The organism is Mesorhizobium sp. BHscii, assembly GCF_053848065.1.
Map to the genome: position 1 here is coordinate 1 of NZ_JBSPKW010000016.1, position 55469 is coordinate 55469.

The following is a 55469-nucleotide window of genomic DNA, read 5'->3' on the forward strand; positions in this document are numbered from 1 at the left end:
TGATGAGCTACGGCGCGCGCGCCTAGTGCCGCTCCGCCATCCTCGCCGCACTAGGTAGCGCTCTGCCTCAGCTGTGCGATGCTGAGCACCGCACTGGCCACTCTCTGCGTCGCTCATGCGGCGTTCTACTTTTTCCGCTTGTGCGGAAACGTGGCGTCGCCGGCATCCTCTCCGGATATCACGCGAGGATTGGCGCTTGAGACGCCGTCGTTCGTTCCGCCTTTGTGGTTCTTCTCAGACTGGCCCTTGGCGTCCGCGTCCGCGGCGATCAAGAGACGGCCCCGCCAGGCCCGGGCGGTGATTGCGGTGCCGGCTAGGGCGCCGGTTCGCGGCCGGCAAGCCCTGAAAAGATTATCTTTTTTTAATTACACTTTGCCGCGGCCCGCTCCTAGCTTCGTTGCAAGACCGAGAACCGCCGGCGATGCCTCCCTCATCGCGACGCGACGGAACCGGACGGCCCGGGACCGGAAGGCGGAGCGACCAAGCCGCCGCCTTCCCTGATAAGGAGACGCCGCTATGCGCTCTTTCAAGACTCTCAGGATTGCAACCCTCACCGCATCTCTCATCGCTGTTCCGTTCGCTGGCGCCTATGCCGCCGGACATCACAAAGGCGCCCTCGACGAGGCGACGCCGACCGTTTTCTCCGGTCCACGCGTGACAGGCTTGATCGATCAGGTTCAGGGGGTGGACAAGGGCATCGCGGACGCGAGGCAGGAGAACACGATCACGCCGGCCGAGGCGCAAAGGCTGCACATGCGGGCAGCCCGTATCAGCCAGGCCGCCGAAAAAGTGGCTACTGCGGATCATGGCAGGATACCGGGCGCGCAATACCGGCAGTTGTTGCGCCGGCTCGACAATGTCGACCAGGCGCTGCTGTTCGACACCGGTAACGCCTTCAATATCGGCGACAACACCGATGGCGGAAATCCAAACGGCTGATCATTGAGGAAGGGACTGCCCGGAGCCCTCGGAGCTTTTGCCCCGCGGGCGTCTTCTTTCACTACGGTGCCGCGCGTCCTTTGGGACGTGCGGCGCGGTTTGGGGCGATCAAAGCGCCCGTCGCAGAACGGCCTTCAGGGTTGCCAATGCCCGCACATTGGTATCTTTTCCCGCCTTCAAATTCAGCGGAACCTGCCATGTCCTTTCAAAAACTCGACGACCTCGGTCACAAGCTCGAAGCGCTGGAGCATGCGCTCGCCATTCTCGGCGCCGACGAGGCGACCCATATGGCCGTGGGCGGCGGCGAAAAGCGCGCCGAGGCGATGTCGGCGCTGGCCGGCATGCATCACGCCAAAGCGACCGCGCCGGAGATCGCCGACTGGATCGCTGCGGCCGAGCAGGAAACGCTGAACGAAGAACAGCAGGCAGCGGTCAAGGAGTTCCGGCGGCAGTATACCAACCTGACCTGCCTGCCGGTTGAATTCGTCGAGCGCCAAACGACCGCGCGCATGCGCTCCGAGCAGCTCTGGCGCGACCTGCGGGCGAAAAACGACTGGGCAGGATTTTTGCCGGCGCTCGAAGGCGTCGTGGCGCTAGTGCGCGAGGAAGCAGCACTTCGCGCCGACGTGCTCGGCCTCGATCCCTACGACGCGCTGATGGAGCAGTACGATCCCGGCAACCGCGCCGCCGACATCACTCCGGTCTTCGCCGAGCTGAAGACCTTCCTTAGGGATTTCGTACCGGAGGCACTGGCCGTGCAGGAAGAGCGGCTGGCGAGAAACCCTCTGAAGCCGCTTTCGGGCAGCTACGCGATCGAAAAGCAGCGCGAGCTTGGCCTCGCCATGATGGCGGCGGTCGGCTTCGACCTCACCCACGGCTCGCTTTCGGTTTCGCATCATCCGTTCTGTGGCGGCGTGCCGAGCGACGTGCGCATCACCACCCGCTACAAGACCTCCGACTTCCTGTCGGCACTGATGGGAGTGCTGCACGAGACCGGCCATGCGCTTTACGAACAGAACCTGCCGAACGCATGGGCGCACTGGCCGCTTGGCAAAGCGCGCGGCATGGCCGTGCATGAAAGCCAGAGCCTGTTCGTCGAAAAGCAGATCGGCCGCAACCCCGAATTCTGGCGCTGGGCGCTGCCGGTGGTCGAACGGCACCTGGGCGAGACCTGGTCGATCGACGACATCCTGCCGCATGTTCATAGGGTCGAGCGCGGGCTGATCCGCGTCGACGCCGACGAGGTCACATATCCGCTGCACGTCATCCTGCGCTACGAGCTGGAGCAGGAGCTTGTCTCGGAGCGGCTGGAGGCCGCCGACCTGCCCGAGGCTTGGGACGCCAAGATGCGCGACTATCTCGGCCTGTCGACCATCGACAACCCGGCCGACGGGCCGATGCAGGACGTGCACTGGCCGGGTGCCGCCTTCGGCTATTTCCCGTCCTATACGCTGGGCGCAATGATGGCGGCGCAGCAATGGGCGGCGCTGACCAGAGACCATCCTTCGGCCGACGAAGACCTCGCCACGGGAAATTTCGCGGCGATCAACGACTGGCGCCGTGAAAGGATCTGGTCGCAAGGTTCGCGCTGGTCGACGCCCGACCTGCTCGAACGCGCCACCAGCGAGAAACTCAACGCCGCGCATTTCACCGATCACCTGAAGAAGCGCTACGGCGCATAGGACGGCACCCCCTCCCATCCATCCTGACCGGTCATTGGGGTTCTCGAAGATGATTCACCATTCTCGGTCCTAGCCGAGCCACCCTGCCTTGCAGGACGCAATTTACTTTTCTATCACTAGTGGCATTCGACTGTATCTGGGGACGTGCAGGGCATGGGGCGGGCGAGGCACTTTCAGGCGGCGACAACAGTGGCCGCAAGACTTACTATATTGGCAAGACTCACCGTGTTGATTGTCATTTGCACGGTCTGCTGGCCGGCCATGGCCGGTACGAACGTGCACAAGGGCAGCGTTGGCGACTGGATCGAGCCAGTCGCGCTTCCCAAGGCCGATCCGCAATTCGACAGCCAGATCAAGAACGGCATATCCAACCTGCTGTCGGATTATCAGATCCGGAAGCGTCCCGGCGGATTGGAGGTCTTCGACCGCTATGCCTACAAGATCGTCGACCGCACCGGCCTGGAACGCGGCGCCAGCATAAGTTTTGAATTCGATCCTGCGACGTCCGAGGTCACCGTGAACTGGATCGACATCATTCGTGACGGCGTGGTGATCAAGCACCTTTCCGATGCTGATTTCGACGTGTTTCGGCGCGAGAGAGATGCGGAGAAGGGCCTCTTCGATGGTTGGCTGACCGCTTACCTGAACCTCAACGATGTCCGGGTCGGAGACATCATCGATTATGGCAAGACCACGGTCAGAACTCCGATTATCGGCACGGATCTTCTTTTCCATTCCTTTGCCGTGGCCTGGGACGAACCAATCGCTTTGATCCGCAAAAGAGTGACGTGGCCAACGGTGCAGCCCCTGAATGTCCGACAGGTCAGGACGGACATACGCCCGGATGTCCAGTCTACCGGAGAAACGACGACCTATCTTTGGCAAAGCGCCAACCCGACGCCGGTGAAATCGCAGGAATATCTGCCGCCAGACTTTCTCACATACCCATCCATCGAAATCTCTTCGACGTCTAAATGGCAAGATATCGTCGACACGGTTCTTCCGTACTATCGGCTCGACCAGGAACTGCCGGCAGATTTCGCAGCGAAGCTCGATGCCATTGCCGCGAAATACGATGCGCCAGAAGACAGGATGATCGAGGCGATGCGGTTGGTCCAGGACAACATCCGCTATGTCAGCCTGTCCATGGGCCGTGGTTCCTATATCCCGCGCAGCCCGACGACCGTGGTGGCAAGCGGCTTCGGAGATTGCAAGGACAAGGCGCTGCTTCTCGCCTCCAGCCTGCGGCGACTGGGAATGCACGCGGACGTGGCTCTCACCGATCTTGACGAAGGGCTTGCTCTCGCCACGATACTCCCGACGATAAGGGCGTTTGACCATGTTATCGTGAAGGTCGCCATCGACAGCCAGACCTACTGGATAGACGCGACCAACTATCTGCAGGGAGGCAGGGCAGATAATCTTATACCGCCCGACTACGGCTTTGCTCTGCCCATTGTCGCCGACAACGCGGGAATGGAAAAGATAGAACGAAAGGAGCTCTACCAGCCGACCACCTTTGTGAATGAGGTATTCGATTTCCCCAAACGCAAAGGCGAGCCGCTCAAACTGACCGTCACCACGACCTATTGGGGCGCAGATGCCGATAGCATGCGCTATAAGCTTGTCTCGCAATCGGCGGCAAGGATCGCGGACGATTATCTCAAATATTACAATCGCCAGTATCCCGGAATGAAAAGCCTGGGGCCGCTGGTGACGAACGACAGCCGCGACAAGAATCTGGTTTCGGTAACCGAATCCTACGATCTCTCGGCAGGCGATCTCGATGCCGATAACCTCTCCAAGGACTTTGCTCTGAAATCGGATGTCGGCATCAGATATTTGCCGGAGCCCGACCTCCTCGAAAGGAGCGCGCCAATCTGGCTAGGCAGCCCGATCTTTCGACGACACCGGTGCACCGTCAGAAATTTGAAGGCCCACTTCGTAGGCCCCGAGGACAATGACGACGTGATTACGCCCTACGTTGCATTCAAGGCTCGTTGGACGAGCACCTCCACCGAATTTCAGGTCGACTGGTTTCTCAAGACTCTCAATGACCGGATTCCCGCCAAGAGTATCGGCCCTTATTTGAAATCCCTCAAGAAGATCAACGACAACTCGGCTTGGAACTACAATTTCGCCTATTCGGACGCCGAAGCGAACTGACGCCAGTGGAAGGATCTACTCCGCGGCACCTCTGAAAGCATTCGACCCGGTTTCGAACTGCAGCTTGGCCAGCCGCGCATAGATGCCGCCCTTGGCAACGAGGCTTTGATGGGTGCCTTCCTCGACGATGCAGCCGCCATCCATGACCAGGATCCGGTCGGCCTTCAGAACCGTCGCCAGCCGGTGGGCGATAACGATGGTGGTGCGGCCCTGCATCAGCCGCTCCAGCGCCGTCTGCACCAGCGTCTCGCTTTCGGCGTCGAGTGCCGAGGTCGCCTCGTCGAGCAGAAGGATCGGCGCATCCCGCAGAATCGCGCGGGCAATCGCCACGCGCTGGCGCTGGCCGCCGGACAGCGTCACGCCGCGCTCGCCGACCTCGCTGTCATAGCCTTTCTCGAGCTTCAGGATGAACTCGTCGGCAAGCGCATCCTTGGCCGCCGCCTCGATCTCGGCCTGGCTGGCGTCCGGACGGCCGAAGCCGATATTGTCACGCGCGCTGGCCGCGAAGATGGTGACATCCTGCGGCACAATGGCGATGCGCTCTCGTATGGCGACGGGATCGGCCTCGCGCACATTAACGCCGTCGATCATGATCTTGCCGATCTCGGGGTCATAGAAGCGCAGAAGCAGCGAAAAGACGGTGCTCTTGCCGGCGCCCGACGGGCCGACGATCGCCACCGTCTCGCCGGGCTTGACCTGGAAACTCAGACCGTGGACGGCGGCGCGGTCGGGCCCAGCCGGATAGGAGAAGGATACGTCGTCGAAACTTATTGCGCCTCTGGCCGTCGCCGGCAGCAGTTTCGGATGCGCGGGGGCTTGGATCGCGGGCTTCTCGGCCAGGATCTCGGTCAGCCGTTCGGCAGCACCCGCCGCCTGGGCAAGCTCGCCCCACACTTCCGACAGCGCACCGAGCGCGCCGGCGGCGAACACAGAATAGAGCAGGAATTGGCCGAGCGTGCCCGGCGACAGCGTGCCGCCAAGCACGTCGCGCGATCCGAACCACAGCACCGCCACCACCGAGGAAAAGATCATGAAGATGGCGAAGAAGGTGAGGAAAGATCGGGCAAAGATCGAAGATCGCGCCGCCTCGAACGCGGCATCCACGGCAGATGAAAAATTCCCGGTGACCAGTTTCTCGTTGGTGAAGGCCTGCAGCGTGCGCACCGCGCCGATCTGCTCGCTGGCATAGGCCGTCGCGTCGGCCAGCGTGTCCTGCGCCAGCCGCGATTTGCGCCGCACCGAGCGGCCGAAGGCGACCAGCGGCAGCACGATCACCGGGATAGCGGCAATGACGAGGCCCGACAGTTTCGGGCTGGTGAAGACCATCATCGCCACGGCGCCGAGCCCCAGGATGACATTGCGCAGCGCCACCGAAGCGGTGGCACCGACCGCCGACTTGACCTGCGTCGTGTCGGCGGCGAGCCGCGACACAATCTCGCCCGACTGGGCGGTGTCGAAGAAAGACGGCGACAGCGTCGTGACATGGCGGAACACGTCGCTGCGGATGTCGGCGACGACGCGCTCGCCCAGCGTGATGACGAAATAGTAGCGGCTGGCCGACGCCGCGGCGAGCAAGGCAGCCATCACCACCAGCATGGCGAAATACTCGGCGATGAAACTGGAATCGGAAGCTGAAAAGCCGTGGTCGATCATGCGCCGCACGGCCAGCGGCAGCGCCAGCGTCGTCGCCGCCGCTACGGTCAGCGAGACGACCGCGCCAATGACCATCTTCCGGTAGCGGGTGATATAGGGGAACAGGCGCCGCAGCGGCTTGAGCGAGCGCCTACGCTCGTCTGCATCGCCGCTGGTGTGCGCCATGACCGTTTCCTCTGGCTCTTTTTGTATGCGCCTTAATATGCGCTTGTCGCGGCCTTGTGATTCAATTCCGGCTGATGTATAGGCTCGCCGACCGTTTTTAAAAGCCGTAGCTCCTCAATAGCTGCGGCTTCGAGTTTTAAAAAGGGGCGCATCGACGCAGGCTTATGCCCGTCAGCAGCGCCGGCGAACCAGGAATAGCACAATGAAGACCGACATCCATCCCGACTACCACACCATCAAGATCGTCATGACCGACGGCACCGAATACATGACCCGTTCGACCTGGGGCAAGGAGGGCGACACGATGAACCTCGACATCGACCCGACCACCCATCCGGCCTGGACGGGCGGCCAGCAGACCCTGCTCGACCGCGGCGGCCGCTTGTCGAAGTTCAAGAAGCGTTTCGAAGGTTTCGGCCTCTAAGCCGCAGACTTTTCGCAGATCAAGAACCCGCCCTCGTGGCGGGTTTTTTGTTGACTGGAGCCACCCGGCACAGGAGGGTCGACTGGTTGGCGAAGGGCGGCGACATGATGGCATTCAACGATGAACGATGGTCCGGCCTCACGGGCGGATACAAGGTCGTTTATGATCCACGACCGGCCTTGCGAAGGCTGGCCGTTCACTACGATGACAAGTCGGTCTGGGACGAGCTCTGGAACGAACTGCATCATCAGGGCGATGTTGGAGACGCATCTTACGCCGCGGTTGTGGAACTGGCTCGCATCTCCGAAGGCCAAACTCCAGTATATTGGGGAGCTTACGGTCTGGCCGCGACGATCGAAGAAGCGCGATTGGCCTACGACCGGAACCCGCCGGTTCCCGATTGGATCGAACCACACTACAAAACTGCGTGGCAGATCCTTTTCGAATTGGCCTTGCGGGATCTGGCAGTTTCGGCGGACGACCCGACCGTAAACTGCGCATTGGCCGTTGTCGCCCTTCATAGAGGCCGGTTCAGCCTCGGCCGCATGGCGATGTGCGCGGAAGATGAGCGCACGGAAATGCTACGGGATTATTTCGGCCGGTAGTCTCCGGCTCTATTCGCCGACCAGTTCGCGCAGCGCCATCCGCTTATAGGCGGCGACCAGGTCGTCGCCTTCTTGCCGCCCGACCGAGATTGCCAGCCGCATGGTGGCCTCGCCCATCTGCCAGATGAGAAACGCCGTCGTTTCCAGCACCGCCGGATCGGCGGCAGGCCGCAGCCGTTTTAGCACCGCCCTGAGGAATTCGGCGTTGGCCCGGCTGTCGGCAAGCTCGAGTTCGCGCAGCGCCTTGTCGGCCTGTGTGCCCGACCAGATGTCACGCATCACCGGCTCCGCCAGGAACAGCCCGTAATAGATATCCACCAGCTCCGAAAACGCCCGCCGCAGCCCTTCCGCGTCGCTAACCTCCGCAAGTGCTGCGGAGATGCAGGCCTGGCTTTCAGCGGTGTAGCGCTCGGCCAGCGCCCAGATGATCGCCCGCTTGTCCGGAAAGAACTGGTAGAGCGAGCCGATCGACACGCCGGCCCGTTCCGCCACTTCGCCCATGCGCATGGCATCGCTGCCTTGCTCGGCGATCAAAGCGGAGGCGGCGGCCAGCATCCGTTCGACCCGTTCGCGGCTGCGTTGCTGGCTTGGCGCCCGGCGCGGCGAGGCGATCTGGCCATCCTGTGAACCCGATACGGTCGAGCCTTCCATCACTGTCTCCAAGCGAATGATCAACAAATTGGCTTGACTCGCAAAATACGAGGGTTTATCACGTTTTGCAAATGTGAGGATTACTCATGTTTGTGAACAAAGGAAATCACCCATGATCGACACAGTACGGAAACCGACTTTAATCCTCGGCGGCACCGGCAAGACCGGCCGTCGTCTCGCAGACCGGCTGACGGCGCAGGGCCTGCCAGTGCGGATTGGCTCGCGCTCGGGCACGCCGCCCTTCGACTGGGAAAACAACACGACCTGGGAACCCGCGCTTGATGGTGTCGGGGCCGTCTACATCAGCTACTATCCCGATCTTGCGGTGCCGGGTGCCGCCGAAGCGGTCGGCGCATTCGCCAACCTTGCCGTGGAGCGCGGTGTGCGCCGGCTGGTGCTGCTGTCGGGGCGTGGCGAAACCGAAGCCCAGCGCGCCGAAGAGATGCTGAAAGCCTCAGGCGCCGACTGGACGGTCCTGCGCTGCGCCTGGTTTGCCCAGAACTTCAGCGAGAGTTTTTTGCTCGATCCGCTGCTTGCAGGTGAAGTGGCACTACCGGTCGGCAATGTCGGAGAACCGTTCGTCGACGCCGAGGACATTGCCGACGCCGCCGTTACGGTGCTTACCCGGAAAGGTCATATCGGCCAGCTTTACGAGCTGACCGGGCCGCGGCTGCTGAGCTTCGCCGAGGCGGTCGCCGAGATCGGCAAGGCAGCTGGCCGCAACATCGGCTTCAAGCAGATTTCGCATGCCGAGTTCGCCGCCGCAATCGCCGCGCACGCGCTGCCGGCCGAGTTTGCCTGGCTGCTCAACGAACTGTTCACCGAGGTGCTCGACGGCCGCAACGAGGCGCTGGCCGACGGCGTCGAGCGCGTGCTCGGCCGAGCGCCAAGGGACTTCTCCGCCTACGCAATCGAAACCGCCGCTACGGGCATCTGGAGCAACTGACATGATCATGAAACTGCTCCCTATCCTAACCTTCGTAGCCGCGCTCGGCTCGGGCGTCGTCGCTGGTGTCTTCTTCGCCTTTTCCAGCTTCGTCATGCCGGGCCTCGCCCGCATGCCTGCCGCGGGCGGCATCGCCGCCATGAATTCGATCAACGTCACTGCGGTGACGCCGATGTTCATGACCGCGCTTTTCGGCACCGGACTGGTCTGCCTCGTCCTCGTTGTCGGCGCCATTCTCGGCTGGAATCAGCCGGGTTCGTTCTGGTTTCTCGCCGGCGCTCTGATCTATGTCGTCGGCAACCTGATCGTGACCATGATCTTCAACGTGCCGCTCAACAACGCGCTGGCCGCCGTCGATCCGGCAAGCGCCAACGGCGCCGCCGTGTGGGCCACCTATCTCAGGGACTGGGTGATGTGGAACCACGTCCGCACCATTACCGCCATCGTGGCGCTGGGCTGCTTCATCGTGGCGTGGCGGTGAATGAGGCCAGAAATCTAAAAGACCTTGCGTCAGGCAGGGTCTTTCGAGTTGTGGCCCTTACGATCGGCATGACCGAGATGGCGATCCGGATCGATCACGTCCCGAACCAGTTCCTTAAGCCTTGCAGCGTCGGGAAAGCCGCCGTCGCGCTTGCGGTCCCAGACCAGCGTGTCGTTGCAGGAAATGGTGAAAATACCGCCGGTGCCCGGCACCAGCGTGACCTCGCCCAGATCCGTTCCGAAAGTCGAGAGCAGCTCCTGCGCCATCCAGCCGGCCCGCAGCAGCCACTGGCACTGCGTGCAATAGGTGATGCGGACCTGAGGCAGCGCCTGTGGGGTCATCTCGGACTGAGCTCGCTCATGTCAGACTGAGCTTTGCTCATGTCTTCGGACTGAGCTTTGCTCATGTCTTCGGGCTGAGCTCGCTCATGTCTGGGCTGAGCTGTGCTCATGCGGCGCTCAGCTTCGCCATGGTCTCGTCGTCGACCTCGAAATTGGCGTAGACACTCTGCACGTCGTCATCGTCCTCAAGCGTCGCGACCAGCTTCATCAGCGATTGTGCCCGCTCCTCGTCGACCGCGATGTTGGTTTGCGGCTTCCAGATCGGCTTCACTGATTCAGCCTCGCCGAGCGCGCCTTCCAGCGCCTTTGACACTTCGCCGAGGTTCTCGAAGGCGCAATAGATCGTGTGCCCGTCCTCGTCCGACTGGACGTCGTCGGCACCGGCTTCGATCGCCGCGTCCATGACCTTCTCGGCACTGCCGACTGACGCCGGATAGAAGATCTCGCCGACACGGTCCCACATGAACGACACCGAGCCGGTTTCGCCCATCGCCCCACCGGCCTTGGTGAAGGCGGCGCGCACATTCGACGCCGAGCGGTTGCGGTTGTCGGTCAGCGCCTCGACGATCAGCGCAACGCCGCCCGGCCCGTAGCCTTCGTAGCGCACGGCTTCGTAAGTCTCGGCGTCGCCCATCGACGCCTTGTTGATGGCGCGCTGGATATTGTCCTTCGGCATCGACACCGCTTTGGCGTTCTGCACGGCCAAGCGCAGGCGCGGGTTCATCGACGGATCCGGCGTGCCGCTCTTGGCGGCGACGGTTATTTCGCGCGCCAGCTTGGAAAACATTTTCGACCGCACCGCGTCCTGGCGGCCCTTGCGGTGCATGATGTTCTTGAACTGTGAATGGCCAGCCATGGCACCCCTGTCGTCTTCTTGGCAGAGCATCCTGCAGCGAGATCTCGCCTTTGGCCAAAATGCTCCGAAGTCAAAATTTCAGAACGTTCCTGGTGCGTCCGGATGGACGTACGGCGCTCTATCTCGGAATGGCCGGCTTATAGATAAATCGGCTCAATTCGTCCAGCCGCGCCGTAAGGATGGCGCGCAACGTGCCTGCCAGCTGCATTCCTGCGGCCATTCACCCCTCCAGATCGGACTTCAGCCGGTCGAGAATGCTGATCGCATGCGTGGCGTACTGACTGATCCAGCGGTCGTGGATCTGCTTGATCGGCAGCGCATTGAGATGATTCCAGCGTTCGCGCCCCTCGCGCCGCGCTACGACCAGGTCGGCTTCCTCCAGCACTTTCAGATGCAGCATGACGGTGCAGCGGTCCATGTCGGGAAAGGCATCGCACAGCATGCCGGTGGTGCGCGGCGCGTCCTTCAGCTCGTCCAGCAGCGCACGCCGGCGCGGATGTGCCAGCGCCTTGAAAACATTGTCGTCCTGCGCTTTGCTTGACATGTTATATTTTTATAACATAATACCGATCTGATCAAGGAAGGAGCTGTGGATATGTCTCTTGGATTCAGGGTTTCGGGCCGCATCGGCAAACCGGTCGCCGAAGTCTTCGATGCGGTCGTCAATCCGAAGAAGCTCAGCGGCTATTTTACCACCATCGGCGGCGCCAGCGCCCCGCTGGTGGCCGGCGCCAAGGTCGTCTGGTGGGGCAAGGTCCCGGTCGAGGTCGACGAGGTGGAGAAAAACAACCGCATCGTGCTGCGCTGGGATGCCACCGACGCCGACGGCAAGCCGGCTTACAAGACGCGCGTCGAGATGAATTTCGAGCCGCTGGACGACGGCGGCACCTTCGTCACCATCGCCGAGGCCGGCTGGCACGAGGACGCGGTCGGCCTGAAGAAGTCCTATCTCAATTGCGAGGGCTGGTCGCAGATGCTGGCCTGCATGAAGGCCTATGTCGAATACGGGATCAACTTGCGCGACGGCTATTACCGCAGCGAGATGAAGGGCGAACCGGCCAGTGAAGACAATATCTGAAAAGACGGAGGAAAGAATGACTGCGAAGATCACCGGCGGCATCAACATCGCCATGAAAGTGCCGCCCCACCAATATCAGGACACGATCGCCTTCTATCGGGATGTCGTCGGGCTGAAGCCGTTCACAGCCAAAGCGCCGGCTGTTGGTTTCGAGCTCGGCCCCAATCGCCTGTGGATTGATGAGGCGCCGATGCTGAGCCAGGCCGAGGTCTGGCTGGAGCTGTTCACCGATGATTTTCCGGCCGCAGCCGATCATCTCGCCAAGGCCGGCGTCGTGCGCTGCGACGCCATCGAGGCGCTCGGCGAAGATTTCCGCGGCGGCTGGATCACCAATCCGGCCAATATTATCCACCTGGTGCGCGAACCCGACGCCTGGTGACCCCGACGCCTGGCGACAGGGGCGGCATCGACTTGAGAAGGAGGACGACATGGAAATCCGCGAGACACCTACCGCCGAAGCCGGCATGCTGATCCGGCGGCCGGTCGCAGAGGTGTTCGAAGCCATCGTCGATCCGGCGATCACCCGGAAATTCTGGTTCACTCATGGCAGCGACAGGCTCGACAGCGGCAAGGAGGTTCGCTGGGAATGGCGCATGTATGACGTCTCGGCGCCGGTCACGGTCAGCGAGATCGTCAGGAACGAAAAGATCGTCATACAATGGAGCGATCCGCCGACCACGGTGGTCTGGACTTTTACCGAGATGCCGGGCGGCACGACCTTTGTCGAGGTTCGCAATTTCGGTTTTGCCGGCAGCCCCGATGAACAGGTCAAGCAGGCGATCGGCTCGACCGATGGCTTCGCGCTCGTGCTCGCCGGCGCCAAGGCGTGGCTGGAGCGAGGGCTGACGCTTGGCCTGATCGGCGACCGTCATCCGAAGGGTGTTCCGGCGACTTAGAACGCACCGGCTTCGCCAGACCGGCGCGCCAACCTTAGTGCCCGCCGGCCTTTGCCTTTCTGCGACGTCGCGCCAGCATGTTGAGGCCCTCGACAAGGGCGGAAAAACCCATGGCGGCGTAGATGTAGCCCTTCGGCACATGGAAGCCCATGCCGTCGGCGATCAGCGTCATGCCGATCATCAGCAGGAAACTCAGCGCCAGCATGACGATGCTCGGGTTCTTGGCGATGAAGTTGGCGAGCGGCGCGGCCGCCAGCATCATCACGGTGACTGCCACGATAACGGCGATGTACATGATGGCGATCTCGTCGGTCATGCCGACCGCAGTGATGATCGAATCGATCGAGAAGACCAGGTCGAGCAGCAGGATCTGGAAGATGGCGCCGGCCATCGAAAGCTGCAGCGTCTCGCCCATCATCGTGTCCTGGTGATCCTCGAGATCGACCGTGTGGTGTATCTCCTTGGTCGCTTTCCAGACGAGGAATAGGCCGCCGGCGATCAGGATCAGATCGCGCCAGGAAAAGCCATGGCCGAAAGCGGTGAATACCGGCGCCGTCAACTGGACGATGATCGAGATGGTGGCAAGCAGCACCAGCCGCATGATCAGCGCGGCGGAAATGCCGAGCCGCCGGGCGCGGGCCCTTTGTGCCTCCGGCAATTTGTTGGTCAGGATCGAGATGAAGATCAGATTGTCGATGCCGAGCACGACCTCCAGCACGATCAGCGTCAGCAACGCGACCCACGCGGTCGGATCGGAGACAAAGGCGAAATGCGGCGCCAGGAATTCGATGAGCTGCATGGAGGTCGTCCCCTCTTACGATCTAGAGCAGTGTCGCCGGCAGTTAGGTATCGCAGGCGTTGATATCAATGTCACGACCAGAAAGATGGCGCGGTTTCCTCGAGCCGCGGTCCGCGGCGAAACGGCGCAATCCGCTCGGTCAGGCCGCTGCGATCCGAAATGTCGACACCGACGCCGCACAATGTCGCCGGGCCGGTCGCCGCCTCGAAGCGTCCTTTCGGCACCTTAGACAGAAACCGGTTGAGCGGCTCCTCCTTATCCATGCCGAGCGATGAATCATAGTCGCCGCACATGCCGGCGTCGGAAATATAGCCGGTGCCGCCATTGAGAATCTGGTGGTCGCCGGTCGGCTGGTGCGTGTGGGTGCCGACGACGAGACTGGCGCGGCCGTCGACGAAATGCGCAAAGCACATTTTTTCGGAGGTCGCCTCGGCATGGAAATCGATGACCACCGCATCGGCCTGCTCGCCGAGCGGGCAGGCGGCAAGCTCGCGTTCACCGGCCTGGAACGGGTCGTCGAGTTCGGGATGCATGAACACCCGGCCCATGATGTTGGCGACCAGAACGCGTGCGCCATTCCTGGCGATGTAGACGCCGGAGCCGCGCCCCGGCGTGCCCTTGGGGAAATTGGACGGGCGCAGGAACCGCTCCTCGCGCGGTGCGAAAACCAGCGCGTCGCGCTGGTCCCAGACATGGTTGCCGGTGGTGACGACGTCGGCGCCCGCCGAGATCGTCTCGCGAAAGATCTCTTCGGTGATGCCGAAGCCGCCGGCGGCGTTCTCGCCATTGACGATGACGAAGTCGAGTTTGAAATCCGAGATCAGGCCGGGCAGTTGTTCCCACACCGCCGTGCGTCCCGTCTTGCCGACCATATCGCCGAGGAAGAGAAGTCTCATATAAGCATGATCCCGAACCGAAGGTCAGCGAAGCAAAAAGCTGCATGACTTTCGGAAAAGACCATGCGTCCAGGAACTTATCTACAATTTCGGCGCGAACCGGCGCAACCCGTTCTCGGTGAGTATTTCCGAGATGATCACGTCATGCGGCTCGTCCGGCACTAGCGCCACCTCCTGGCAGTCGAAAGCAATGCCGATCAGCCGCGGCGGTTGCCCCTTGTCGACCAGCCGCGCAATCGCGCGGTCGTAATAACCGGCGCCGTAGCCGATCCGGTGGCCGCGCGCGTCGAAAGCCGCGAGCGGCACGAGCATCACCTGGGGATCGAGCACCTCCGCCTCCTCATGCGGTCCGACGGTGCCGAACCCCATGTCGACCATCGGTGCGCCACGCACCAGTTCGCGAAAGACGATGGTGGTCTTGTCGAGGATCGCCGGCAGGCAAAGCCTTGCTCCCTTTTCGCGCAAGGCGAACATCAGCGGCCGGATATCGACTTCCGAGCGCATCGGCCAGAAGCCGGAGACGATCTGGCCAGGCTCTATCGCAATGCTGTCCCGCGCCGTCTCGGCCATTTCGAGCGCTGCCTCCACCCGCCAGAATGGATCGAGCGCGTCGCGGCGCCCGAGTGCTTCGCGTCGCAAATGTCTTTTCAGGTCTTTCGAGGCTGTCATGCGCGGACGGTAGAAAAGATCAGCTTTGGATGGAGTTTTAGGAGCGACGTTTTCTACCGCATGATCCACCGAAGTGTCAGCGGTTCGGTGAAAAGATCATGCGAAATGAGGTCAGCGGAGCGAACTTTTCGTTCGTGAGCACCGCACAAAGCGGTGCGACGACAAAATCCGCCAAATATGGCCTTTTTTATGGGTGACGATCCACACAACCGGTGGAGAGAGCGATCCCGGGAACCTACAAAGTAGGTGGGCGCCGTATGAGAAAACCCACGGGTCTTCCCAGGGACAGCTCCCTAGGGATCATTAAGGCCCCGGGGAAAATGTTCTCCTGCCGGGAAGCGCAGACCGTCACGACCAATATAGGCTGACGATCGACCAAGCGCCAGAGAGATGGCCATGTTCGCCGGCTCAATTCGTCACAAAGCCCTGCCTGGGACCTGCGCGACACAAGGTTTCACCGCGCCTCGCCGCGATGCCTTGCACAGGCTGGACTGTCTCCTTACGGTTGCCCATCAAAACCGAGGAGCAAGAATGCGTTTCGAAGGCACGGCGGCCTATGTCGCCGACAAGGATCTGATGGTGGCGGTCAATGCGGCGATCGCGCTGGAGCGGCCATTGCTGGTCAAGGGCGAGCCCGGCACCGGCAAGACCGAGCTGGCCAGGCAAGTGGCGGCGGCGCTCGGCCTCGAGCTGATCGAATGGCACGTCAAGTCGACGACAAGGGCGCAGCAGGGCCTCTACGAGTATGACGCCGTCTCGCGGCTGCGCGACAGCCAGCTCGGCGACGAGCGCTTCAACGACATCAGGAACTATATCAACCGCGGCAAGCTGTGGGACGCCTTCGCCGCAGGCAAGAAGGTCGTGCTTCTGATCGACGAGATCGACAAGGCAGATATCGAGTTCCCCAACGACCTGTTGCAGGAACTCGATAGGATGGAGTTCTTCGTCTACGAGACCGGCGAAACGATCCGCGCCGCCGTGCGCCCGATCGTCATCATCACCTCCAACAACGAGAAGGAACTGCCGGACGCCTTCCTGCGCCGCTGCTTCTTCCACTATATCCGCTTCCCCGACGTCGAGACGCTGCACAGGATAGTCGACGTGCACTATCCCGGCATCAAGCAGAACCTGGTGCGCGCCGCATTGACCCAGTTCTACGAAATCCGCGACGTGCCTGGCCTGAAGAAGAAGCCGTCGACCTCCGAGGCGCTCGATTGGATCAGGCTCTTGGTCGCCGATGACATCGCGCCCGAGGATCTGCGCGCCGATCCGAAGAATGCGCTGCCGAAATTGCATGGTGCGCTTTTGAAGAACGAACAGGACGTGCATTTGTTCGAGCGCCTGGCATTTATGGCGAGAAGGCAGGGGTGAGGAGCGATCGGCCAAAGGCCGACGAAAAGCCAACGATTTGGCTTTTGGCGCGACGAACGCCCGGAGCCATGGCGGAGGGCCGGCCATAGGCGTCGGACAGCGCTTTCCCGTTGCTGGACCGTTGCCGCCGGCCGGGCACCGAGGCAGCCTAGGCATAAAGCTTCGGAAGGGAAATGAAATGACCGGGATTACCGTCCGCCCACTGGCACAATCCGACCACGCCGACTGGCAGCGTCTGTGGACTGCCTACCTCACCTTCTACGAAACCAGACTGCCGGAGGAGGTCTACGCCGTCACCTGGAAGCGCCTGTTCACGGCGGGTGAGTTCGAACCGAAGGGGTTCATCGCCACCCTCGACGGCAAGGCGGTCGGCCTGACGCACTATCTCTATCATCGCTCCTGCTGGTCGCAGATGAACAATTGCTATCTGCAGGACCTGTTCGCCGACCCGGATGTGCGCGGCAAGGGCGTCGGCGCCGCCCTGATCGAAGCGGTCAAGCAGGAAGCCGGCAAGGTCGGCGTCAAGAACGTCTACTGGATGACCCACGAAACCAACACCACAGCGCGCAAGCTCTACGACCACGTGGCGCGGCGGACCGGCTTCATCGAGTATGATCTGCTATAGGCAGTGCGATGTTCATCCCCTTCTTCCTCGAACTGAAGGCTGCGCGGGTTCCGGTCTCGCTCCGAGAATATCTATGGCTGCTTGAGGGGTTGGAGGCGGGGCTGGTCGACTATGACGTCGAGGGATTTTACTATCTCGCCCGCTCAGCACTGGTGAAGGACGAGCGCCACATCGACCGTTTCGATCAGGTCTTTTCGCACTTTTTCAAGGGCGTCGAAGCGCTGGCTGGCGAAAACGCGGTCGATGTCGAAAACATTCCGGAGGAATGGCTGCGCCGGCTCGCCGAAAAGCACCTGACCGATGAGGAGAACAAGCTGGTCGAAGCGCTCGGCGGTTTCGAAAAGCTGATGGAAACGCTGAAGAAGCGGCTGGAGGAACAGAAGGGCCGCCACCAGGGCGGTTCGAAATGGATCGGCACCGGCGGCACCTCACCCTTCGGCGCCTACGGCTACAATCCCGAAGGCGTTCGCATCGGCCAGCATGAAAGCCGCAACCGCCGCGCGGTCAAAGTCTGGGACAAGCGCGAGTTCAGGAATTTCGACGATGCCGTCGAACTCGGCACCCGCAACATCAAGGTCGCGCTGAAGCGGCTGCGCCGCTGGGTGCGCGAAGGCGCCGAGGAGGAGTTCGACCTGCCCGGCACCATCCACGCCACGGCCGAACATGGCTATCTCGACGTGCAGACGCGACCTGAGCGACGCAATGCCGTGAAGCTGCTGATGTTCTTCGACGTCGGCGGTTCGATGGACGACCACATCAAAAGCGTCGAGGAGCTGTTTTCGGCTGCCCGTGCCGAATTCCGCCAGCTCGAATACTTTTACTTCCACAACTGCCTTTACGAAGGCGTTTGGAAGGACAATCGCCGCCGCCATGCGGAGGTGATCCCGACCTTCGACCTTCTCCACAAATACGGCCCGGACTACAAGGTGATCGTCGTCGGCGATGCTTCGATGAGCCCTTACGAGATCGCGCATCCCGGCGGCTCGGTCGAGCACTGGAATCCGGAGGCCGGCGTCGTCTGGCTCGGCCGCCTGCTGCAGCAATGGCCGAACGCGGTATGGCTCAACCCGGAAAACCAGAAGAACTGGGGTTTCACCCATTCGATCGCCATGATCCGCGATATCTTTGGCGGCCGCATGGTTCCGCTGACGCTCGCCGGGCTCGAAGCCGCGACGAAGCAACTTTCAAGGAAGCACTGAATGGATTTCCGGCAAGCAAGACTGGAAGGCCGATGACCTGTTTCCTCTGCCTGCAATGTGGCGTCCAGTTCCCGGCAGCAGCCGCGCCGCCGGACCATTGCCCGATCTGCGAGGACGAGCGGCAATATGTGCGCTGGGAGGGCCAGGCCTGGATCACGCCGGAAGAGCTCGCCGCCGGGCATCGGATCGTGATCAAGGACGATGCCGGCGTGCTCGCCTTCGGCATCGAGCCGCGCTTCGCCATCGGTCAGCGGGCGCTGCTGGCGCAAACGGCGTATGGCAATGTCCTGTGGGACTGCATCTCGATGGTCAGCGACGAGGCGGTGGCCGAAATCAACCGACGGGGCGGCCTGGCCGCGATCGCCATTTCGCACTGCCATTATTATTCGGCAATGGTCGAGTGGAGCGAGGCGTTTGGCGGCGTGCCGATCTACCTGCACGCCGATGATCGCAAGTGGATCATGCGGCCGCATCCGGCTGTTGTCAGTTGGGAGGGTGACACCCGCGTCCTAAGCCCCGCGCTGACACTTATCCGTTGCGGCGGTCACTTTGCCGGTGGCCAGGTGCTGCACTGGAAACGCGAGGGCGTCGACGCCATCCTGGCCGGCGACATCTTGCAGGTGACGCCGACTCGCCGCCATGTCAGCTTTATGTACAGCTACCCCAACTACATCCCGCTCAATGCGGCGAAAGTGCTCGGCATCGAGGCTGCGCTGAAGCCTTTCGCGTTCGACCATATCTACGGCGCATGGTGGAACCAGAACGTCATCGGAGATGCAAAGACGGCATTTGCAGCGTCGGTTGCGCGGTATCTCGCGGCGATCGCCTGAGGAATTCTTCGCGGCAGGATCGGAAATACCGGCAAACGCCGTAACAAATGCCTATTTTAGGCGAACTGGGGGAAGACAACCCCAATAGCGGCATGAGCTAAGAGGCAAAAATGGATAGTCACACCTACCCCGTAACCCGCACCGATGCCGAATGGCGCGCCCGGCTGACGCCGGAGCAATATGCGGTGATGCGCAACCACGGCACCGAGCGGCCGGGCAGCTGCGCCCTGCTTCACGAGAAGCGCGCCGGCACCTTTTCCTGTGTCGGCTGCGACCAGCCTTTGTTCGAATCCAAGCTGAAGTTCGAGAGCGGCACCGGGTGGCCGAGCTTCAACGATCCGGTGCCCGGTTCGGTCGAGACGACCGTCGACCGCAGCTATGGCATGGTTCGCACCGAATGCCATTGCGCCCGCTGCGGCAGCCATCTTGGCCATGTCTTCGAGGACGGCCCGCCGCCGACCGGCCTGCGCTATTGTATCAATGGCGTCGCGCTGAAATTCGAGCCGGCCGCCTGATAGGAATTCGAGGGTGGGAAAGGACGGCTGCGGCCGCCCTTTGCCGGGCAGCACTTTCCTGTCAGATCACCACCACCAGGATCAGCCACAGCGCAGCCCCCAGCGTCATCAGCGAAGCCTTGACGCCACCGGATTTTTCGGCGGTCCGCCACACCGCAAAAGTCAGAAAGAAATTGTACGGCACCGGCGCGAAATGCACCGCCAGAACGAGAGCGAGCGGCAGCTTCAGCCCGAGGAGGATGAGCGCCAGCACCGACACTGCGATGTTGATCGCCGTGCCGACAAGGACAAGATCGCGCCAGAACAGCCGATCGAGCGGGGCCGTGCCTTGCCAGCGCGAGCGGAAGAAACCCGCCGCACGGCCTGCCTCGCCGTCTTCGCCTTCGAAGGTCTCTGGCGCACTCATCGATGCGGCTTTCTCTCATTCGATAGCAGAGATGTCCAAAGCGGCAAGCCTGTCAACGCAACTCGATCATCGGCACGCAAGCGTATGATCTGAGAGATTGTCATCAAACGGTCGTGAAACCTTTCTACGTCGCCCTTGTCGGCATCTCGGCAAGGGTACCTTACCGGAATTTGCCGCCTCCATCATCCAGTCGCCTGACAGGGAGGTCTTGAGATGAGCGATAATGTCTACAACGTGCTGTTTCTTTGCAACGCCAATTCGGCGCGATCCATCATGGCGGAAGCCATCCTCAATCGGATCGGTGCCGGCAGGTTCAAGGCCTTTTCCGCCGGTTCGCAGCCGAAGGGCGAGGTCAATCCCTTCGCACTGCAGCTGCTCGAAAGCCTCAATTACGATACGAGCTTCGCCCGTTCGAAAGGCTGGGACGAGTTTGCCGAGCCGGACGCGCCGGAAATGAACTTCATCTTCACGCTTTGCGACAGCACCGCAAACGAATCTTGTCCGATCTGGGCGGGTCATCCGATGACCGCGCTCTGGTCTATACCGGACCCAGCCAAGGCGGACGGCTCCGAAGCCGAACTGCACCTTGCCTTTGCCGATGCCTATCGCATGCTCAACAACCGCATTTCGCTGTTCACCAATCTGCGGGTGGATGCACTCGACCATCTGGCGCTGCAACAGCATCTCGATGCGATCGGCCGGGATACGGCGAAGCCGAACTAATGCATGTCGCCCAAAAGTGCGCAGCGGTTTTGGGGTAACGACATGCATAAAAACAAAACTAAAGCGCGTCGCACGAATCGCTTCAGACGCGACGCGCTTTAGGCCCAAGCCGCCGACAGGCAGGCGAATTCACGAACCGGCTTCGCCACAGTCGCCGAGAACCTCGGCAACGGCGCGCTCGAAGCGCGATGCTTCCGTCACCAGCCAGTCAGCCATGGCCGGCCAATTGTCCTCGGCAAAGCAGTTCACCCGCCACAACGAATTGATGCCGAGGCCCTCGCAACTCTGTTCAGGCCTGAGCTTCAACCTGTCTTCGATCGCCGGCTGGAACGGCTTCAACCGCGACCAGGCTTCCGTGGCACCGAACTTCTCGTTGCGGCCGAAGAAGACGCCGACATGGTTCTGCGCCGGCGCGACATACATGGAAAGGACCAAGGCGAAGTCTGGCAGCCCGCGCTGCCAGAACCAGGGTCCGCGTCGCGCCATCAGAGCCCTTTCTTCCGGATGCCGTTCCGCGAACAGCGTCCAGAAGCCGCGTTGGCGGAATTCAGAGGCGCGGCGGACGCCAAAGTCGAATTCGCTCATGGTTCGACCCGTTGAGGGCGCCGCAACCGGCGCCCAGGGCTGTTACCAGCCTTACACCATGCCGAGAGCGGCTTTGTAGAGGTCGAGGATGGTTTCCTCCTCTTGCCGCTCGGCCTGATCCTTTTTGCGCAGCCGGATGATCGACCGCATCGCCTTGGTGTCGAAGCCGGTGCCTTTGGCCTCGGCGAACACTTCCTTGATGTCGTCGGCGATCGTCTTCTTCTCTTCCTCGAGCCGCTCGATGCGCTCGATGAAGGCTCGCAGCTGGCCGGCGGCAACAGTCTGGCTGGTTTCGGTGATATCGTCGGCCATTTTTTCTCCGCGTCGTTTTCCATGCCGCGACTCAGGAACTGTCGCGGCGAATTTGCAGCGGTTCGATGCCCGACCGGGGGCGACCGGTCAAGCTGTTATCGATGCGGCATGGAGGGCTGCCGCCATACGCAGACAACTCTGCCTGGGCAACATTTCTGTCTCATCCGAATGCGATCAGCAGATCCTTGGCGTCGATCTGATCGCCGGCCTTGACCAGCACTTCGGCGATTGTGCCGTCGCGCTCGGCATGCAATGCCGTTTCCATCTTCATCGCCTCGATCGACAGCAGCACGTCGCCGGCCTTGACCGCCTGGCCGGCGGCAACGGCAAGCGCTGAGACGACGCCGGGCATCGGCGCGCCGACATGCGCCTCGTTGCCCGGTTCAGCCTTGCGCCGCGCCTTGGCGGCGGAAGCGCCATGCGCGCGGTCCGGCACTTTGACCCGGCGCGGCTGGCCGTTGAGCTCGAAGAACACGGTGACCATGCCCTTCTCGTCGACATCGCCGATGGCCAGGCAGCGCACCACCAGCGTCTTGCCCTTCTCGATGTCGACAAAGATCTCGTCTTCCGGCTTCATGCCGTAGAAATAAGTCGGCGTCGGCAGCACGCTGACCGGCCCGTAGGTTTCCTGGGCTGCGGTAAAGTCGGAGAAAACCTTCGGGTACATCAGCCATGAGGCGAATTCGAATTCGCTGAGCTTGCGCTCGAGCTTGTCTTCGATCTCCTTGCGGCTGGCCTTGAGATTGGCCGGCTTCAGCAGGGAGCCAGGCCGGGCCGTGATTGGCCTGTCGCCCTTAAGCACCTTCTTCTGCAGTGCCTCCGGCCAACCGCCGGGCGACTGGCCGAGATCGCCGCGCAGCATCGACACCACTGAATCCGGGAAGGCGATATCCCTGGCCGGATTTTCGACATCGGCAACCGTCAGGTCCTGGCTTACCATCATCAGCGCCATGTCGCCGACAACCTTGGACGACGGTGTCACCTTGACGATGTCACCGAACATCAGATTGACGTCGTGATAGGTCTGTGCCACTTCGTGCCAGCGTGTCTCCAGACCGAGCGAGCGCGCCTGTTCCTTGAGATTGGTGAACTGCCCGCCTGGCATTTCGTGCAGGTAGACTTCCGAAGCCGGCCCCTTCAGGTCGCTCTCGAAGGCGGCATACTGGTTGCGCACCGCCTCCCAGTAGAACGAGATGTTCCTGATCCATTGCGGATCGAGACCCGGATCCCGCTCGGTGCCCTTCAGCGCTTCGATGATCGAGCCCAGGCAAGGCTGCGAGGTGTTGCCGGACAAGGAATCCATCGCCGCGTCGATGGCGTCGACGCCGCTGTCCACTGCCGCCAGCACCGTCGCGGCCGACAGGCCCGACGTGTCGTGCGTGTGGAAATGGATCGGCAGATCGGTCGCCTCGCGCAGCGCCTTGAACAGCACTCGTGCCGCCGCGGGCTTCAGGAGGCCGGCCATGTCCTTGACCGCGATGATATGTGCGCCTGCCGCCTGCAACTCCTTGGCCAGCGTGACATAGTATTTGAGGTCGTATTTGGCTCGGGCCGGATCGAGTATGTCGCCGGTATAGCAGATCGCCGCTTCGATCAGCTTGCCCTCGGCGCCGACCGCGTCCATGGCGACGCGCATGTTGTCGACCCAGTTCAAACAGTCGAAGACGCGAAACAGGTCGATGCCGCCGGCGGCGGCCTGTTTGACGAAATGCTCGACGACATTGTCGGGATAGTTGGTGTAGCCGACGCCGTTGGCGCCGCGCAACAGCATCTGCAGCAACAAATTGGGCGCTGCCTCGCGCACCAGCGACAGCCGTTCCCACGGGTCTTCGGTGAGGAAGCGCATGGCGACGTCGAACGTCGCTCCGCCCCAGCATTCCAGCGACAAAAGCTGCGGCAGCGCGCGCGCATAGGTGCCGGCAATGCCGGCGATGTCATATGTGCGCACGCGCGTCGCGAGCAGGGATTGGTGTCCGTCGCGCATCGTCGTGTCGGTGACGAGCACTTGCTTTTGCGCGCGCATCCAGGCCGCGAATTTCTCCGGCCCAAGTGCGTCGAGCTTCTGCTTGCTGCCGTCGGGCACATTGCCGTTGAGATAGGGCACCATGGGTGCCGCCGCATCCGCCTTCGGCTGCGGCCGGCCGCGCGTCTCGGGATGGCCGTTGACGCTGACATCGGCCAGGTAGTTGAGCAGCTTGGTCGCGCGATCCTGTCGCTTCACGCTCGCGAACAGTTCCGGCGTCGTGTCGATGAACTTGGTCGTATAGGAATTATCGGCGAAACTCGGATGATTGATGATCGCCTCGAGGAAGGTGAGGTTGGTCGCCACGCCGCGAATACGGAACTCGCGCAGCGCGCGGTTCATGCGGGCGATGGTTTCGGCCGGCGTCGGTGCCCAGGCCGTCACCTTCTCCAGCAGCGGGTCGTAAAAACGGGTGATGACCGCGCCGGAATAGGCGGTGCCGCCATCGAGGCGGATGCCGAAACCGGTGGCGCCGCGGTAGGCGGTGATGCGGCCATAGTCGGGAATGAAATTGTGCTCGGGATCTTCCGTAGTAATGCGGCACTGCAGCGCGTGGCCGTTGAGCCTGATATCCTTCTGCGCCGGCACACCCGATTCCGGCGTACCGATGGCGAAACCGTCGAGAATGTGGATCTGCGCCTTGACGATGTCGATGCCGGTCACCTGCTCGGTGACGGTGTGCTCGACCTGGATGCGCGGGTTGACCTCGATGAAATAGAATTTGCCGGTGTCGGCATCCTGCAGGAACTCGACCGTGCCGGCGCCGATATAGCTCGTCTCGCGACCGATCTTCAGAGCATAATCGCAGAGTTCCTCGCGCCGTGACATTTCGAGATACGGCGCCGGCGCGCGCTCGACCACCTTCTGGTTGCGGCGCTGGATCGAGCAATCGCGCTCGAACAGGTGCACGGCATTGCCGTGTGTGTCGCCCAGCACCTGCACCTCGACATGGCGGGCGCGCTCGATCAGCTTTTCGAGATAGACCTCGTCCTTGCCGAAGGCGGCTTTCGCTTCGCGCTTGCCCTCCGTCACCTCTCGGGCGAGATCGGCTTCCGAGCGAATGGCGCGCATGCCGCGGCCGCCGCCGCCCCACGATGCCTTCAGCATCACCGGATAGCCGATCGTCTTGGCGAGCGCCTTCACCGTCTCCATGTCGTCCGGCAACGGATCGGTGGCGGGAATTACCGGCACGCCGACCTCGATCGCCAGGTTGCGTGCGGCGACCTTGTTGCCGAGCCTGCGCATCGTATCCGGCTTCGGTCCAATGAAAATAATGCCGGCCTTGGCGCAGGCTTCGGCGAATTCAGGGCTTTCCGACAGCAGCCCATAGCCCGGATGGATGGCATCGGCGCCCGAAAGCCTGGCGACGCGGATCACTTCCTCGATCGACAGATAGCTTTCGATCGGCCCCATATCCTTGGTCAGATGCGGCCCGCGCCCGACCTGGTAGCTTTCGTCGGCCTTGAAGCGGTGCAGCGAGTATTTGTCTTCCTCGGCCCAGATCGCCACGGTTTTGAGGCCGAGTTCGTTGGCCGCGCGGAAGACGCGGATGGCGATTTCGGACCGGTTGGCGACAAGGATCTTCGTGATGGCCAAGGACAAGGCTCCGGACGCTGACGGGAAGGGAACTGGCGTCATGATTAACGCGAAAATGCTGCAGTGCAAACAAAATCGAAGGAAGCGATTAAACCGATTTAGTTTGATCTATCGCGTTAACACATTGCGTGTCGGTCCCGACAACGCCCCGAAGTCCCGATCAAGCTTTCGGGAAACTCCCATGAAACTCCCATGAAAAATGCCCGGCGCGAGGCGCCGGGCACTATGTAGCAACGTCCGGTTATTTGCCGGGTGCGTTCTCGACATAGGTGTACTTGCCGTCCTCACCCTTTTTCCAGGTGTACATGACGTAATCCGGACGGGTGATGTCGCCTTTCGCATCATAGCCGATCTCGCCGATCGTGGTCTTCCAGGGGCCGGCCGACTTGATGGTCTCGGCTACCTTCTGAGCGTCATCGGCTGAACCGGTCTTGGCGATGGCGGCCGCGATGATTTCCATCGCCGCGTAGGAGTAGAGGGTATAGGCCTCAGGCTCGAAGCCGGCCGCGCGGAACTTCTCGACGAGTTCCTTGGCGTTCGGATTCTTGCGCGGATCCGGAGCGAATGTCATCAGCGTGCCGTCGACGGCGTCGCCGGCGATGGACGCCAATTCGTTTGACACGATGCCGTCGCCGGACATGAAGGTTGCCTTGAGGCCCTGGTCGGCGAGCTGGCGTATGATCAGGCCGGCTTCGGTGTGCAGGCCGCCATAGTAGACGACGGAGACGCCCGCGTCCTTCATCTTGGCGATGAGGGCCGAGAAATCCTTGTCGCCGACATTGATGCCTTCATACATGGCCTCGGTCACGCCATTGGCTGCAAGCGCCTTCTTGGTTTCGTCGGCGAGGCCTTGGCCATAAGGCGTCTTGTCATGGATGACAGCGATCTTGGCATCCTTGAAGTTCGCGGCGAGATAGTCGCCAGCAACCTTGCCCTGCTGATCGTCGCGTCCGCAGGTGCGGAAGGTGTTCCACATGCCGCGTTCGGTGAACTTCGGATTGGTCGCAGCCGGGGTGATCTCGAGGATACCGTTCTCGGCATAGACTTCCGATGCCGGGATCGAAACGCCCGAGTTGAAGTGGCCGACCACGTACTTGACGCCGTCGGCGACGAACTTGTTGGCGACCGAGATGCCCTGCTTCGGATCGGAGACGTCGTCGCCGACCGTGAGCTTGACCTGCTCGCCGTTGATGCCGCCGGCCGCATTGATGTCGGCGACAGCCTGTTCGGCGCCCTTTTGCAGCTGCGCGCCGAAGGCGGCGTTCGGACCGGTGATCGGACCGGCAACGCCGACCAGGATGTCAGCCCACGCGCTTCCGCTGAACGCGACGAGCGCGGTCAGGGCGACGGCGGACAAAAGTGATTTTCTCATGTAAAACGCTCCCATTTACAGAGTGGGCGTGGATGATGCTTTCATGCGATGCCCACTTTTACTCGCAGAAAACGTACTTTGCCGATTTTCAGGCACTTGTCACGCCGATTCATCCCCGGAATGGCGTTAATGGTGAACGTCAACCTTTTGGTTTCCAGCTCAAAAGCGATGCTCTTTCGTAGAGCCAGTTATACTGTGTCACCATCTGGTTGGTACGCGTGTATTGATAGCCGATGAAGCCCAATATCATCAGGACAATGGTGTCGACGATGTAGTACTGCAGCGAGAACATCGTGCCGTCGAACAGTGCGTGATGGATGAACCTTACGGCGATGCCGAGGCCGAGCATGTAAGCGAACAATTGGACGAAGCTGCGCCATGTCTGGGCGCAGGCCTTGCCTGTCATCCATGCCGCCCAGCCGCCAAGCAGGCAGGTGACGAAGAAGAACTGCCAGACCGAGGGTTCCTCATAGAGAATGCCCTGCATGATGAAGACTCCTGAACTCAGTGATGGCCGCCTTCGAGATAGGCGGCGCGCACGTCCGGATCGGCGAGCAACTCCTTGCCGGTGCCGCTCATCGTCACATTGCCGTTGACCATCACATAGCCGCGCGTGGCGAGTTTCAGCGCGCCGAAGGCGTTCTGCTCGACCAGGAACACGGTCAGCCCCTGCGTGCGGTTCAACTCGCGGATGGCGTCGAATATCTGCTTGACGACCAGCGGCGCCAGGCCCAGCGACGGCTCGTCGAGCAGGAGCAGCTTCGGCCGCGCCATCAGCGCACGTCCGATCGACAGCATCTGCTGCTCGCCGCCCGACAGCGTGCCGCCGCGTTGGGCAATGCGTTCCTTCAGGCGCGGAAACAGCGTGAACACCTTCTCGACATCCTCGTCGTAGTGCTTGAGGTTGTCGAGGCTGGCGCCCATCTGCAGGTTTTCCATCACCGTCATGCGCGGGAAGATGCGCCGGCCCTCCGGCGACTGGGCAATCCGCATGCGCGCGATCTCATGGGTCGGCAACTGGGTGATGTCGGTGCCGGCAAAGGTGATGGTGCCCGCCCGCGCCCGTGGAGCGCCAAAAATGGTCATCATCAGCGTCGACTTGCCGGCGCCGTTGGCGCCGATCAGCGCCACGATCTCGCCCTGCTTAACGGTGACATCGACGCCGTTCAGCGCCCTGATGTTGCCGTAGTAAGTCTGGACGCCCTTGATATCGAGCAGCGTCGTGCCGGCCATTATTTACGCCCTCCGCGCCGTTTGGAGACGCCCGGTGTATTCGGCTTTACCGGAGTCTTGGTGGCCGGCTTTGTCGCTGTGGATTTCGCAGCAGAGGGTTGCTTGGCTGCCGCCGGGGAGGCTGCCTTGCTTGCCGTGGCGCTCGACTTTGCGTCGACCTGCCCGGCTTTCGAGGCGCCCTTCGACACCGTGACCCGTTCGCCCTCGCTGTGGCCGACAGTGTCAGTCACCGGTCCGGCGAGAAACGAAGATGATGTGCCCGGGCCGTGCGCCGAATCCGGGCCCGTATCCAGTTGCTCGATGACGTCTTCGTCGCCGACCTCGGTCAGCACCGTCTCGACGTCCTCGTCTTCGACCCCGAGATAGGCGGCAATGACACGCGGGTCGGTGCGTACCGCATGCGGACTGCCATCCGAGATTTTGCGCCCGTATTCGAGCACCACGACATGGTCGGAAATCTGCATGACCACCGCCATGTCGTGCTCGATCAGCAGGATCGAGGTGCCGGTGTTGTCCTTGATATCCATCAGAAGCGCGTTGAGCGCCATCGATTCCTTCGGATTGAGTCCGGCCGCCGGTTCGTCGAGGCAGAGCAGCTCCGGACCCGTGCACATCGCCCGCGCGATCTCCAGGCGCCGTTGCGCGCCGTAGGGCAGGTCGCCGGCCGGATCGTCGGCTCGATCGACGAGGTCGGCCTTTTCCAGCCAGTGCCTGGCGAGGTCGATCGACTCGGCCGACGCCGTCCGGTAGCCGCTGAAGCCGAACAGGCCGAGGACGGTGTAGCCGGAAGCCTTCATCAGCTTGTTGTGCTGCGCCACCAGCAGGTTCTCGAGCAGCGTCATGCCCGAGAACAGACGAATGTTCTGGAAGGTGCGCGCCACCTTGGCGCGCGCCGGAATCTCGTGGTTCGGCAGGCGTTCGAGCAAGAAGCTCGAGCCGTCGCGCCGGCTGAGCGTGATCATGCCTTCCGACGGCTTATAGAAGCCGGTGATGCAGTTGAACACCGTGGTCTTGCCGGCACCGTTTGGCCCGATCAGCGCGGTGATCTCGCCGCGCCTGGCCTGGAAGGACAGGTCGCCGATGGCGACCAGACCGCCAAACTTCATCGACAGATGCTCGACCTGCAGGATGGCATCGTTCATGGATGGGCTCGCATCGCTCATCAGCCGTGGCCCTCCTTGGTGAAGGAGCCGGATACGGCCCTGCTCTCTTTGAGAAAGGCTGTCGGTTCACGACTGCCGACGAAGCCGCGCGGCTTCCACAGCATGACGATGACCATGGCCATGCCGAACAACAGCATGCGATAAAGCTCCGGCGTGAAGTCGGGACCGAAAACCTGCTTCAGGAAATCGAGCTCGCGCAGCACCTCGGTGCCGCCGATCATCACCATGGCAGCGACGGCAATGCCGACCAGCGAACCCATGCCGCCGAGCACGACGATGGCGAGGATGATGGCCGATTCCAGGAAGATGAAGGATTCGGGGCTGACGAAACCTTGCCGCGCGGCGAAGAACGAGCCGGCGAAGCCGCCGAACATGGCGCCGGTGGCAAAGGCGGTGAGCTTGGTGGTGGTGGTGTTGATCCCGAGCGAGCGGCAGGCGATCTCGTCCTCGCGCAGCGCTTCCCAGGCGCGACCGACGGGCATGCGCCTAAGCCTTATGGTGACGAAGGCGGTGAGCAGGCAGAGTCCCAGGATCAGGTAGTAGAGGAAGATCTTGTAGTAGGCGCTCGACGTGGCGATGTCGAAAACCTTGGCGATATAGTTCGGATCCGAGACATTGAACGTCATCAGGCCGAAAAAGGTGACCTTGGGGATGCCGGAGATACCGGCCGAGCCGTTGGTAACCTCACGCCAATTGATCAGCACGAGACGAATGATCTCGCCGAAGGCCAGCGTCACGATCGCCAAATAGTCGCCACGCAGGCGTAGCACCGGAAAACCCAGCAGCACGCCCCAGAAGGCAGCCATGGCGCCGGCGGCAGGCAGCAGGATCCAGAACGACAGGCCGTATTGCGTGCCGAGCAGCGCATAGGCATAGGCACCGACGGCGTAGAAGGCGACATAACCAAGATCGAGCAGGCCGGCGAGGCCAACGACGATGTTCAGCCCCCAGGCCAGCATCACGTAGATCAGGATCTGGATGCCGAAATTGTCGACCCATTTCAGAGAACCCTGGAACCCGGCGGCCACCGATCCTCCGTACAAAGCAAGCACCAGCACGACAATGACCGGGTAGAGCGCCAGTGCGGTTATGCCCAGCGCCGAAAAATGGGCATGGATGAAGGTTCGGAAATAAAACAGCACAGAGGCGAGGGCGTAGATGATCGCCAGCGCCCTCAGGAACCGTGCATAACCGGCCAGACCGGGTCCCAGCAATCCGTCAAGGGAGCCGGCAAGGAAAACCAGCACGGCCACTGTGGCGATGGCAGCGATGAAATAGGGCAGGCGGAAGAACCGCGTCGCCATGCTCTCCGGCAGCAGGCCGGTGGCGACGTCGACGATCTGCTGATTTGCCAGGAAGGGCTGTCCGTAGGCGACGTAGAGAAAACGCCCGGCCATGGTCAGCACAACCACGACGGCAAGAAGCAACCAGCGCTGCACAAGGATCAGTTCGTTGGAGATGTTCTGATCGGTCCTCAGGCCGATGAACAGCACGAACAGGCCGAGCGCGATGGCGCCGGCATAGAGCGCTTCGCGGGTGGCGCGCTGCATGGGGGTGGCGACGATGTCGCGCTCCGGAGATGCGGTGACCGCCATTGTCTCAGACCTTTTCGACTTCTGGCCGGCCGAGAATGCCGGAAGGCAGGAAGATCAGCACGATCGCCAGGATGGAGAAGGCAGCGACGTCCTTGTAATCGATCGAGAAATAAGCCGACCACATGCTTTCGATGAAGCCGATCATCAGCCCGCCGAGCACGGCGCCGGGCAACGAGCCGATGCCGCCGAGCACCGCGGCAGTAAATGCCTTCACACCGGGCGTAAAGCCATCGGAAAACACCACCACACCGTAATACATCAGGAACAACGTGCCGGCGACGGCGGCAAGGGCGGCGCCCATGATGAAGGTGATCGAGATGGTGCGATCGACGTCGATGCCGAGCAGTGCGGCCATCTTGCGGTCCTGCTCGCACGCCCTTTGGGCTCGACCCAGCGAGGTCTTGTTGACCAGGTACCAGAACAGCGCCAGCAGGACTATGGTGACCAGGACGATGATGATCTGCTTCAGCGACACGCTGATGCCTTCGATGTTGTAGACCTTGGACACCATCGGCGGGACCGGCTTGTTGCGCGGCCCTTGCGTCACCTGGACGAAATTGGACAGCGCAATCGACATGCCGATCGCGGTGATCAGCGGCGCCAGCCGGAACGAACCGCGCAAAGGCCGGTAGGCCACCTTCTCGATCGTCCAATTGTACATGCTGGTCAACAGCATTGCGACGATCATCATGACCAGGAGCGCGATCACCACCGGTACCGAATAGAACAACGCGCCGAGGATAAGGAAAACGATGAGGGCGGCGAAAGCGCCGATCATGAAGATGTCGCCATGGGCGAAATTGATCATGCCGATGATGCCGTACACCATCGTATAGCCGATCGCTATCAGTCCATAGATCGATCCCAGCGTCAGCCCATTGATAAGCTGCTGGACAAAATACTGCATGCTGTCGTGGCTCCCCTGGAATGTCGCCCATGCAGACGCATTCCTTTTCGTATTTCCCCTAGTCGTAAAGTTTCGAGCCCGGATTGCAACGTCATTTTTTAATCGGCATGCGTGATTTTGAAGCACGCAATCGGATTGCCCGTTCTTCCCTTCCCGGCCTCTGGACTATCGCGGACCCTATCATTGGCATAACACAATGTCTTTGGCGATTCGTCGTCAAAATGCACGCCGTTTCGAAGGAATCGCCGTCAAAATAAGTTGATGAGCAGGATCGTTGCGCCGCGTGAGCAATCGATCCTTGCGTTCCCTTTCATTTCCCCTGCGTCAGAATGCTCTCTATTTGACGACGAATCCGTGCGCGAACGGATCGCGGTCGTCGATGAAGATCGTGTTCAATCCGGTCATGCGCGCCCAGCCCCCGATCGAGGGAATGATCGCCGGCTTGTCCGCCACCGTGACTTCCTTCTCGACCCTGCCTTTGAACAGCGAGCCGATGATCGATTCGTGGACGAAATCGTCGCCAGTCCTAAGCTTGCCCTTGGCGTGAAGCTGCGCCATCCGCGCCGAGGTGCCGGTGCCGCAAGGCGAGCGGTCGATCGCCTTGTCGCCGTAGAAGACGGCGTTGCGCGCATCCGCCCGGCTGTCGGTCGGCGCACCCGTCCACAGCATATGCGAAAGCCGGTCGATGCCAGGATTCTCGGGATGCACGAAGGCGTACTTCTCGTTGAGCCGCTGCCGCACCACCGGGCTCCAGGCGATGAGGTCGCCGGCGGAATGGTCGGCCATGTCGCGATAGTTCTTCTGCGGCTCGACGATGGCGTAGAAATTGCCGCCATAGGCGACGTCGACGATGATCTCGCCGAGTTCTGGACATTCGACCGTCAGTCCCTCGGCATGGAGGAAGGACGGCACGTTGATGATTCGCACCTCCTCGACATATTCGCCGAGCTGTTTGTATTCGGCGGTGACCAGGCCGGCCGGTGTGTCCAGCCTGAGCAAACCCGGCGTCTTCGGCTTGATCAGCCGGTGCTCGATGGCCATCGTCACCGTGCCGATGGTGCCATGACCGCACATTGGCAGACACCCCGAGGTTTCGATGAACAGGATGGCGATGTCACAATCGGGCCGCGTCGGTGGATAGAGGATCGAGCCGGACATCACGTCATGGCCGCGCGGCTCGAACATCAGCCCGGTGCGGATCCAGTCATATTCGGCCAGGAAATGCGCGCGCCGCTCCATCATCGTCGCGCCCTGGAGCAGCGGTCCGCCGCCGGCGACCAGCCGCACCGGATTGCCGCAGGTGTGACCGTCGATGCAGAAGAAGGAGTGGCGCGCCATGTCTAGATCCCGTCAGAAGCGGTTCGGGGAAAACGGAGAAAGATCAAACACCGGATTTTGGCCGAGAATGAGATCGCGGACCAGGCGTCCGGTGGCAGCCGCCTGGGTCAGGCCGAGATGGCCGTGGCCGAAGGCATAGACTATCGTGCCGGCATGCCTGGCGCCACCGATCACCGGCAGCGAATCCGGCAGCGACGGCCGAAACCCCATCCATTCGCGGCCGCCGGCCGGGTCAATCCCCGGCAGGAAGCTTTTGGCCTTTTCGAGCAGCGCCTTCGAGCGGGCGTAGTTGGGCGGCCGCTCGATCCCGCCGAGCTCGACCGCGCCGCCGACGCGCACACCGGTTTCGAGCGGGGTGATGACGAAGCCATGGCCGGAGAAGATCAGTTGCCGCTTCACGTCGAAGGCGGTTTTCGGCAGGGTCGTGTTGTAGCCGCGCTCGGTTTCGAGCGGGATGCGGTCGCCGAGATGTTTCGCCAGGAGATGCGACCACGCGCCGGCGGCGATGACGAGGCATTTTGCTTGCCGCACCGTGCCGTCGGCCAGCGTCAATGTCGCGCCGTCCTGTCCCGCCTCGACATGGTCGATCCTCGCCTTTTCGAAACGCGCGCCGTTGGTCTCGGCAAAGGCCCAGATCGCCTTGCCCAATAATTTCGGATCGGTAACGGTCTTCCATCCCGGTACGAAAGTGCCTTTGACGAAGCGCGGTGACAGGCCCGGCTGCAAGGCGGCGAGAGCGTCGCCCTCGACATGGCTGAAGCCGATGCCGAAGCGCTGCCTCGCCGCCCAGCCGGACAGCGACGCCTTGAACTCGGCCTCGCTCTCGTAAAGTTCGAGCGAGCCATCCTCGCGCAGCATGTTTCCGGTGCCCGAGCGCGCCATCAGCCCGGCCCATTCGACCTCGGCGAGCCGCATCATCCGGGCCTGCGCCGCGAGGCTGGCCTCGTACCGGTCGCTTCGTCCGGCCCGCCAGAAGCGGGCAAGCCAGGGCAGCAGCTTCGGCAGGTAGGCGGGCGGGATGCTGAGCGGGCCGAGCGGGTCGGCAAGCCATGTCGGCAGATGCCTGATCATGCCCTTGTGGGCCAACGGCAACACATCGGAAAAGGCCAGGGCAGCGGCATTCCCGGAACTCGTTTCCTCGCAGATGCCCGTTCGATCGAAGATCGTGACGTTTCGCCCCGCCTCGGCCAGATAGGCGGCGACACAGATGCCGATGATGCCGCCGCCGATAATGGCGATGTCCTCCCCTTCTCCACGTTCACGGGGAGAAGGTGCCCGAAGGGCGGATGAGGGCCGGCGCCCCGCTTTTGCCGACTTGGAAATTCCTTGCACGTGGGCGCTGCCCCTCATCTGGCTGCCGCCATCTTCTCCCCGTAAAACGGGGAGAAGAGAGCCTGCCTCAAAACGTCGGCAGCACGGGCCGCACCGCCAGCGCATCCCTGACGATCTTTTCGACGGTCTTTCGGCGCTCGCCCGACAGCGGCTGGCGCGGCATGCGCACGCGGTCGTTGGTGTTGATCGCCATGACTTCGGCGAGCTTGATGTTCTGCACCAGATAGGTCGACACGTCGAGGTCGAGCAGCGGCCGGAACCAGCGGTAGATTTTTAGCGCCTCCTCGCGGCGGCCCTGCTTCATCAACTGATAGATCGCGACCGTCTCGCGGGGGAACGCGGTGACCAGTCCCGCCACCCAGCCGATGGCACCGACCGACAGCGCCTCGAACGCAAGATTGTCGACGCCGGTGAACAGGTCGTAACGGTCGCCGAAGCGGTTGATGATTTCGGTCGAGCGGCGGATGTCGTCGGAGGATTCCTTGATGGCGACGAAACGCTTGTCCTTCGCCAGTTCCTCCATCTGATCGACGGTGACGTCGACGCGGTAGGCAAGCCGGTTGGAATAGATCATCACCGGCAGGTCGCCGGCCTCGGCAACGGCGCGCAGCGCGGCGACCGTCTCCTCCGCATTGGTGTGGTAGATCGGGCTCGGCACCACCATCAGCCCGTTGGCGCCCTCCTTGTCGGCGCGGCGCGCGATCGCGGCCGCCTCGCGCGTGCCGGGTTCGTTGACCGTCAGCAGAACCGGCTTGTTGCCAGCGATCTTCTGCGCGGTCTTCAGCACGTCGATCTTCTCGTCATGCGAGAGCATCGGCCCCTCGCCGAGCGAACCGCAGACGATGATGCCGTCGCAGCCGGCCTCCATCTGCAGCGCAAAGCAGCGCTCCATCTCGGGGTGGTCGAGGCGGTCGTCGTCGGTGAATTTGGTCGTGACGGCGGGGAAAACTCCAGTCCACATGGCGGTCGCTCCATCTGATATATCAGTCGTATATTTATCAAGAAACGGACTGTCAACACGGATTTCGCTATGATATATCAAAAATATATCAGGAGTGCGCCTTTGATATTCAATGAAACAAGCCCGGCGTTCGAGCCAGTGGCGGCGAAAGCCTACCGGGTGCTCGAGCACATGATCGTAACGCTCGAACTGGCGCCTTCAAGCTTCATCACCGAGGGCGCCGTGATCGACAGGCTGGGGCTTGGCCGCACGCCGGTGCGCGAGGCGATCCAGCGACTGGCGTGGGAGGGACTGCTGGATGTCCGGCCCCGTGCCGGCATCGCCATTGCCGCGCTCCATCCCGGCGACTGGTTGCGCGTTCTCGATGCACGGCGTGGCGTCGAGGTGGTTCTTGCCCGTTCGGCCGCCCGCTTCGTCACCCGTGAGGCCGCCGACCTGTTTCACGATGCCGCGCTTGCCATGCAGAAGGCGGTGATATCAGGCAATGTGCTAGCCTTCATTCAGGCCGACAAGGCGCTCGACGAGGCGCTGGCACTGGCGGCCGACAACCCGTTCGCCGCGCGGCTGGCTGCTCCCTTGCAGACCCACAGCCGCCGCTTCTGGTTCCGCTACAAGGCCGATACCGGGCTCGCCGAATCGGCTGAGCACCACGTCGCGCTGATCCGCTCGATCCTCGACGGCGACGAAGACGCCGCCGCCAAGGATGCCAAGCGCCTGATGGCGCTGCTGCGCGGCCATGCCGAGGCGGCTGCCACGCGCTAGCAGGTCGGCATCAAAGCTTTGTTGAGTCCCGCCCATCTCAAAAAGGCATCGAGCGCGCCTGGTCTGACGGCGAAAGAAAGAGCAAAAGACCGCAAAGCGCCCGGAGGCTGCTGCCAGGTGCCGAGCATCGCCTAATTTCCGTCATGCGTCCTGATCGGCCGGGATCATCACGTTTTCCCAATGTTCGCCGGCCGCGACGATGCAGCTTCTGCCGGCGACATCGGTAACGATGATCGTCCAGCTTCCGGTATCGGCGACATAGACTTCCATAATCGCCATCTGACCGATCAGCCCGAAAGCAAACTGTCTTTCCTGGAACTTCTCGCTCAGGTGGGCGACGAGATCGCCATGTTCAACGCAGTATTGATATTGGGCGCTTGCGGCGTTCGTACCCACCGCCAATACGCCAGCAAGAACCAGGGTTTTCACCCAGACCAACAGTGATTTGCGTGCCATAGGGCACCTCCTTTGCCATCACGTCCGGCAAAGGGGGCGCGTCATTTTGCCGGAACGATCCAGGCCGGTTCCGACGTCGTCACCATCGCGTCGTTCCTTTCCGTGTTCCGGTCTGTCATTAGCGGGGACGATTCAAGATGTTCCCACTATGTTCCGTATATGGTGTCGGCAACGAAAAAGCGCAAGCAGGCACCCGCTGGGGCGCCTGTGGATCCGTTCAAGATCGTCGCCGAGAATCGCGGCCTGCGCGGCCATGCCGAGGCGGCTGTCACGCGCTAAGCAGCTCAGGTGCCTGGCAGTGCGGCCGTCGTCACCGCGCTCTCCCAGCCTTCACCCACCGAAACCACGCAGCTTTGACCGCGTGTGTCGCTGGCGAGGATGGTCCAGGTGCCTTTATCGGAAACGAAGACTTCAACAATCACATTCGGATTGACAACGCCGAGCGCGGTCGGATTTTCCCGGAACTTCTCGCCGAGCGCCTTGATCATGTCGGCTCGTGGCGCGCATTGTTCGGCCGCTGTTGCCGAGGCGGCGGAAAACGCGGCAGCCGCCGCGCAAAGTATCGACACCATAAGACGCGTCATCTGACACCTCCTTGCGCCGGCCGATGCCCCCGCACTGCCGCCAGCGCCGTTGGTCGATCTGCCGCGCCTTCTTCGCGGCAGGATTGCAGATTAAGGTTTCTGCCGCCCGCCTGGTTCCATCACATTAGCGTTCACGCAGATGCGGGCCGCGATCGGTCAACAAAAAGAGCCCGGTCGCAGGCCAGGCCTTTTCGTTCAATCTTAGATCTAGGCCCGCAACCGTCCTGCTAGTCCATTGTCGGGATGACGAATTCGGCCCGTCTTTGACGCCTGCCCGCGCCCGCAGCCGAAGGCGAGGACGCGCAAACAAGCAATCGACCGGCTAGTTCATTGTCGGGAAGACGAATTCGGCCCCGTCCTTGACGCCTGCCCGCGCGCCCGCAACCGAAGGCGAGGACGCGCAAACAAGCAACCGTCCGGCTAGTTCATTGTCGGGATGACGAATTCGGCGCCGTCCTTGACGCCGGACGGCCAGCGCGAGGTCACCGTCTTAGTCTTGGTGTAGAAACGGAACGCGTCCGGTCCGTGCTGGTTTAGGTCGCCGAAGGAAGACGCTTTCCAGCCGCCGAACGTATAGTAGGCGATCGGCACCGGGATCGGCACGTTGATACCGACCATGCCGACCTGGACTCGCGAGGCGAAGTCGCGGGCTGCATCGCCGTCGCGGGTGAAAATGGCGACGCCGTTGCCCATTTCGTGGTCGCTGGCGAGCTTGATCGCGTTCTCGTAAGTCGGCGCGCGTACTACGGAGAGCACCGGCCCAAAGATCTCTTCCTTGTAGATGCGCATGTCGGCGGTCACGTTGTCGAACAGGCAGCCGCCCATATAGTAGCCGTTCTCATAGCCCTGCATGGAAAAGCCGCGGCCGTCCACGACCAGCTTGGCGCCTTCCCTGACGCCGGTATCGACATAGCCCTTGACCCGCTCCAGCGCCTGCGCCGTCACCAGCGGGCCGAAATCGGCGGACGAATCCGTCGACGGGCCGACCTTCAGGCTTTCGACGCGCGGCACCAGTTTTTCCATCAGCCTGTTGGCGGTATCGTTGCCGACCGGGACAGCCACGGAGATCGCCATGCAGCGCTCGCCGGCCGAGCCGTAGCCGGCGCCGATCAGCGCGTCGACGGTCTGGTCCATGTCGGCGTCGGGCATGATGATCATGTGGTTCTTAGCGCCGCCGAAGCACTGCACGCGCTTGCCGGCCGCGCAGCCGCGCGAATAGATGTACTGGGCGATCGGCGTCGAGCCGACAAAGCCGATGGCCTTGATGTCGGGATCGTCGAGGATGGCGTCGACCACGTCCTTGTCGCCGTTGACGACATTGAGGATGCCCGCCGGCAGGCCGGCCTCGATGAACAGCTCGGCGATGCGCATCGGCACGCCGGGGTCGCGCTCCGAAGGCTTCAGGATGAAGGCGTTGCCGCAAGCGATAGCCGGCGCGATCTTCCACAATGGGATCATCGCCGGAAAATTGAACGGCGTGATGCCGGCAACGACGCCGAGCGGCTGGCGCATCGAATACACGTCGATGCCGGGGCCGGCGCCGTCCGTGAACTCGCCCTTCATCATATGCGGCGCGCCGATGCAGACCTCGACCACTTCCAGGCCGCGCTGGATGTCGCCCTTGGCGTCGGCGATGGTCTTGCCGTGTTCGCGCGCCAGAATGTCGGCCAGCGCATCATACTCCCCGGTGACCAGTTCGAGAAACTTCATCAAGACGCGCACGCGCCGCTGCGGATTGGTCGCCGCCCAGCCGGGCTGCGCCGCCTTGGCGTTTTCCACAGCCGCGCGCAGTTCAGCCTGCGAAGCCAGCGCCACCGTGCCGCGCACCGTGCCGTCCATCGGCTGCATGACGTCCTGCTTGCGGCCGCTGGTCCCAGCGACACGCTTGCCGCCGATAAAATGACCGTATTCGATCATGGTTTCTCTCCCTGTATTTGTGATGCAGCATTGTCCGCCTTTGCGCGGCCGATGGCAACGCGAGCGAAAACGCAACCGTTGTGCGGTAAATAGATAGCGGTTGACTGAGGAGCATCAATTCCCGCAAATGATAGGCCACCTCAAGGAATGACAGGTTGAGTTCCTTCGCCCCCCCCCTCTGTCCTACCGGACATCTCCCCCACGAGTGGGGAGATTGGCTGTCATCCCGACTTTCGCCAACCCGTTGCAAGGAAGTCGCCGCCGGAGCGGCCGGCCGATCTCCCCCAAGTAGGGGAGATGTCCCGCAGGACAGAGGGGGGCGCCTTGGAGCGCTGCCGTAATCGTCGTCATACGGATCATCCTTATGAACTGGGATGACGTCCGCATCTTTCTTGCGGTGGCGCGTGCCGGCCAGATCCTCGGCGCGGCCAAGCGGCTGGAGCTCAACCACGCCACCGTCTCGCGCCGCGTCGCCGCACTCGAGGATGCGCTACGCACAAAACTTTTTCGTCGGCTGACCACCGGCAGCGAGCTGACGCCGGCGGGCGAGCGCTTTCTCGACATCGCCGAGCGCATGGAAGGCGACATGATCGCCGCGCGCTCGACCGTGGCGGGCGAAGGCGACGATGTTTCGGGCACGGTGCGCATCGGCGCGCCTGATGGTTTCGGCGTCGCCTTCCTGGCCAAACGCCTCGGCGCACTGACGGCGCTTCACCGCGAACTCACCATCCAGCTGGTGCCGGTGCCGCGTTCCTTCTCGCTGTCCAGGCGCGAAGCCGACATCGCCATCACCGTGGAGCGGCCGACCGAAGGCAGGCTGGTGGCGGGGAAGCTGGTCGACTACACGCTCGGCCTGTTCGCGTCCCGCGCCTATACCGAAACGCATGGCCTGCCCCAGACGCCCGCCGAGCTCGGCCGGCACACGCTGATCGGCTATGTGCCGGACCTCATCGTCAGCCCGTCGCTCGACTATGCGGCCGAGTTCAGCGCCGACTGGCGCACGAGCTTCGCCATCTCCTCGGCGCTCGGCCAGGCCGAAGCGGTGCGCTCCGGCGCCGGCATCGGCATTCTGCACAACTTCGTCGCCCGTTCGATGCCGGAACTGGTGGCTGTCGACATTGTCGCGCCCATCCGCCGCGCCTACTGGTTGGTCTATCACGAATCAGTCAGGCCGCTGCGCCGCGTCCAGATCGTCGCGAGCTTCATCACCAAGGCGGTGGAACGGGAGCGAAGCCTGTTCGTCTGATGATATTCATCTGACGCGGCGAAGTGTGTTGAAGCTTGATCCAAGTCGCGGGGCAAGTTGCTCACCGCGCTCGAATGCGTGAAGGACACTTCCGATCCTACCGCTGGTATCGCTCCGGTCCGAGGTTGCGGACATTGATGTCCGGCACCCGGCTTGAAATGATGTCGGCCAGGACCTTGGCCGAGCCGCAGGCCATGGTCCAGCCGAGCGTGCCATGGCCGGTGTTGAGATAGAGGTTGGAGAACTCGGTGCGGCCGATCAGCGGCGGCCCGTCCGGCGTCATCGGCCGCAACCCGCACCAGAAGGTTGCCGACTTCATATCGCCGCTGCCCGGAAAAAGGTCGCCAAGCGAATGTTCGAGCGTGCGCCGCCGCGATTCATGCAGCGTCAGGTCGAAGCCGGAAATCTCCGCCGTGCCACCGACCCGGATGCGGTCGCCGAGCCTGGTGATCGCCACCTTGTAGGTCTCGTCCATCACCGTCGACACCGGTGCTGCGGCAGCATCCTTGATCGGCACAGTGATCGAATAGCCCTTGACCGGATAGACCGGGACGGGTCGTTTCAGCGTGCGCATGAACTTGGCCGAATAGCTGCCCATCGCCATCACATAGGCGTCGGCAGCCTTCCAACCTTTGCTCGTATTGAGGTTGGCGATACGGTTGCGCTTCTTGACGACGCGCCGTATCTCCGTGTCGTATTCGAAGGTGACGCCACGCGCCACGCAGAGCTCGGCCAGACGGTCGGTGAACATCTTGCAGTCACCGGTTTCGTCCCCCGGCAGTCGCAGGCCTCCGACGAATTTTTCACGCACCCCTGCCAGCCCCGGCTCGGCTGAGATGCAGCCGTCGGGATCGAGAATCTCGTAGGGAACGCCATATGCCTTCAGCACTTCGACATCGCCGGCAGTGCCGTCGAGCTGCTGTTGAGTGCGAAAAAGCTGCAGCGTTCCCTTGGCGCGCTCGTCATAGGCGATGCCGCTCGACTCGCGCAACGCTTTCAGCGTGTCGCGGCTGTATTCGGCCAAAGGCACCATACGCGCCTTGTTCACGGCATAGCGCTCAGCCGTGCAGTTGCGCAGCATCCTGACCAGCCATACCCACATATGCGGATCGAGAGTCGGCCGCACCACCAACGGACCATGCTTCATCAACAGCCATTTGATCGCCTTCAGCGGGACGCCGGGACCGGCCCAGGGCGAGGCGTAGCCGGGCGAAATCTCGCCGGCATTGGCAAAGCTGGTTTCCAGCGCCGGACCCTTCTGGCGGTCGATCACCGTCACTTCATGGCCGGCCTCGGCCAGATAATAAGCGGTGGTGACCCCGATTACGCCACCGCCCAGCACGAAGATCTTCATCGCATAGTTCTCCAGAACGACGTCTTGTCAGGGATTGGGGGCGGGGCATCGTGGCCATCTGTCTGCCGGATTTTACGGCGTCCGCCAAGTGCCCAAGCATGTCGCCCAAAAGTACGCAGCGGTTTTGGGACAAGGAGATGCGTAAAAAGCCCGCGCGCTATCCATTCACATAGCGCCGGTGAAAACGGTGTCCGAGGCTGGTCAAGATTTCATAGCCGATGGTGCCGGCATGGCCGGCTGCCTGATCCACCGTCTGCGACGGTCCGATCAGTTCGACGAGGTCGCCCGCCTTCAGCCTGTCGGGCGGCAGGGCCGAAATGTCGAGAACGATCGAATCCATCGATACACGGCCCAGGAACGGCAAACGCACATTTTCGAACCAGGCGGCGGAAGCCGCGCGACGATGCCAGCCATCGGCATAGCCAAGCGAGATCGTTGCGGCGACCAGCGAATCGGTCACGTGAAAAATATGGCCATAGCCGACGCCGGCTCCCCTATCGAGGCTACGCGTCTGTATGATCTTTGCCTGAAGCCGCACCACCGGCAGCATCGGATTTTCCTCGGCTGGCGTCGGATTGATGCCGTAGAGCGCCGCACCGGGCCGGGCGAGGTCGTAGTGAAAGGGCTGCCCAAGAAAGATGCCGGAGGAGTTGGCCAGCGAGGCCGGCACCGGTGGCAGCATCCTGCGCAGCCGCTCGAATTCCAGCCGCTGCTGCTCGTTGGCCGGATGCTCGGGCTCGTCGGCGCGAGCGAGATGGCTCATCACGAAGGTGGCGTTGATGCCGTCGAAAGCCCGCGGATCGGCAGTGACGGCCTCCACCTCGGCTGCCGCCATGCCGAGCCGCGACATGCCGCTGTCGACCTGGATTCCAGCCTTGAGCTTGCGGCCGGCCCGCCGCGCCGCCGAGCGCCAGGCGGCGAGTTGGCCGGCGCTGTTGATGACCACGCCCAGCTCCGCTTCGACGGCTTCGCTTTCAGCGCCCGGCTGAATGCCGTTCAGCACATAGATCGCCGGCCGTGCGCCGAGCGCCTGGCGCAGCAAGACACCTTCGGCCAGATGCGCGACGAAAAAAGTAGCGCAGCCCTCGGCCGCCAGCGCCGCCGCCACCTGGGCTCCGCCGAGCCCGTAGCCGTCGGCCTTGACGACACCCGCGCAGCCAACATCGCCTAAACGCGCCTTGAGCCGCCGGTAATTTTCGCGGATGGCGCCGAGATCGACGGTCAATATGGCGCCGGCCGCCGCTTCGCTGATCGGCGCGGCTTTGACGGCGACCCTTTCAGAAAGAGATTTTTTGGAAGCGCCGTTCATGCCAACCCCGTCTGCAGCGGATTGGCCATCAATAAGGCCACCGCGCTGACGCGGCAACCGTGGTCGGCGCGAGCGCGGCTTGCGCCAAGCTACGCAACCAGATGCCGGAACGCCGCAACCACATCCTCATACACCTGACGCTTGAACGGCACGATCAGGTCGGGCAATTCCTCCATTGGCCGCCAATCCCATTTGTCGAACTCGGCGGTGTGGCCGCCCGGCGGCGGATTGATCTCAATCTCGCTCACGTCGCCGTGAAAGCGGAAGGCGAACCATTTTTGCGTCTGGCCGCGATATTTCCCCTTGAAGGCGATGCCGACCAGATGGGCCGGCAGGTCGTAATATATCCAGTTCGGCGCCTCATCCAGCAACGAGACGCTGCGCATGCCGGTTTCTTCGTAGAGTTCCCGCTGTGCCGCCTGCAGCGGCTCTTCGCCCTTGTCGATGCCGCCCTGCGGCATCTGCCAGAGCTGCGTCGTGCCGGCGAATTCGCTGTCCGGCTCGGCAATGCGATGCCCGACCCAGACCAGCCCGTCGCCGTTGAGGACCATCAGTCCGACACAGCGACGATAAGGCAGCGTCTCGGGATCGACCGGTTCTTTCTTCGTCATGCTCAACCTTTTTCCGGATCCACCGCCACTGCCGAAATCGGCACGATCTCGATGCCGCGCTTCTTGGCCTCGACCACCCAGGCCGACACGGTGTCGACCGTCAGGTCGAAGGCCGAGCCGATGCCGACGGCAAAGCCTTTCGCCCGCGCTGTGGCTTCCAGTTCGTCCAGCTTCTTCAAAATGGCGCCGCGGTCCCGCACCGCGTCGATCGACGTGTCGCCGGCAACGAACGGCACGCCGTTTTTCAACGCCAGGTCGGGTGCCAGGCTACGCGCCGACGAACCGTCGTCGAAATAGGCCAGGCCGCGCCTGCCGAGCTCTGCCATCAGCGGCCCCATCGCCGCCGCATCGGCCGAAAAACGTGCGCCCATATAATTCATGACGCCGGTGTAGTTGGTCGTCCGCGACAGCGCCCAGCGCAAATTCTTCAAATTCTCGTCCGCCGTCGCAGCGACCGTCAGCGTGTTGCGGCCGGGATTGACGTTCGGATAGTCGAACGGTTCGAGCGGCACCTGCATGACGATCTCATGGCCGCTCTGCCGCGCCGCCTGCATCCATCGGCCGATGCTGTTGCCCTGCGCCGCGAAGCCCAGGGTCACTTCGGCCGGCAGCTTGGCGATGGCCGCCTGCGTGCCGGTCTGCGACACGGCAAGCCCGCCGATGACAATCGCCACGCGCGCACCGCGTGAACCGGACCACGGCCGCGCATAGACATCGAACGGCCGCCTTCCGTCGGCGGCACGAACCGGCAATGGCCCGGTTTCGCCGGCCTCGACCAGCGTCCTGTCGGGAATATGCGCGATCCTCAGGTTTTGGCCGATCGTCGAAGGGTCGCGAATGACAATGGCCGCCCTGGTCGAACCATTGCCCTCTTCGGTCTGCATGTGGATGATCTGCGGCCCGCCCGTCTTGGGCCTGCCCATCTTGGATCCGCTCGTTTTGGATGCTGCTTCCGCCTTCAATGCCGGCTCAGTGGTCGGCGCTGCCGATTCGACCACTGCTGTCGTCTTCGGCGTCGAAACGGCGACTTCTTCCGGCTTTCGAAACGGCCTTTCGCGCAACGCAATCGCGCCGGAGACGCCGATTACGGCCAGCACCAGGAGCGTGGCCGCGACCACACCGGAGCTAATCCTGCGGGGCGCGCGCGGCGGCCGGACGGCCTGCCCGAGTGGGCGTTCGATGTCGTTGCCGATGTCAGCCAAGCCGCATCCCCAGCCGCGGTTCCCCGAATCAAACTGCCGAGGCCTTGCGGCCCCGGCAGCATTACATCGCTTCGATCAGGCAGCCAGACCTGTTGTCCGGCTGATCGACCTTTACTGGTTCGGCACGGCCCCTACTGGTTCAGCACGGCCTTGTCCGGATTCGGCGGGAACGCCGGATCGGTCTTCTCGCCGCGCAGCAACTGCTCGGCAAAGATGAGTTGCAGGTCGTCCTTCGGCTCCGGCGGCACATAGGCTGCTGAGCCCGAACCGGTATCGCCCTCGTCGCTGCCCTTGATGTGGCCCTTGAGGTCCGACTCGCCGCGCGTCAAATCCCTGCCCTGCAGGTCCGGCGGCAACGGCTGGTCGACCTTGATGTCGGGCGTGATGCCCTTGCCCTGGATCGACTTGCCGGACGGCGTGTAATAGAGCGCCGTCGTCAGGCGCAGCGCGCCGTTCTCGCCGAGCGGGACGATGGTCTGCACCGAACCCTTGCCGAAGGACTGCGTGCCGACCACCGTGGCGCGGCGCAGATCCTGCAGCGCGCCGGCGACGATTTCGGACGCACTGGCCGAGCCGCCATTGACGAGCACGACCAGCGGCTTGCCGTTGATGTCGTCGCCCGGCCGCGCGTCGAAGCGGGTGACGTCCTTCGGATCGCGGCCGCGCGTCGAGACGATCTCGCCACGGGTGAGGAAGGCGTCGGACACGCTCACCGCCTGGTCGAGCAACCCGCCCGGATTGAGGCGCAGATCGAGCACGTAGCCCTTGAGCTTTTCGTCCGGCACCTGCTTCTTGATGGTGTCGATGGCGTTCTCGAGGTCGTCATGGGTCTTTTCGGTGAAGGAGGTGATCTTCATGTAACCGATGTCGTTCTCGACCCGAAACTTGACCGCCTTGACCTTGATGATGTCGCGTACCACCGTCAGCTCGATCGGCTTGTCGGCGCCCTGGCGCAGGATAGTGAGCTTGATCGGCGTGTTGACCAGCCCGCGCATCTTCTCGACCGCGTCGTTGAGGCTCAGGCCGCGAACCTCCTCACCGTCGATCTTGGCAATATAGTCGCCGGCAAGCACGCCCGCTTTGGCGGCCGGCGTATCATCGATCGGCGTGATCACCTTGACCAGGTCGTTCTCCATGGTGACCTCGATGCCGAGGCCGCCGAACTCGCCCTTGGTCTGCACGCGCATGTCCTGCGCCTCTTCGGCGTTCATATACGAGGAGTGCGGGTCGAGCGAGGTAAGCATGCCGTTGATAGCGTTTTCGACCAGCGACTTGTCGTCGGGCGGCGTCACGTACTGCGCCCGCACCCGCTCGAAGATGTCACCGAAGATCGCCAGCTGCTTATAGGTCTCGGAGCCCGCAGCGTTCGCCGTCGAGCCGGGGGCGCCATAGACCAGGCTCATCGCGGATGCGCCCATCAGCGCACCGGCAAACAGAAGCGAAAGTTTCCGCATCATCTCACGTCCTTCCAGAGAAACGGTCCGCCCACCATGGGGTCGGATCGACGGGTTTTCCATCCTTGCGGAACTCAACATAGAGCTCCGGCGTGGCATTTCCATTCTTCGATGCCGAGGTGCTCGCCACCCGGGCCTCTCCCATCGCGCCGACCGGCTCTCCTGCGAGCACCGACTGGCCAGACGCGACGCTGATTCTGCTCATCCCCGCGAGAACGACATGATAGCCGTCACCCGCGTTCAGGATCAAGAGTTGACCATAGGAGCGAAAAGGTCCCGCATAAAGCACATTTCCGTCCGCTGGCGCGGTGACGATGGCTCCCGATTGTGTCGCAACCATGTCACCGAGCATCACTGCGCCGTTACCGTCGCTGGCCCCGAACCGCCGCTTGATCTTGCCGGTGACGGGCAGCGCGATCTGCCCCTGAAGCGCCGAAAACGGTGCAGCGGCGGTGAGCCGGTTGGCTTCCGGGACCGGCAGGGCCGCCAGTTCCTTCTGTGCCGGGGCCTTCTGTGCCGGAGCCGTCTGTGCCGGAGCCTTGTCGGCGTCCGCGGCCTTCTGCTCGGCTGCCTTCGCCGCGTCCGCCGCCTTGCGCGCCTTGTCGGCCTCGAGCGAGGCGATCAGTTCCTTCAGGCTGCCGGCCTTGGCCGCCAGTGCTGCGGATCGCTGCTTTTCCGCCGCCAGTGCCGTTTGCGTCTCGGCCTCGAGCTTCTGCTTGGCTTCGAGCAGCATGCCGAGCCGCTTCTTTTCCGCCGTCTGCTCGCCGACTGCCGCCGTCAGCCGCGCCCGCTCCGCCTCGATCGAGGCGGTCACCCGCGACTGCTCCTTGAGGTCCGCCAGCAATACCTCGGTCTGCTGGCGCAGTTCCGGCACCACGGCGCCGAGCAGGATGGCGCTGCGCACCGACGACAGCGCGTCCTCCGGCTTGACCAGGATGGCCGGCGGCGGATTGAGCCCCATACGCTGCAGCGCGGCCAGCACCTCGGCCAGAACGTCGCGTCTAGCGGCCAGCGAGGCGCGGATTTTCTGCTCCTCGCCCTTCAACCCTTCCAGCTTGGCACCGATGTCCTCGATGTCCTGGCCGAGCTTCTGCTCGGTCATCGCCGACTGGATCAGCGCCGCGGTGATCGAGGCATGGTCCTTCTTGACCGTCGCCATGTCGGCGGCGAGCTTGGCCAACCGCTCCGACGACAGCGTGATCTCCTTCGACACCCGTTCGTATTCGGCACGGCTCTGGTCCGGATCAGGCGCCATGTCGAGCCTGTTCTCAGCCCGCGCGGCACCAAGCGACAGCATAAGCAGCGCCGCTGCCAAGCCGCAGCGTGCGCGCCAAAAGCCCGTTCGCGATTTCCAATCTTCAGACATTGAAGCCCGACTCTATGCGTGGCTTCGTTAACGAACCATCAACCATGTTCGAGAGCCCTGCCGACCACAAACAGCCTCGTGACGCATTGAGGCGAAAATCCGGGCGCTCACGCCAATCCACCGGTTTTGGGTTGCAACCTGCCCCTGGATTTGCGGGCAAGGACTCACGAGCGATGATAGGGATGACCCGAAAGAATAGTGACGACCCGGTAAAGCTGCTCGCCCAACATGACCCGGACCAATTGGTGCGGCCATGTCAGCGCGCCGAACGACACCATCAGATCGGCCTGATCGCGCAGCGACTGGTCGTGACCGTCGGCACCGCCGATGGCGATGACGAGTGCCTTGCGGCCGCCATCACGCAACAGGCCGATGCGCCCGGCGAAATCCTCGGAGGAAAAGTTCTTGCCGCGCTCGTCGAGCAGCATCAGCGCGGTACCGGGCTGCAGCTGCGTCTGTAGCTTCTGGCCTTCTTCGCGGCGACGCTCGTTGGCGGTCTGGGCGCGGCCCTCCGGAATCTCGACAACCCCTGAGAATTCGAGCCCCACGGCCTGCCCGCTCTTGGCGAAGCGCTCGAAATACCTGTCGGCGAGCTGCTTCTCGGGGCCGGCTTTCATCCGGCCCACGGCGTGAACGGTGATTTTCATCCCTGCCTCGAAGAGCCGCTAATGCATGTCACCAAAAGTGGTCACCGGTTTTGGGAACGACATGCATCAATCAAATTCGGCTCAGTGGAGGGTCTCTTCCTCGAGGTCCGGCGCTTGCCACATCTTTTCGAGATTATAGAAGTCGCGGACTTCGGGACGGAAGACATGGACGATGATGTCGCCCGAATCGATCAGGACCCAGTCGGCGCCGGCCAGTCCCTCGACGCGCGCCGTGCCGAGCCCGGCATCCTTGAGCGCCTTGAGGAGATGATCGGCGACAGCCGAGACATGACGGTGCGATCGGCCGGACGCGATGACCATATAGTCACCGAGGCTCGATTTTCCCTGAATGTCGATTGAGACGATGTTTTCGGCCTTGGAGTCTTCCAGACTGGCAAGGACTGTCTTGATGGCGCGGGACACGGCGTCGTTTACGCTGATCCCGGCCGGCGAAGGCACGATGTCGGCCTTCTTCCACAGTGCTGTTCTCAGTGTATTTCCTTTCGCAGCAAGAACAACCAAATCACCCTTCAAAGCAGGTGACACCCCTTAGATAGGCAGAGTTGCGTTGCAGTTTCAAGACGGCAGCCCTGCTGTAGCCAACGAAGAACCGTTCTTCCGGTTCCGTAGTTGAAGAAAAAACGGAACTCTTGTGCCTGGCCTGGGTTATCGGCGCATTGACCAACCGGATCCCCTCATGCCTATCGACCCTCAGAACGCTCTCCTCACCGTGCAGTCCGGCCTTGCGCAGGTCAGCGCGCTGATCGTCTCGTACGCCTTCTCGGCCATCGGCGCCGTCATCCTGCTGGTCCTCGGCTATACCGTCGCCGGTCTTGCCCAGCGCTCGATCTATTCCGGCCTCGGCCATATCCATGGCTTCGACACGACGCTGCGCCACTTCTTCTCGAGGATCGTCCGTTACGCCATACTGATCCTCGTCGTCGTCATGGTGCTCGGCCAGTTCGGCGTCCAGACGACCTCGATCATTGCCGCCATTGGTGCCATCGGCCTGGCCATCGGCCTGGCGCTGCAGGGCACGCTGCAGAACATTGCCGCCGGCATCATGCTGCTGGCGTTGCGGCCATTCCGCATCGGCGAATATGTCGAGGTCGGCGCCATCGCCGGAACCATCGAGGAAATCGGCCTGTTCGCCACCACGTTGAGAACCGTCGACGGCGTCTACATCCTTGCCCCCAATTCGACCCTGTGGAACCAGCCTGTCCGCAACTATACCCGCAACGGTGCCCGACGTGGCGACATCACGCTGACCATCGGCTCCTGGAACGACATCGATTTCGCTCAAAAGACCATGCTCGGCGTCGCCGCCGCCGACCGACGCGTCAGGCGGGAGCCGGCGCCGATTGCCTTTGTAGCGACCGTCGGCGACAGCAACGTCGCCATCACCTTGCGTTACTGGACCTCGGCTGCGGATTTCTTCGCCACCCAGATCGATCTCACCAAACGCGCCAAGCAGGCTTTCGACAGCGAAGGCGTTTCTATACCCGCGCCACCACCGGAAGCGCCACGGCAGGAAGCCACCACCAGACAGTGATATGATCAATTGCCGGCGTAGGTCTACTTGTCCGCGCGACGCTGTTCTTCGGATGGGAAAGCGAGGTCTACCGGCAGCGGTGCCTGCGCCGTCATCGGCGCGAAATTGCCGGTTTCGGCGGCGGGGACAGGTGACATCGCCACCACACGCCACAGCACGAACAGGCAAAAACCAGTGGCAATGACGATGGCCACATAGATGAAAGCCTGCGTTCCATAGATGGCGGAAAGCCCGGTCACGATGCCGGGCACGATGAAGCCGGACAGCGACCACGCAAAAAGAAGCGAACTGGACAGCGCCACCAGGTCGTCCTTGCCGGCGCGGTCGGCGGCATGTGCGCTGGCCAGCGAATAGATCGATTCCGACGCGCCGGCCCAGACGACATAGATGACGACCAGCGCCGCGAGCGCACCACCATCGAAGCCGAGGGCGAACAGGCCCGCCACCATGGCAAGCGCCGAAGCGGCGACCAGCACAAATCGCCTATCGGTGCGGTCGGAAATCCATCCGAGCGGGATCTGCAGGATCAATGTGCCGACAGGCATCGCCGACAAAAGCAGTGCCACATCTGCCTGGCTGTAGCCCTTGGCCGTGGCATGGATCGGCGCGAAGCCCGAAATCGTCATCGACAGGCCGCCGACGGCAAGCATGCCGGCGACGCCCACCGGCGAAATCCGCCAGGCCCGGCCAAGCGCGACCGACGCCGCCTGCGGCGGCGGTGGCTGGGCGAGCCGCGTCAGCCCAACGGGGAGGATCGACAGCGCGGTGAAGGCGATGCCGATCAAGGGCGCGTCCGCAGCCCTTATATCGATCAGCGCCAGTGTCGAATAGCCGACGCCGAGCCCGGCGACATAGGCGACGTAGAAGAAGGCCATGACCCTGCCGCGTATGGCGTTGCCGACGACGTCGTTCAGCCAGCTTTGCGCGACGATGAACAGGCCGCATATGGCAAAGCCATAGAGCGCGCGTGCCGCGATCCACGACAGCGGGTGCGGCCCGGCCCCGACGGCGGCGTTAGACAGCACGATCAGCGCCGACAGCACCATGAACGCGCGAGCATGGCCGACGCGCCGCACCAGCGGACCGGTCAAGATGCAGCCTGCCAGGCCGCCGGCCGAAAGGCCGGTGACGATCAGCCCGGCCCAGGTCGGATCGAAGCCCTCGGCGCCGAGCCGGACCGGAATATAGGCGAACATCAGTCCGTTGCCGACCGCAACCAGCGCCATCGACAGGACGACGCTGGCAATGGCGATCGCCGGGGCTGGCGGGCTGCCCTGCGCCGGGTCGCGTCTGGTCTGGTTTCGCTCGAGAATCGCCATGCCCGCGCAGGATCGCCTACGGATCGGCGAAAAGCAGCCGCAAATGCGACATGGCCGGACTTGCCTTCTCCCCTTCTTGCGGGAGAACGCAGTGCGTGCAGGCTCAGTCCTGCCCCATTTTGCGGATCGCAGTCGACGACAGCGACGAGCGCGGGCCGTGAATAAAGGTCCAGGCCGGCGCCTTCATGCGGGCGAGCCGCGGCGCGTCACCCTCGTCGACACGCGCGTAATCGAAGGTCTTGGCGATGACCGACGACAGGAACGACAGCGTCGCGCCAGGGCGGTCGACAACCGCGATCGGAAACGTCATCACGATCTGGCGCCAGCGCTGCCAGCGGTGGAAATCGCGAAGCGAATCGGCGCCCATGATCCAGACGAAGTCGACGCCCGGGTTGCGCGCCTTGACCAGGGCCAGCGTGTCGGCGGTGAAGCGGACATAATGGGTCGCTTCGAAGGCGGTGACCTTGACCTTCGGGTTCCGGGCGATCTGCTCGGACCGGCGCAGCCGCTCGGCCAGCGGCGCCAATTCCCGCGCGCTCTTGAGCGGATTGCCCGGCGTCACCATCCACCACAGCTGATCGAGCGCCAGACGTCTGAGCGCGATCTCGGCGACCAGTGCATGGCCGGCATGGGCAGGATTGAACGAGCCGCCGAACAGCCCGACGGCCAGGCCCTTTTCGGCATGCGGCATCTTCAGATAGTGGGAGGGAACGAGCTCCTTGCCCTCCCCCCTGTGGGGAGGGTCGATCCGCGAAGCGGAGCGGGGTGGGGGTGTTGCAGTGTTCAGCGTCGTACCCCCTCCCGGCTCGCAATGCTCGCCACCCTCCCCACAACGGGGAGGGTAAGATCAGTGCTCAAGGCCTCACCTGTCCGGTCCCGCGCACGCGGTATTTGAACGAGGTCAGTTGCTCGACACCGACCGGGCCGCGCGCGTGCATCTTGCCGGTGGCGATGCCGATCTCGGCGCCCATGCCGAATTCGCCGCCATCGGCGAATTGCGTCGAGGCGTTGTGCAGAAGGATCGCCGAATCGATCTCGCTGAAGAACCGTTCGACGGCGTTCGCATCCTCGGCGATGATCGCCTCGGTATGGTGCGAGGAGAACGTCTCGATATGCTCGATCGCGCCGACAACGCCGTCGACCAGTTTTACCGCGATGATAGCATCGAGATATTCGGTCACCCAGTCGGCGTCGCTAGCCGGTTTGGCGTCAGCAAAAACTTTCAGCACCTCGGCGTCGGCATGGATTTCGCACCCTGCCGCGCGCAACGCGTCGAGGATAGGCACCAGATGGGTGGAGGCGACGGCGCGGTCGACCAGCAGTGTTTCGGCAGCGCCGCAGACGCCGGTGCGCCGCATCTTGGCGTTGACCGCGATCCTGACCGCCATGTCGAGCTTGGCCGAGCGGTCGATATAGAGATGGCAGATGCCTTCGAGATGGGCAAAGACCGGCACCCGCGCCTCGTGCTGCACGCGCTCGACCAGGCTGCGGCCGCCGCGCGGAATGATCACGTCGAGCGCACCGCCAAGACCCCTCAGCATCTCGCCGACGGCGGCGCGGTCAGCGGTCGGCACCAGCTGGATGGCATCCTCCGGCAGCTTGGCCGCCTTCAGCCCTTCGACCAGGCAGGCATGGATAGCCGCCGAGGAGTTGAGCGAATCCGAGCCGCCGCGCAGGATCACCGGATTTCCGGCCTTCAGGCACAGCGCGCCGGCATCGGCCGTCACGTTCGGCCGGCTCTCGTAGATAACGCCGACCACGCCGAGCGGCGTGCGCACGCGCTCGATATGCAGGCCGTTCGGCCGGTCCCATTCGGCAATGACATCGCCGACCGGATCGCGCAATTCGGCGATTTCGCGGATCCCGGCGGCCATGGTGCGGATCCGCGCCGGGTCGAGCTTCAGCCGGTCCATTAACGCCGCCGACAGCCCGGACTCCCCGCCATTCCTGATGTCGATGGCATTGGCATCGAGAATGTCGCGCTCGCGGCGAAGGATCGCCTGCGTCATGGCGATCAAAGCGGCGTGCTTGCGCTCGGCCGAGGCGACGGCCAGCGGTCGGGCGGCGGCCCGCGCGCGGCGGCCGATCTCGGCCATCAGCGCGGCTGTGTCGTCCCGGGATTTCTCATGCAGCTTCAGCATGGCTCATCCTCCGCTGGTTACTTGCTCACCGGCCCCTACTTGGTCACCCGAATGGTTCACCACAAGGTCGTCGCGGTGGATCATCGCTGAGCGCGCTTCGTAGCCAAGCACCGTTTCGATCTCGGCCGTCTTCAACCCTGCGATCCTTACGGCATCGGCGGCGTCATAGGCAACCAGTCCGCGCGCTATCTCGCGGCCTTCGGGCGACAGGATCGCCACCGTGTCGCCGCGCGAGAAATTACCGCTGACCAGTTTGACGCCGGCCGGCAACAGCGACTTGCCCGACAGCAGCGCACCGATGGCGCCGGCATCGACGGTCAGCCGGCCAGCCGGTTCGAGCTGCCCGGCGATCCACGTCTTGTAGCCTTTGACCGGATTGGCGCTTGGCCGGAAGAACGTCGCCCGCTCGCCACGCTCGATCGCCAGCAGCGACGACAACCGCGTACCTGATGTGATGATCATGGCGGTGCCGGCGGCGGTGGCAATCTTGCCGGCGTCGAGCTTGGTGCGCATGCCGCCGCGCGAAAGCTCAGAAGCGGCCGCACCTGCCATTGCCTCGATCTCGGGGGTGATGCGGTCAACGACCGGAATGAACCGGGCTTGCGGGTCGCGCGCCGGCGGCGCGGTGTAGAGCCCGTCAATGTCGGAGAGCAGCACCAAGAGATCGGCGCCCATCATGGTGGCGACGCGCGCCGCCAGCCGGTCATTGTCGCCATAGCGGATTTCGGAGGTCGCCACCGTGTCGTTCTCGTTGATGACCGGCACCGCCTTCATCTTGAGCAGCGTCGAGATCGTCGCCCGCGCATTGAGATAGCGGCGGCGCTCTTCGGTGTCGCCGAGCGTCAGCAGGATCTGGCCCGACTTCAGGCCGCCCTTGCCAAGTGCATCCGACCAGGCGCCGGCCAGCGCGATCTGCCCGACGGCCGCCGCCGCCTGGCTCTCCTCGAGCTTCAGCGCCCGCTTGCCGAGGCCTAAAATGGTGCGGCCAAGCGCGATGGCGCCGGACGACACGACAAGGATCTCGGCGCCACCTTCGGCCAGCACGGCGATGTCGTCGGCAAGCGAGGCCAGCCAGTCGCGCTTCAGGCCGGTCGTGCGGTCGACAAGCAGCGCCGAGCCGATCTTGACGGTGATGCGCCGGTATTTTCTCAGCGACTGCGCGGCCATCGCTATCTCCAGCGCGTCTCGACCGGAGTGGCGACAGCTTCGCGAGCCTCGGCCACAACCGCCATCAGCGCTCGCAGAACGGCTTCGACGCCTTCGCCGGTGACTGCGGACAAAAGCATCGGCGCACGGCCGGCGGCGCGTTTCAGCGAAGCAGCCTTCTTCTTGCGTGCGTCGGCATCGAGCGTGTCGACCTGGGAAAGTGCTACGATCTCGACCTTCTCGAACAGCCCATGGCCATAGGCTTCGAGTTCGGTGCGCACGGTCTTGTAGGCCTTCCCCGGATTTTCTTCCTGCGCGGAGACGAGGTGCAGAAGAACGCGCGTGCGTTCGACATGTCCGAGGAAACGGTCGCCGATGCCGACGCCCTCATGCGCACCTTCGATCAGGCCGGGAACGTCGGCGATGACGAACTCGCGCCCATCGATGCGGGCCACACCGAGGCCAGGATGCAACGTAGTGAAGGGATAATCGGCAATCTTCGGCTTAGCCGCGGTGACGGCGGCCAGGAAGGTCGACTTGCCGGCATTGGGAAGGCCAACCAGGCCGGCGTCGGCGATCAGCTTGAGCCTGAGCCAGATGTTGAGCTCTTCGCCCGGCTGGCCGGGATTGGCGCGGCGCGGCGCCTGGTTGGTCGAGGTCTTGAAATGCTGGTTGCCGAAGCCGCCATTGCCGCCCTTGGCAAGCAGGAAGCGTTGGCCGACCACGGTCAGGTCGCAAATCAGCGTCTCGTTGTCCTCGGCAAAGATCTGCGTTCCCGCCGGCACTTTCAGCGTGACGTCGGCACCTTTGGCGCCGGTCATGTTACGGCCCATCCCGTGCGTACCGGTCTTGGCTTTGAAATGCTGCTGATAGCGATAATCGATCAGCGTGTTCAGCCCATCGACCGCCTCCACCCAGACATCGCCACCGCGGCCGCCGTCGCCGCCGTCGGGACCGCCGAACTCGATGAATTTTTCGCGCCGGAACGACACCGAGCCGGCGCCGCCGTCGCCGGAGCGGATGTAGACCTTGGCTTGATCGAGAAATTTCATCGGATTGCTGAGTTTCTG

Annotated in this window: 54 protein-coding genes, 1 other RNA gene and 3 pseudogenes; 19 read left to right on the plus strand and 39 right to left on the minus strand. The window is 62.8% G+C overall.

Going from position 1 to position 55469, the window contains the following annotated elements; all coding sequences use genetic code 11:
* Positions 1–516: 516 nt before the first annotated feature.
* The 3 genes from ACWTU7_RS21025 to ACWTU7_RS21035 all read left to right on the plus strand — a co-directional run bounded on the left by ACWTU7_RS21025 (position 517) and on the right by ACWTU7_RS21035 (position 4787).
* Positions 517–939: a hypothetical protein gene (locus ACWTU7_RS21025; RefSeq protein ID WP_455840182.1), complete on the plus strand. Its 423-nt coding sequence runs from the start codon at positions 517–519 to the stop codon at positions 937–939.
* A 197-nt stretch (positions 940–1136) separates the two neighbouring features.
* A complete protein-coding gene (locus ACWTU7_RS21030; RefSeq protein WP_455840181.1) occupies positions 1137–2621 on the plus strand; it encodes a carboxypeptidase M32 in 1485 nt (494 codons plus the stop codon).
* Positions 2622–2831: 210 nt separating this feature from the next.
* Positions 2832–4787 (plus strand): DUF3857 domain-containing protein, encoded by a 1956-nt coding sequence (locus ACWTU7_RS21035; protein WP_455846538.1) that lies wholly within the window; start codon positions 2832–2834, stop codon positions 4785–4787.
* A gap of 15 nt (positions 4788–4802) precedes the next feature.
* Here ACWTU7_RS21035 and ACWTU7_RS21040 read toward each other — a convergent pair whose 3' ends face one another.
* Positions 4803–6605: an ABC transporter transmembrane domain-containing protein gene (locus tag ACWTU7_RS21040; protein WP_455840179.1), complete on the minus strand. Its 1803-nt coding sequence runs from the start codon at positions 6603–6605 to the stop codon at positions 4803–4805.
* A gap of 202 nt (positions 6606–6807) precedes the next feature.
* On the opposite strand from ACWTU7_RS21040, the gene rpmE reads away from it, so the two are divergent.
* Together rpmE and ACWTU7_RS21050 are read left to right on the plus strand one after the other, a co-directional pair.
* Complete coding sequence (gene rpmE, locus ACWTU7_RS21045; RefSeq protein WP_065011237.1) at positions 6808–7029, plus strand: 50S ribosomal protein L31; 222 nt, start codon at positions 6808–6810, stop codon at positions 7027–7029.
* A gap of 104 nt (positions 7030–7133) precedes the next feature.
* Positions 7134–7634, plus strand: a complete 501-nt coding sequence (locus tag ACWTU7_RS21050; RefSeq protein ID WP_455846539.1) for a hypothetical protein — start codon at positions 7134–7136, stop codon at positions 7632–7634.
* A gap of 9 nt (positions 7635–7643) precedes the next feature.
* Here the strand turns inward: ACWTU7_RS21050 and ACWTU7_RS21055 are convergent, their stop codons facing one another.
* Positions 7644–8285, minus strand: a complete 642-nt coding sequence (locus ACWTU7_RS21055) for a TetR family transcriptional regulator (protein ID WP_455840177.1) — start codon at positions 8283–8285, stop codon at positions 7644–7646.
* Between the two features lie 112 nt (positions 8286–8397).
* Between ACWTU7_RS21055 and ACWTU7_RS21060 the strand changes: the two genes are divergently transcribed.
* Complete coding sequence (locus ACWTU7_RS21060) at positions 8398–9231, plus strand: NmrA family transcriptional regulator (protein ID WP_455840176.1); 834 nt, start codon at positions 8398–8400, stop codon at positions 9229–9231.
* Between the two features lies 1 nt (position 9232).
* Complete coding sequence (locus ACWTU7_RS21065; protein ID WP_455840175.1) at positions 9233–9712, plus strand: anthrone oxygenase family protein; 480 nt, start codon at positions 9233–9235, stop codon at positions 9710–9712.
* A 29-nt stretch (positions 9713–9741) separates the two neighbouring features.
* Here ACWTU7_RS21065 and ACWTU7_RS21070 read toward each other — a convergent pair whose 3' ends face one another.
* The 3 genes from ACWTU7_RS21070 to ACWTU7_RS21080 all read right to left on the minus strand — a co-directional run bounded on the left by ACWTU7_RS21070 (position 9742) and on the right by ACWTU7_RS21080 (position 11453).
* Complete coding sequence (locus tag ACWTU7_RS21070; RefSeq protein WP_455840174.1) at positions 9742–10053, minus strand: SelT/SelW/SelH family protein; 312 nt, start codon at positions 10051–10053, stop codon at positions 9742–9744.
* 106 nt (positions 10054–10159) lie between these two features.
* Entirely contained in the window at positions 10160–10909 is a 750-nt protein-coding gene (locus tag ACWTU7_RS21075; protein WP_027152881.1) for a YebC/PmpR family DNA-binding transcriptional regulator, read from the minus strand.
* A gap of 220 nt (positions 10910–11129) precedes the next feature.
* Positions 11130–11453, minus strand: a complete 324-nt coding sequence (locus tag ACWTU7_RS21080) for an ArsR/SmtB family transcription factor (protein WP_029348930.1) — start codon at positions 11451–11453, stop codon at positions 11130–11132.
* A gap of 51 nt (positions 11454–11504) precedes the next feature.
* Between ACWTU7_RS21080 and ACWTU7_RS21085 the strand changes: the two genes are divergently transcribed.
* Genes ACWTU7_RS21085 through ACWTU7_RS21095 form a run of 3 tightly spaced genes read left to right on the plus strand, consistent with a single transcriptional unit; the run spans position 11505 to position 12883 of the window.
* A complete protein-coding gene (locus ACWTU7_RS21085; RefSeq protein ID WP_455840173.1) occupies positions 11505–11987 on the plus strand; it encodes an SRPBCC domain-containing protein in 483 nt (160 codons plus the stop codon).
* Between the two features lie 16 nt (positions 11988–12003).
* A complete protein-coding gene (locus tag ACWTU7_RS21090; protein WP_127208547.1) occupies positions 12004–12366 on the plus strand; it encodes a hypothetical protein in 363 nt (120 codons plus the stop codon).
* Between the two features lie 49 nt (positions 12367–12415).
* The gene (locus ACWTU7_RS21095) at positions 12416–12883 is read left to right on the plus strand and encodes an SRPBCC family protein (RefSeq protein ID WP_455840172.1); all 468 of its coding nucleotides are present in this window, start codon (positions 12416–12418) and stop codon (positions 12881–12883) included.
* A 34-nt stretch (positions 12884–12917) separates the two neighbouring features.
* On the opposite strand, the gene ACWTU7_RS21100 is transcribed toward ACWTU7_RS21095, so the two are convergent.
* From ACWTU7_RS21100 to ssrS, 4 genes are all read right to left on the minus strand, one after another.
* A complete protein-coding gene (locus ACWTU7_RS21100) occupies positions 12918–13682 on the minus strand; it encodes a TerC family protein (RefSeq protein ID WP_455840171.1) in 765 nt (254 codons plus the stop codon).
* Positions 13683–13753: 71 nt separating this feature from the next.
* Positions 13754–14578 carry a TIGR00282 family metallophosphoesterase gene (locus tag ACWTU7_RS21105; RefSeq protein WP_455840170.1) on the minus strand — a complete coding sequence of 275 codons (825 nt, stop codon included), beginning with the start codon at positions 14576–14578 and terminating at the stop codon, positions 13754–13756.
* 81 nt (positions 14579–14659) lie between these two features.
* Positions 14660–15247: a 5-formyltetrahydrofolate cyclo-ligase gene (locus tag ACWTU7_RS21110; protein ID WP_455840169.1), complete on the minus strand. Its 588-nt coding sequence runs from the start codon at positions 15245–15247 to the stop codon at positions 14660–14662.
* A 194-nt stretch (positions 15248–15441) separates the two neighbouring features.
* Positions 15442–15597: non-coding RNA, 6S RNA (gene ssrS, locus ACWTU7_RS21115), on the minus strand.
* Positions 15598–15778: 181 nt separating this feature from the next.
* On the opposite strand from ssrS, the gene ACWTU7_RS21120 reads away from it, so the two are divergent.
* From ACWTU7_RS21120 to msrB, 5 genes are all read left to right on the plus strand, one after another.
* Positions 15779–16618 (plus strand): AAA family ATPase, encoded by an 840-nt coding sequence (locus ACWTU7_RS21120; protein WP_127208552.1) that lies wholly within the window; start codon positions 15779–15781, stop codon positions 16616–16618.
* 178 nt (positions 16619–16796) lie between these two features.
* Positions 16797–17243: a GNAT family N-acetyltransferase gene (locus tag ACWTU7_RS21125; RefSeq protein WP_029348943.1), complete on the plus strand. Its 447-nt coding sequence runs from the start codon at positions 16797–16799 to the stop codon at positions 17241–17243.
* An 8-nt stretch (positions 17244–17251) separates the two neighbouring features.
* Complete coding sequence (locus tag ACWTU7_RS21130; RefSeq protein ID WP_455840168.1) at positions 17252–18442, plus strand: vWA domain-containing protein; 1191 nt, start codon at positions 17252–17254, stop codon at positions 18440–18442.
* 32 nt (positions 18443–18474) lie between these two features.
* Positions 18475–19272 (plus strand): MBL fold metallo-hydrolase, encoded by a 798-nt coding sequence (locus ACWTU7_RS21135; protein WP_455840167.1) that lies wholly within the window; start codon positions 18475–18477, stop codon positions 19270–19272.
* 110 nt (positions 19273–19382) lie between these two features.
* On the plus strand, positions 19383–19787 hold the full coding sequence (gene msrB / locus ACWTU7_RS21140) for a peptide-methionine (R)-S-oxide reductase MsrB (protein ID WP_027152870.1): 405 nt from the start codon (positions 19383–19385) through the stop codon (positions 19785–19787).
* 61 nt (positions 19788–19848) lie between these two features.
* Here the strand turns inward: msrB and ACWTU7_RS21145 are convergent, their stop codons facing one another.
* Positions 19849–20193: a hypothetical protein gene (locus tag ACWTU7_RS21145; protein ID WP_455840166.1), complete on the minus strand. Its 345-nt coding sequence runs from the start codon at positions 20191–20193 to the stop codon at positions 19849–19851.
* 213 nt (positions 20194–20406) lie between these two features.
* On the opposite strand from ACWTU7_RS21145, the gene ACWTU7_RS21150 reads away from it, so the two are divergent.
* Positions 20407–20916, plus strand: a complete 510-nt coding sequence (locus ACWTU7_RS21150; protein ID WP_455840165.1) for an arsenate reductase ArsC — start codon at positions 20407–20409, stop codon at positions 20914–20916.
* Positions 20917–21045: 129 nt separating this feature from the next.
* Here the strand turns inward: ACWTU7_RS21150 and ACWTU7_RS21155 are convergent, their stop codons facing one another.
* The 13 genes and pseudogenes from ACWTU7_RS21155 to ACWTU7_RS21215 all read right to left on the minus strand — a co-directional run bounded on the left by ACWTU7_RS21155 (position 21046) and on the right by ACWTU7_RS21215 (position 35333).
* On the minus strand, positions 21046–21501 hold the full coding sequence (locus tag ACWTU7_RS21155) for a hypothetical protein (RefSeq protein WP_455840164.1): 456 nt from the start codon (positions 21499–21501) through the stop codon (positions 21046–21048).
* 51 nt (positions 21502–21552) lie between these two features.
* Entirely contained in the window at positions 21553–21813 is a 261-nt protein-coding gene (locus ACWTU7_RS21160; RefSeq protein WP_023800031.1) for a DUF2312 domain-containing protein, read from the minus strand.
* Between the two features lie 160 nt (positions 21814–21973).
* Positions 21974–25432 (minus strand): pyruvate carboxylase, encoded by a 3459-nt coding sequence (pyc, locus tag ACWTU7_RS21165; RefSeq protein ID WP_455840163.1) that lies wholly within the window; start codon positions 25430–25432, stop codon positions 21974–21976.
* Between the two features lie 241 nt (positions 25433–25673).
* The gene (locus ACWTU7_RS21170; RefSeq protein WP_455840162.1) at positions 25674–26804 is read right to left on the minus strand and encodes a branched-chain amino acid ABC transporter substrate-binding protein; all 1131 of its coding nucleotides are present in this window, start codon (positions 26802–26804) and stop codon (positions 25674–25676) included.
* A 139-nt stretch (positions 26805–26943) separates the two neighbouring features.
* A complete protein-coding gene (locus ACWTU7_RS21175; RefSeq protein WP_065011221.1) occupies positions 26944–27291 on the minus strand; it encodes a DUF6867 family protein in 348 nt (115 codons plus the stop codon).
* Positions 27292–27308: 17 nt separating this feature from the next.
* The gene (locus ACWTU7_RS21180; RefSeq protein WP_455840161.1) at positions 27309–28037 is read right to left on the minus strand and encodes an ABC transporter ATP-binding protein; all 729 of its coding nucleotides are present in this window, start codon (positions 28035–28037) and stop codon (positions 27309–27311) included.
* An 8-nt stretch (positions 28038–28045) separates the two neighbouring features.
* A pseudogene (locus tag ACWTU7_RS21185) lies at positions 28046–29200 on the minus strand (ABC transporter ATP-binding protein); the annotation flags it as partial.
* Positions 29200–30321: pseudogene (gene livM / locus ACWTU7_RS21190) on the minus strand (high-affinity branched-chain amino acid ABC transporter permease LivM); the annotation flags it as partial. The pseudogenes livM and ACWTU7_RS21185, both read right to left, overlap by 1 nt.
* Before the next feature lie 195 nt (positions 30322–30516).
* Positions 30517–30795, minus strand: a pseudogene (locus ACWTU7_RS21195) (DUF3382 domain-containing protein); the annotation flags it as partial.
* Between the two features lie 4 nt (positions 30796–30799).
* Positions 30800–31702 carry a branched-chain amino acid ABC transporter permease gene (locus ACWTU7_RS21200; protein WP_065011217.1) on the minus strand — a complete coding sequence of 301 codons (903 nt, stop codon included), beginning with the start codon at positions 31700–31702 and terminating at the stop codon, positions 30800–30802.
* A gap of 336 nt (positions 31703–32038) precedes the next feature.
* Positions 32039–33040 (minus strand): 4-hydroxyproline epimerase, encoded by a 1002-nt coding sequence (locus tag ACWTU7_RS21205; RefSeq protein WP_455840160.1) that lies wholly within the window; start codon positions 33038–33040, stop codon positions 32039–32041.
* A gap of 12 nt (positions 33041–33052) precedes the next feature.
* Positions 33053–34390 (minus strand): NAD(P)/FAD-dependent oxidoreductase, encoded by a 1338-nt coding sequence (locus tag ACWTU7_RS21210; protein ID WP_455840159.1) that lies wholly within the window; start codon positions 34388–34390, stop codon positions 33053–33055.
* A 49-nt stretch (positions 34391–34439) separates the two neighbouring features.
* Positions 34440–35333 carry a dihydrodipicolinate synthase family protein gene (locus ACWTU7_RS21215; RefSeq protein WP_455840158.1) on the minus strand — a complete coding sequence of 298 codons (894 nt, stop codon included), beginning with the start codon at positions 35331–35333 and terminating at the stop codon, positions 34440–34442.
* Between the two features lie 69 nt (positions 35334–35402).
* On the opposite strand from ACWTU7_RS21215, the gene ACWTU7_RS21220 reads away from it, so the two are divergent.
* Positions 35403–36095, plus strand: coding sequence for a GntR family transcriptional regulator (locus ACWTU7_RS21220; RefSeq protein ID WP_455840157.1), 693 nt, complete (start codon positions 35403–35405; stop codon positions 36093–36095).
* 141 nt (positions 36096–36236) lie between these two features.
* Here the strand turns inward: ACWTU7_RS21220 and ACWTU7_RS21225 are convergent, their stop codons facing one another.
* The 3 genes from ACWTU7_RS21225 to ACWTU7_RS21235 form a co-directional block, all read right to left on the minus strand.
* Complete coding sequence (locus tag ACWTU7_RS21225; RefSeq protein ID WP_455840156.1) at positions 36237–36551, minus strand: hypothetical protein; 315 nt, start codon at positions 36549–36551, stop codon at positions 36237–36239.
* Positions 36552–36835: 284 nt separating this feature from the next.
* Entirely contained in the window at positions 36836–37135 is a 300-nt protein-coding gene (locus ACWTU7_RS21230) for a hypothetical protein (RefSeq protein WP_455840155.1), read from the minus strand.
* Positions 37136–37555: 420 nt separating this feature from the next.
* Positions 37556–39052 carry a CoA-acylating methylmalonate-semialdehyde dehydrogenase gene (locus ACWTU7_RS21235; protein ID WP_455840154.1) on the minus strand — a complete coding sequence of 499 codons (1497 nt, stop codon included), beginning with the start codon at positions 39050–39052 and terminating at the stop codon, positions 37556–37558.
* 364 nt (positions 39053–39416) lie between these two features.
* Between ACWTU7_RS21235 and ACWTU7_RS21240 the strand changes: the two genes are divergently transcribed.
* The gene (locus ACWTU7_RS21240) at positions 39417–40298 is read left to right on the plus strand and encodes a LysR family transcriptional regulator (RefSeq protein ID WP_455840153.1); all 882 of its coding nucleotides are present in this window, start codon (positions 39417–39419) and stop codon (positions 40296–40298) included.
* 97 nt (positions 40299–40395) lie between these two features.
* On the opposite strand, the gene ACWTU7_RS21245 is transcribed toward ACWTU7_RS21240, so the two are convergent.
* The 8 genes from ACWTU7_RS21245 to rsfS all read right to left on the minus strand — a co-directional run bounded on the left by ACWTU7_RS21245 (position 40396) and on the right by rsfS (position 48700).
* Complete coding sequence (locus ACWTU7_RS21245) at positions 40396–41652, minus strand: D-amino acid dehydrogenase (protein ID WP_455840152.1); 1257 nt, start codon at positions 41650–41652, stop codon at positions 40396–40398.
* 157 nt (positions 41653–41809) lie between these two features.
* Positions 41810–42961: an alanine racemase gene (gene alr / locus ACWTU7_RS21250; protein ID WP_455840151.1), complete on the minus strand. Its 1152-nt coding sequence runs from the start codon at positions 42959–42961 to the stop codon at positions 41810–41812.
* 89 nt (positions 42962–43050) lie between these two features.
* Complete coding sequence (locus tag ACWTU7_RS21255; RefSeq protein WP_455840150.1) at positions 43051–43572, minus strand: RNA pyrophosphohydrolase; 522 nt, start codon at positions 43570–43572, stop codon at positions 43051–43053.
* A gap of 2 nt (positions 43573–43574) precedes the next feature.
* Positions 43575–44774: a divergent polysaccharide deacetylase family protein gene (locus tag ACWTU7_RS21260; RefSeq protein ID WP_455840149.1), complete on the minus strand. Its 1200-nt coding sequence runs from the start codon at positions 44772–44774 to the stop codon at positions 43575–43577.
* A gap of 131 nt (positions 44775–44905) precedes the next feature.
* Complete coding sequence (locus ACWTU7_RS21265) at positions 44906–46231, minus strand: S41 family peptidase (protein WP_455840148.1); 1326 nt, start codon at positions 46229–46231, stop codon at positions 44906–44908.
* Position 46232: 1 nt separating this feature from the next.
* Entirely contained in the window at positions 46233–47594 is a 1362-nt protein-coding gene (locus ACWTU7_RS21270; protein ID WP_455840147.1) for a murein hydrolase activator EnvC family protein, read from the minus strand.
* A 164-nt stretch (positions 47595–47758) separates the two neighbouring features.
* Entirely contained in the window at positions 47759–48241 is a 483-nt protein-coding gene (rlmH, locus tag ACWTU7_RS21275; protein WP_455840146.1) for a 23S rRNA (pseudouridine(1915)-N(3))-methyltransferase RlmH, read from the minus strand.
* An 81-nt stretch (positions 48242–48322) separates the two neighbouring features.
* Complete coding sequence (gene rsfS / locus ACWTU7_RS21280) at positions 48323–48700, minus strand: ribosome silencing factor (RefSeq protein WP_023800052.1); 378 nt, start codon at positions 48698–48700, stop codon at positions 48323–48325.
* A gap of 238 nt (positions 48701–48938) precedes the next feature.
* Between rsfS and ACWTU7_RS21285 the strand changes: the two genes are divergently transcribed.
* Positions 48939–49793, plus strand: coding sequence for a mechanosensitive ion channel family protein (locus tag ACWTU7_RS21285; protein WP_455840145.1), 855 nt, complete (start codon positions 48939–48941; stop codon positions 49791–49793).
* 23 nt (positions 49794–49816) lie between these two features.
* Here the strand turns inward: ACWTU7_RS21285 and ACWTU7_RS21290 are convergent, their stop codons facing one another.
* The 5 genes from ACWTU7_RS21290 to obgE form a co-directional block, all read right to left on the minus strand.
* Positions 49817–51112, minus strand: coding sequence for an MFS transporter (locus ACWTU7_RS21290; protein ID WP_455840144.1), 1296 nt, complete (start codon positions 51110–51112; stop codon positions 49817–49819).
* A 103-nt stretch (positions 51113–51215) separates the two neighbouring features.
* Positions 51216–51803 (minus strand): nicotinate-nucleotide adenylyltransferase, encoded by a 588-nt coding sequence (locus ACWTU7_RS21295; RefSeq protein WP_455840143.1) that lies wholly within the window; start codon positions 51801–51803, stop codon positions 51216–51218.
* Positions 51804–51966: 163 nt separating this feature from the next.
* Positions 51967–53253, minus strand: a complete 1287-nt coding sequence (locus ACWTU7_RS21300; RefSeq protein WP_455840142.1) for a glutamate-5-semialdehyde dehydrogenase — start codon at positions 53251–53253, stop codon at positions 51967–51969.
* A gap of 3 nt (positions 53254–53256) precedes the next feature.
* The gene (gene proB / locus ACWTU7_RS21305; RefSeq protein ID WP_455840141.1) at positions 53257–54420 is read right to left on the minus strand and encodes a glutamate 5-kinase; all 1164 of its coding nucleotides are present in this window, start codon (positions 54418–54420) and stop codon (positions 53257–53259) included.
* Between the two features lie 2 nt (positions 54421–54422).
* Entirely contained in the window at positions 54423–55451 is a 1029-nt protein-coding gene (gene obgE, locus ACWTU7_RS21310) for a GTPase ObgE (RefSeq protein WP_455840140.1), read from the minus strand.
* Positions 55452–55469 lie beyond the last annotated feature (18 nt).

Coding starts and splice junctions, on each gene's coding strand:
- ACWTU7_RS21055 (WP_455840177.1), bottom strand. CDS start 8,285: ATGGAAGGCTCGACCGTATCGGGTTCACAGGATGGCCAGATCGCCTCG.
- ACWTU7_RS21220 (WP_455840157.1), top strand. CDS start 35,403: ATGATATATCAAAAATATATCAGGAGTGCGCCTTTGATATTCAATGAA.
- ACWTU7_RS21085 (WP_455840173.1), top strand. CDS start 11,505: ATGTCTCTTGGATTCAGGGTTTCGGGCCGCATCGGCAAACCGGTCGCC.
- ACWTU7_RS21100 (WP_455840171.1), bottom strand. CDS start 13,682: ATGCAGCTCATCGAATTCCTGGCGCCGCATTTCGCCTTTGTCTCCGAT.
- ACWTU7_RS21265 (WP_455840148.1), bottom strand. CDS start 46,231: ATGATGCGGAAACTTTCGCTTCTGTTTGCCGGTGCGCTGATGGGCGCA.
- ACWTU7_RS21240 (WP_455840153.1), top strand. CDS start 39,417: ATGAACTGGGATGACGTCCGCATCTTTCTTGCGGTGGCGCGTGCCGGC.
- ACWTU7_RS21270 (WP_455840147.1), bottom strand. CDS start 47,594: ATGTCTGAAGATTGGAAATCGCGAACGGGCTTTTGGCGCGCACGCTGC.
- proB (WP_455840141.1), bottom strand. CDS start 54,420: ATGGCCGCGCAGTCGCTGAGAAAATACCGGCGCATCACCGTCAAGATC.
- ACWTU7_RS21030 (WP_455840181.1), top strand. CDS start 1,137: ATGTCCTTTCAAAAACTCGACGACCTCGGTCACAAGCTCGAAGCGCTG.
- ACWTU7_RS21175 (WP_065011221.1), bottom strand. CDS start 27,291: ATGCAGGGCATTCTCTATGAGGAACCCTCGGTCTGGCAGTTCTTCTTC.
- ACWTU7_RS21300 (WP_455840142.1), bottom strand. CDS start 53,253: ATGCTGAAGCTGCATGAGAAATCCCGGGACGACACAGCCGCGCTGATG.
- ACWTU7_RS21065 (WP_455840175.1), top strand. CDS start 9,233: ATGATCATGAAACTGCTCCCTATCCTAACCTTCGTAGCCGCGCTCGGC.
- rlmH (WP_455840146.1), bottom strand. CDS start 48,241: ATGAAAATCACCGTTCACGCCGTGGGCCGGATGAAAGCCGGCCCCGAG.
- ACWTU7_RS21290 (WP_455840144.1), bottom strand. CDS start 51,112: ATGGCGATTCTCGAGCGAAACCAGACCAGACGCGACCCGGCGCAGGGC.
- ACWTU7_RS21210 (WP_455840159.1), bottom strand. CDS start 34,390: ATGAGGGGCAGCGCCCACGTGCAAGGAATTTCCAAGTCGGCAAAAGCG.
- msrB (WP_027152870.1), top strand. CDS start 19,383: ATGGATAGTCACACCTACCCCGTAACCCGCACCGATGCCGAATGGCGC.
- ACWTU7_RS21135 (WP_455840167.1), top strand. CDS start 18,475: ATGACCTGTTTCCTCTGCCTGCAATGTGGCGTCCAGTTCCCGGCAGCA.
- ACWTU7_RS21160 (WP_023800031.1), bottom strand. CDS start 21,813: ATGGCCGACGATATCACCGAAACCAGCCAGACTGTTGCCGCCGGCCAG.
- ACWTU7_RS21170 (WP_455840162.1), bottom strand. CDS start 26,804: ATGAGAAAATCACTTTTGTCCGCCGTCGCCCTGACCGCGCTCGTCGCG.
- ACWTU7_RS21090 (WP_127208547.1), top strand. CDS start 12,004: ATGACTGCGAAGATCACCGGCGGCATCAACATCGCCATGAAAGTGCCG.
- ACWTU7_RS21285 (WP_455840145.1), top strand. CDS start 48,939: ATGCCTATCGACCCTCAGAACGCTCTCCTCACCGTGCAGTCCGGCCTT.
- ACWTU7_RS21295 (WP_455840143.1), bottom strand. CDS start 51,803: ATGCCGCATGCCGAAAAGGGCCTGGCCGTCGGGCTGTTCGGCGGCTCG.
- ACWTU7_RS21215 (WP_455840158.1), bottom strand. CDS start 35,333: ATGTGGACTGGAGTTTTCCCCGCCGTCACGACCAAATTCACCGACGAC.
- ACWTU7_RS21060 (WP_455840176.1), top strand. CDS start 8,398: ATGATCGACACAGTACGGAAACCGACTTTAATCCTCGGCGGCACCGGC.
- ACWTU7_RS21075 (WP_027152881.1), bottom strand. CDS start 10,909: ATGGCTGGCCATTCACAGTTCAAGAACATCATGCACCGCAAGGGCCGC.
- ACWTU7_RS21120 (WP_127208552.1), top strand. CDS start 15,779: ATGCGTTTCGAAGGCACGGCGGCCTATGTCGCCGACAAGGATCTGATG.
- ACWTU7_RS21245 (WP_455840152.1), bottom strand. CDS start 41,652: ATGAAGATCTTCGTGCTGGGCGGTGGCGTAATCGGGGTCACCACCGCT.
- ACWTU7_RS21080 (WP_029348930.1), bottom strand. CDS start 11,453: ATGTCAAGCAAAGCGCAGGACGACAATGTTTTCAAGGCGCTGGCACAT.
- ACWTU7_RS21050 (WP_455846539.1), top strand. CDS start 7,134: ATGATGGCATTCAACGATGAACGATGGTCCGGCCTCACGGGCGGATAC.
- ACWTU7_RS21110 (WP_455840169.1), bottom strand. CDS start 15,247: ATGACAGCCTCGAAAGACCTGAAAAGACATTTGCGACGCGAAGCACTC.
- ACWTU7_RS21200 (WP_065011217.1), bottom strand. CDS start 31,702: ATGCAGTATTTTGTCCAGCAGCTTATCAATGGGCTGACGCTGGGATCG.
- ACWTU7_RS21040 (WP_455840179.1), bottom strand. CDS start 6,605: ATGGCGCACACCAGCGGCGATGCAGACGAGCGTAGGCGCTCGCTCAAG.
- ACWTU7_RS21255 (WP_455840150.1), bottom strand. CDS start 43,572: ATGACGAAGAAAGAACCGGTCGATCCCGAGACGCTGCCTTATCGTCGC.
- ACWTU7_RS21155 (WP_455840164.1), bottom strand. CDS start 21,501: ATGAGCGAATTCGACTTTGGCGTCCGCCGCGCCTCTGAATTCCGCCAA.
- ACWTU7_RS21145 (WP_455840166.1), bottom strand. CDS start 20,193: ATGAGTGCGCCAGAGACCTTCGAAGGCGAAGACGGCGAGGCAGGCCGT.
- rpmE (WP_065011237.1), top strand. CDS start 6,808: ATGAAGACCGACATCCATCCCGACTACCACACCATCAAGATCGTCATG.
- ACWTU7_RS21230 (WP_455840155.1), bottom strand. CDS start 37,135: ATGACGCGTCTTATGGTGTCGATACTTTGCGCGGCGGCTGCCGCGTTT.
- ACWTU7_RS21150 (WP_455840165.1), top strand. CDS start 20,407: ATGAGCGATAATGTCTACAACGTGCTGTTTCTTTGCAACGCCAATTCG.
- ACWTU7_RS21205 (WP_455840160.1), bottom strand. CDS start 33,040: ATGGCGCGCCACTCCTTCTTCTGCATCGACGGTCACACCTGCGGCAAT.
- ACWTU7_RS21025 (WP_455840182.1), top strand. CDS start 517: ATGCGCTCTTTCAAGACTCTCAGGATTGCAACCCTCACCGCATCTCTC.
- alr (WP_455840151.1), bottom strand. CDS start 42,961: ATGAACGGCGCTTCCAAAAAATCTCTTTCTGAAAGGGTCGCCGTCAAA.
- obgE (WP_455840140.1), bottom strand. CDS start 55,451: ATGAAATTTCTCGATCAAGCCAAGGTCTACATCCGCTCCGGCGACGGC.
- ACWTU7_RS21225 (WP_455840156.1), bottom strand. CDS start 36,551: ATGGCACGCAAATCACTGTTGGTCTGGGTGAAAACCCTGGTTCTTGCT.
- ACWTU7_RS21070 (WP_455840174.1), bottom strand. CDS start 10,053: ATGACCCCACAGGCGCTGCCTCAGGTCCGCATCACCTATTGCACGCAG.
- ACWTU7_RS21105 (WP_455840170.1), bottom strand. CDS start 14,578: ATGAGACTTCTCTTCCTCGGCGATATGGTCGGCAAGACGGGACGCACG.
- ACWTU7_RS21130 (WP_455840168.1), top strand. CDS start 17,252: ATGTTCATCCCCTTCTTCCTCGAACTGAAGGCTGCGCGGGTTCCGGTC.
- ACWTU7_RS21235 (WP_455840154.1), bottom strand. CDS start 39,052: ATGATCGAATACGGTCATTTTATCGGCGGCAAGCGTGTCGCTGGGACC.
- ACWTU7_RS21180 (WP_455840161.1), bottom strand. CDS start 28,037: ATGGCCGGCACGACGCTGCTCGATATCAAGGGCGTCCAGACTTACTAC.
- ACWTU7_RS21125 (WP_029348943.1), top strand. CDS start 16,797: ATGACCGGGATTACCGTCCGCCCACTGGCACAATCCGACCACGCCGAC.
- ACWTU7_RS21095 (WP_455840172.1), top strand. CDS start 12,416: ATGGAAATCCGCGAGACACCTACCGCCGAAGCCGGCATGCTGATCCGG.